Source organism: Porphyromonadaceae bacterium W3.11 (assembly GCA_030434245.1).
Taxonomy (GTDB): domain Bacteria; phylum Bacteroidota; class Bacteroidia; order Bacteroidales; family Porphyromonadaceae; genus Porphyromonas_A.
The window spans coordinates 1-57,671 of the sequence record JAUISX010000002.1 but is presented as its reverse complement, the minus strand read 5'-3'; the positions used below and the strand labels follow the sequence as shown (position 1 = coordinate 57,671).

General features: G+C 43.2%; 47 protein-coding genes, 1 tRNA gene, 1 pseudogene and 1 riboswitch (1 of these 50 running past the window's edge). Of the genes and pseudogenes, 35 read left to right on the top strand and 14 right to left on the bottom strand.

All coding sequences use genetic code 11. The annotated features are described in order from the left end of the window. Positions 1–2,580, top strand: partial view of a hypothetical protein gene (locus QYZ87_02855; protein MDN4753469.1) — the 3' portion only. The gene continues 30 nt to the left of window position 1, outside the view; only the last 2,580 of its 2,610 coding nucleotides appear in the window; the start codon falls outside the window, past its left edge; it ends in the stop codon at positions 2,578–2,580. A gap of 7 nt (positions 2,581–2,587) precedes the next feature. On the opposite strand, the gene QYZ87_02850 is transcribed toward QYZ87_02855, so the two are convergent. Together QYZ87_02850 and QYZ87_02845 are read right to left on the bottom strand one after the other, a co-directional pair. Beyond that, positions 2,588–2,740 (bottom strand): hypothetical protein, encoded by a 153-nt coding sequence (locus QYZ87_02850; GenBank protein ID MDN4753468.1) that lies wholly within the window; start codon positions 2,738–2,740, stop codon positions 2,588–2,590. A gap of 73 nt (positions 2,741–2,813) precedes the next feature. Next, on the bottom strand, positions 2,814–3,719 hold the full coding sequence (locus QYZ87_02845; protein ID MDN4753467.1) for an IS982 family transposase: 906 nt from the start codon (positions 3,717–3,719) through the stop codon (positions 2,814–2,816). A gap of 403 nt (positions 3,720–4,122) precedes the next feature. Beyond that, positions 4,123–4,342, top strand: a riboswitch (cobalamin riboswitch). A gap of 333 nt (positions 4,343–4,675) precedes the next feature. Between QYZ87_02845 and QYZ87_02840 the strand changes: the two genes are divergently transcribed. The 7 genes from QYZ87_02840 to QYZ87_02810 all read left to right on the top strand — a co-directional run bounded on the left by QYZ87_02840 (position 4,676) and on the right by QYZ87_02810 (position 14,141). Then, a complete protein-coding gene (locus tag QYZ87_02840; GenBank protein MDN4753466.1) occupies positions 4,676–6,016 on the top strand; it encodes a hypothetical protein in 1,341 nt (446 codons plus the stop codon). Positions 6,017–6,024: 8 nt separating this feature from the next. Then, positions 6,025–7,323 (top strand): hypothetical protein, encoded by a 1,299-nt coding sequence (locus QYZ87_02835; GenBank protein ID MDN4753465.1) that lies wholly within the window; start codon positions 6,025–6,027, stop codon positions 7,321–7,323. Positions 7,324–7,359: 36 nt separating this feature from the next. Continuing rightward, entirely contained in the window at positions 7,360–8,979 is a 1,620-nt protein-coding gene (locus QYZ87_02830; GenBank protein ID MDN4753464.1) for a leucine-rich repeat domain-containing protein, read from the top strand. 19 nt (positions 8,980–8,998) lie between these two features. Beyond that, positions 8,999–10,336, top strand: coding sequence for a PL29 family lyase N-terminal domain-containing protein (locus QYZ87_02825; GenBank protein MDN4753463.1), 1,338 nt, complete (start codon positions 8,999–9,001; stop codon positions 10,334–10,336). A 315-nt stretch (positions 10,337–10,651) separates the two neighbouring features. Beyond that, the gene (locus QYZ87_02820) at positions 10,652–11,794 is read left to right on the top strand and encodes an IS256 family transposase (GenBank protein MDN4753462.1); all 1,143 of its coding nucleotides are present in this window, start codon (positions 10,652–10,654) and stop codon (positions 11,792–11,794) included. 431 nt (positions 11,795–12,225) lie between these two features. Further along, complete coding sequence (locus tag QYZ87_02815; protein ID MDN4753461.1) at positions 12,226–13,311, top strand: histidine kinase; 1,086 nt, start codon at positions 12,226–12,228, stop codon at positions 13,309–13,311. Positions 13,312–13,367: 56 nt separating this feature from the next. After that, positions 13,368–14,141, top strand: a complete 774-nt coding sequence (locus QYZ87_02810; protein ID MDN4753460.1) for a LytTR family DNA-binding domain-containing protein — start codon at positions 13,368–13,370, stop codon at positions 14,139–14,141. Position 14,142: 1 nt separating this feature from the next. On the opposite strand, the gene QYZ87_02805 is transcribed toward QYZ87_02810, so the two are convergent. After that, positions 14,143–14,358 (bottom strand): hypothetical protein, encoded by a 216-nt coding sequence (locus QYZ87_02805; protein MDN4753459.1) that lies wholly within the window; start codon positions 14,356–14,358, stop codon positions 14,143–14,145. Positions 14,359–14,565: 207 nt separating this feature from the next. Between QYZ87_02805 and QYZ87_02800 the strand changes: the two genes are divergently transcribed. From QYZ87_02800 to QYZ87_02675, 26 genes are all read left to right on the top strand, one after another. Beyond that, the gene (locus tag QYZ87_02800; GenBank protein MDN4753458.1) at positions 14,566–16,086 is read left to right on the top strand and encodes a TolC family protein; all 1,521 of its coding nucleotides are present in this window, start codon (positions 14,566–14,568) and stop codon (positions 16,084–16,086) included. An 81-nt stretch (positions 16,087–16,167) separates the two neighbouring features. Then, positions 16,168–17,226: an efflux RND transporter periplasmic adaptor subunit gene (locus tag QYZ87_02795; GenBank protein MDN4753457.1), complete on the top strand. Its 1,059-nt coding sequence runs from the start codon at positions 16,168–16,170 to the stop codon at positions 17,224–17,226. A 118-nt stretch (positions 17,227–17,344) separates the two neighbouring features. Next, a complete protein-coding gene (locus tag QYZ87_02790; GenBank protein ID MDN4753456.1) occupies positions 17,345–20,497 on the top strand; it encodes an efflux RND transporter permease subunit in 3,153 nt (1,050 codons plus the stop codon). A 181-nt stretch (positions 20,498–20,678) separates the two neighbouring features. Continuing rightward, positions 20,679–20,993, top strand: a complete 315-nt coding sequence (locus QYZ87_02785) for a hypothetical protein (GenBank protein MDN4753455.1) — start codon at positions 20,679–20,681, stop codon at positions 20,991–20,993. A 1,165-nt stretch (positions 20,994–22,158) separates the two neighbouring features. Then, entirely contained in the window at positions 22,159–22,818 is a 660-nt protein-coding gene (nfsB, locus tag QYZ87_02780; protein ID MDN4753454.1) for an oxygen-insensitive NAD(P)H nitroreductase, read from the top strand. Positions 22,819–23,203: 385 nt separating this feature from the next. Beyond that, on the top strand, positions 23,204–24,613 hold the full coding sequence (locus QYZ87_02775) for a PDZ domain-containing protein (protein ID MDN4753453.1): 1,410 nt from the start codon (positions 23,204–23,206) through the stop codon (positions 24,611–24,613). 3 nt (positions 24,614–24,616) lie between these two features. Beyond that, positions 24,617–25,312, top strand: a complete 696-nt coding sequence (locus QYZ87_02770) for a DUF3256 family protein (protein ID MDN4753452.1) — start codon at positions 24,617–24,619, stop codon at positions 25,310–25,312. Positions 25,313–25,335: 23 nt separating this feature from the next. Then, on the top strand, positions 25,336–26,226 hold the full coding sequence (locus QYZ87_02765) for a hypothetical protein (protein ID MDN4753451.1): 891 nt from the start codon (positions 25,336–25,338) through the stop codon (positions 26,224–26,226). Between the two features lie 57 nt (positions 26,227–26,283). Continuing rightward, positions 26,284–26,730, top strand: a complete 447-nt coding sequence (locus QYZ87_02760; protein MDN4753450.1) for a hypothetical protein — start codon at positions 26,284–26,286, stop codon at positions 26,728–26,730. A 26-nt stretch (positions 26,731–26,756) separates the two neighbouring features. Further along, entirely contained in the window at positions 26,757–27,134 is a 378-nt protein-coding gene (locus tag QYZ87_02755; GenBank protein ID MDN4753449.1) for a VOC family protein, read from the top strand. 12 nt (positions 27,135–27,146) lie between these two features. Then, on the top strand, positions 27,147–28,175 hold the full coding sequence (locus tag QYZ87_02750; GenBank protein ID MDN4753448.1) for a S24 family peptidase: 1,029 nt from the start codon (positions 27,147–27,149) through the stop codon (positions 28,173–28,175). A gap of 278 nt (positions 28,176–28,453) precedes the next feature. Next, positions 28,454–28,530, top strand: a tRNA-Arg gene (locus QYZ87_02745). A 115-nt stretch (positions 28,531–28,645) separates the two neighbouring features. Next, entirely contained in the window at positions 28,646–28,837 is a 192-nt protein-coding gene (locus tag QYZ87_02740; protein MDN4753447.1) for a hypothetical protein, read from the top strand. Between the two features lie 119 nt (positions 28,838–28,956). Continuing rightward, complete coding sequence (locus QYZ87_02735; GenBank protein ID MDN4753446.1) at positions 28,957–29,976, top strand: hypothetical protein; 1,020 nt, start codon at positions 28,957–28,959, stop codon at positions 29,974–29,976. A 21-nt stretch (positions 29,977–29,997) separates the two neighbouring features. Beyond that, positions 29,998–31,533 (top strand): NAD(P)H-hydrate dehydratase, encoded by a 1,536-nt coding sequence (locus QYZ87_02730; GenBank protein MDN4753445.1) that lies wholly within the window; start codon positions 29,998–30,000, stop codon positions 31,531–31,533. 213 nt (positions 31,534–31,746) lie between these two features. Further along, positions 31,747–34,560: a putative LPS assembly protein LptD gene (locus tag QYZ87_02725; protein MDN4753444.1), complete on the top strand. Its 2,814-nt coding sequence runs from the start codon at positions 31,747–31,749 to the stop codon at positions 34,558–34,560. A gap of 61 nt (positions 34,561–34,621) precedes the next feature. After that, on the top strand, positions 34,622–35,593 hold the full coding sequence (locus QYZ87_02720) for an NAD(P)-dependent oxidoreductase (GenBank protein ID MDN4753443.1): 972 nt from the start codon (positions 34,622–34,624) through the stop codon (positions 35,591–35,593). Positions 35,594–35,626: 33 nt separating this feature from the next. Next, positions 35,627–36,319: a (d)CMP kinase gene (cmk, locus tag QYZ87_02715; protein ID MDN4753442.1), complete on the top strand. Its 693-nt coding sequence runs from the start codon at positions 35,627–35,629 to the stop codon at positions 36,317–36,319. After that, entirely contained in the window at positions 36,316–37,206 is an 891-nt protein-coding gene (locus QYZ87_02710) for a 4-hydroxy-3-methylbut-2-enyl diphosphate reductase (GenBank protein MDN4753441.1), read from the top strand. The genes cmk and QYZ87_02710 overlap by 4 nt, the downstream gene beginning before the upstream one ends. Positions 37,207–37,215: 9 nt before the next feature. After that, positions 37,216–37,614: a hypothetical protein gene (locus tag QYZ87_02705; protein MDN4753440.1), complete on the top strand. Its 399-nt coding sequence runs from the start codon at positions 37,216–37,218 to the stop codon at positions 37,612–37,614. Positions 37,615–37,627: 13 nt separating this feature from the next. Next, positions 37,628–39,034, top strand: a complete 1,407-nt coding sequence (locus QYZ87_02700) for an FtsW/RodA/SpoVE family cell cycle protein (protein MDN4753439.1) — start codon at positions 37,628–37,630, stop codon at positions 39,032–39,034. Next, positions 39,015–40,163: an undecaprenyldiphospho-muramoylpentapeptide beta-N-acetylglucosaminyltransferase gene (murG, locus tag QYZ87_02695; protein ID MDN4753438.1), complete on the top strand. Its 1,149-nt coding sequence runs from the start codon at positions 39,015–39,017 to the stop codon at positions 40,161–40,163. Before QYZ87_02700 ends, murG begins: the two co-directional genes overlap by 20 nt. An 8-nt stretch (positions 40,164–40,171) precedes the next feature. Continuing rightward, positions 40,172–41,554 carry a UDP-N-acetylmuramate--L-alanine ligase gene (murC, locus tag QYZ87_02690; protein MDN4753437.1) on the top strand — a complete coding sequence of 461 codons (1,383 nt, stop codon included), beginning with the start codon at positions 40,172–40,174 and terminating at the stop codon, positions 41,552–41,554. Continuing rightward, positions 41,551–42,297, top strand: coding sequence for a hypothetical protein (locus QYZ87_02685; protein MDN4753436.1), 747 nt, complete (start codon positions 41,551–41,553; stop codon positions 42,295–42,297). Before murC ends, QYZ87_02685 begins: the two co-directional genes overlap by 4 nt. Positions 42,298–42,570: 273 nt before the next feature. Continuing rightward, a complete protein-coding gene (locus QYZ87_02680) occupies positions 42,571–43,524 on the top strand; it encodes an NAD-dependent epimerase/dehydratase family protein (protein MDN4753435.1) in 954 nt (317 codons plus the stop codon). Between the two features lie 16 nt (positions 43,525–43,540). Continuing rightward, on the top strand, positions 43,541–43,957 hold the full coding sequence (locus QYZ87_02675; GenBank protein MDN4753434.1) for a SufE family protein: 417 nt from the start codon (positions 43,541–43,543) through the stop codon (positions 43,955–43,957). A 194-nt stretch (positions 43,958–44,151) separates the two neighbouring features. Here the strand turns inward: QYZ87_02675 and QYZ87_02670 are convergent, their stop codons facing one another. The 3 genes and pseudogenes from QYZ87_02670 to QYZ87_02660 form a co-directional block, all read right to left on the bottom strand. Next, positions 44,152–44,643: an IdeS/Mac family cysteine endopeptidase gene (locus tag QYZ87_02670; protein ID MDN4753433.1), complete on the bottom strand. Its 492-nt coding sequence runs from the start codon at positions 44,641–44,643 to the stop codon at positions 44,152–44,154. Positions 44,644–44,754: 111 nt separating this feature from the next. Beyond that, positions 44,755–44,883 (bottom strand): annotated as a pseudogene (locus QYZ87_02665) (IdeS/Mac family cysteine endopeptidase). A 240-nt stretch (positions 44,884–45,123) separates the two neighbouring features. Next, positions 45,124–45,294, bottom strand: coding sequence for a hypothetical protein (locus QYZ87_02660; protein ID MDN4753432.1), 171 nt, complete (start codon positions 45,292–45,294; stop codon positions 45,124–45,126). 69 nt (positions 45,295–45,363) lie between these two features. On the opposite strand from QYZ87_02660, the gene QYZ87_02655 reads away from it, so the two are divergent. Next, complete coding sequence (locus tag QYZ87_02655; GenBank protein MDN4753431.1) at positions 45,364–45,945, top strand: hypothetical protein; 582 nt, start codon at positions 45,364–45,366, stop codon at positions 45,943–45,945. Between the two features lie 58 nt (positions 45,946–46,003). Here the strand turns inward: QYZ87_02655 and QYZ87_02650 are convergent, their stop codons facing one another. The 8 genes from QYZ87_02650 to QYZ87_02615 all read right to left on the bottom strand — a co-directional run. Continuing rightward, positions 46,004–51,049, bottom strand: coding sequence for a hypothetical protein (locus tag QYZ87_02650; protein MDN4753430.1), 5,046 nt, complete (start codon positions 51,047–51,049; stop codon positions 46,004–46,006). Next, the gene (locus tag QYZ87_02645; GenBank protein MDN4753429.1) at positions 51,046–51,792 is read right to left on the bottom strand and encodes a hypothetical protein; all 747 of its coding nucleotides are present in this window, start codon (positions 51,790–51,792) and stop codon (positions 51,046–51,048) included. Before QYZ87_02645 ends, QYZ87_02650 begins: the two co-directional genes overlap by 4 nt. A gap of 4 nt (positions 51,793–51,796) precedes the next feature. Beyond that, positions 51,797–55,426: a hypothetical protein gene (locus QYZ87_02640; protein ID MDN4753428.1), complete on the bottom strand. Its 3,630-nt coding sequence runs from the start codon at positions 55,424–55,426 to the stop codon at positions 51,797–51,799. A gap of 3 nt (positions 55,427–55,429) precedes the next feature. Next, positions 55,430–55,579 (bottom strand): hypothetical protein, encoded by a 150-nt coding sequence (locus tag QYZ87_02635; protein ID MDN4753427.1) that lies wholly within the window; start codon positions 55,577–55,579, stop codon positions 55,430–55,432. Between the two features lie 14 nt (positions 55,580–55,593). Then, positions 55,594–56,112, bottom strand: a complete 519-nt coding sequence (locus QYZ87_02630; protein MDN4753426.1) for a hypothetical protein — start codon at positions 56,110–56,112, stop codon at positions 55,594–55,596. 3 nt (positions 56,113–56,115) lie between these two features. Further along, the gene (locus tag QYZ87_02625; protein MDN4753425.1) at positions 56,116–56,643 is read right to left on the bottom strand and encodes a hypothetical protein; all 528 of its coding nucleotides are present in this window, start codon (positions 56,641–56,643) and stop codon (positions 56,116–56,118) included. A 27-nt stretch (positions 56,644–56,670) separates the two neighbouring features. Beyond that, positions 56,671–57,126 carry a hypothetical protein gene (locus QYZ87_02620; GenBank protein MDN4753424.1) on the bottom strand — a complete coding sequence of 152 codons (456 nt, stop codon included), beginning with the start codon at positions 57,124–57,126 and terminating at the stop codon, positions 56,671–56,673. Positions 57,127–57,177: 51 nt separating this feature from the next. After that, positions 57,178–57,671: hypothetical protein (locus tag QYZ87_02615; protein MDN4753423.1), on the bottom strand; the 494-nt coding region annotated here is incomplete at its 5' end.

The window sequence follows — 57,671 nt, the reverse complement described above, 5'->3', positions numbered from 1 at the left end:
TTCTCTATGGTCATTGCATTAGTGGTGATGATACTCTTCTCTGCATGCTCTCCAGAGCATAGAGGTGCAGAGCCTGAGAATAATATAGAGATTGTAGATGGTAGGGAGTTCGTAGCATCTTTCGGGGTCCAAGCGAGCAATCTTCCGCTTAACGACCTGAGGAGCGGTGGCGTGGAAAGCATTAAGGATATTGAGCACATGCGTGTCTTGGTTTTTAATGAGGATCAGAAGTTCCTTTATACTGCTGAAGCGGTATTAGGTGAAGGTACTGCCAACGCCCCTGAGGAAGATGGTGTTTACTTGCCTGATGGTAAGCGGGATAGTATTCAGAATATGCGTTCTTTTAAGGTGAAGTTGGTTGAGAGTAGCAAACCTCGCTACCTTCACTTTGTGGCGGATTATGACTGGAAAAACTTTTCGCAGGACTACTTCCTCAAGGGAACCTCCGCTGGAGAGCTGATGACCCAATTGTATACTATGCTTAGTGGAGGCAATGGAAATAACAAGACTACCTCTTTTGACCCTATGTGGTCGATGGTGCGTGTGGACAAGTTGGATAAGTCTACGCTAGAGGGAAAGGTGATAAAGCTCCTTCGTAACTATGCCAAGATTGAGATTAAAGTTGCTACTGAGGTATCGTCAGAAGATGGATTTACTATTAATGGTTATTGTGTGGCCAACACTCTCAATAAAGGGATGGTAGCACCATTTAAGGTGCAGAACTATACGTATGAGTTTCCATTCAATGTGACCGAGGCAACCGTACCAGCTGATGCGGACTTCCTGCCTGCACCGACCGATGATTCTATGATTACCCTCGACAAGACTTTCAATCTGTTTGAGTCTAAGAACGATCATGATACCAAAAAGGTATGTGTGGTCATCCGTGGTATAAAGGGCTCAGACATACGTTATTTCAAGGTTGACTTAGTCAATAGAAAAGATGAATTTTCGATCAATGACTACATCCAGATATTGAGGAATAACTGGTACGTCATCAATATTTCACGTATCAAATCTAAGGGGTATGCTACTCTTGAGGATGCCCTTAAAGCACCTGCAGATAATAATATCTTCGCCTCTGTGGAGATGAAGGGCTTCTCAAAGGTCTCTGATGGTACGTATCACCTGACCGTAGATCCTATCGAGATGGTGATTGTGAAGCCGGGTACATACACCTTTAATACCCTTTTTAATGGTACCAGTACTTATACTCGCTTCTACCCCGATTGGGATAAAGTGAATGACCCTCAGATGGGTGATTGGAATAAAACTACTACCACTGATCCCATGCAAACGAAGTTTACCTTTACTGTCAATCGTATCCCTGCTGATAATATTGAGGAATATAAAGTGGAGGTGGTGGGATTGAGGTATGCTGATAAGTCATCAGGACTTAATCCCGGTGACCCGGGGTATGATCCCAAAATGAAGACTCCTGTACTGGATGGTGTAACAGGAGCCACAACGCCTATCACCCGCACGGTGCATATTACCTTGAGGAGTCCTTATCGCTTCAATGCCACATTGGTGCGTGATTCTATGAGTACGGTTATTTCTGATATGCTATTGTCCTTCGAGGTGTATAAGTCGCTTCCTATGCCACTTCTACCTCTTGAAGTACTGATTGAAGCAGGTGATATTACACCACGCAATAAGGGTGGTAATGCAACATCTGACCTGATGATCGTGGAACGAGAGGTGGAGGAGAATGGAGTAATGAAGAAGAAACTTTTTTACAGCTATACACTGACTCCAGAGGCTTATACAGCAGCTATAGAAGGGGATCATAGAATTAGTATTCCTGTAACAATAAATGATGGTACAGCAACGCTCCCAAGTCCTATCACTCTGTCTTCGGAGCTGTATACCAACCAAACCATTTATGGTGTAGGTGGTGGCACTGGTGGAGATCCATCAGTACGGGAGAATGCTTTTGTTATTGATTATTTTCTCCCTGATAACTCCCATAAGACCATGCCTTCTACAGCAGAAAATGATATTCAATTTAAGTTAGGAGGTGTGGCATACACTGGTGATAAGATAAAATTGATGTCTGTGGACGACAGAGGTAAGTTTAATCTACAGATCCTTGATAATACTATTACTGGTAATGTGGAATTGGAGATCTCAGCTTGGATTACAAGGGTAAATGACTATGGATACTTCAGTTACCTTGTAAAAAAGAAGATGACAGTTGCACAGTGGTTGGCGGCATCTACTTCTGTTAGATTCGATGGCGTGTCTGTATCTGTTAAGGGCTTCTTGTATCATTACAACAACAATTATAACATTAGACCTTTTGATGCTGCTCCTGAAATTTGGGGTATGTATCCAGGGACCTATTTGGATACGAATCTTACTACTGATGCAAACTATAGTTTATCTAATAGTGGAAAGTCTGTGAATGGTGAATGGGGCTATGAGTTTACCTTTACAATTCCTGAAGCGACATATGTCGCAAATGCTAAAAGCTTAAGAAAATGGACGGGAATCGGGTTCGGTTATTCTGATAAGTATAAATGGCCTGCGAAGTGGAGCGAGTTGATTAGTAGTACTCGTGTCACCTGGTGGTATTAATACTTTGTCATTGAAGGTTAGCAGGATGGGTGCCAGAGACACCCATCCTGCTGGTTTTTTGGGTAACCGTTCCAAAAATGGCGTCTTGTACGGGTAGTAGGTATGTTGGATGTAACTCTCCCAAAACGGGCGTATTGTGGCGGTTTATTATTGTAGTCATCTTTGCGGTTGGAAGTTGTTCAGGTATTAGATGACTACGATTTATGTTTAATCTAAATGAACGTGAGTTCGACCTAAGCGATAGCTATTTCGTTAGGTTTTCTGATAATTTCTAAATTGAGCTCAGGTTTCTTGGGCATTAGGTTGTAAGCAATTAAGCCACTGACGAGATTGACGACAAAGTTATTCACACATCTATGCCTCGTATGTTCAATTTGATAGACGTTCTTGAGTAAGTCATTCACGGTTTCGATAATAGCCCTCTTGAGCAAAAGAATTTTATCGTAAAGGGACATCAGTGAATTCTTCATATTCTTCTTGATCTTTGTAATCATGTGTATATCATCAATGAAGAGTTTGTCAAATAGAGATTGAGAGATGTATCCTCTATCTCCTATTAATTTCCCAAAAAGCTTCTTTGTGAAGGCATCGTCCTTGAGTGGAGCCCTATCATCAACATTACCAGGAGTGATTTGATATTTGATAATCTCTCCCTTGTCATTGATGACTATATGTAGCTTAAAGCCATAAAACCATCCCATTGTACACTTTCCTTTTGCACCCCACCCCTTCATTGTTTTGTGACTCCTTTCTCGCTTAATATGACAAGCCCTTAACGGTGTAGAGTCAATGAAGGAGATGCCTGTACACTCCCCCAAACAGCACATATTGAGAAAAGCAATCAGTTTATAGGCTACCTTTTGTTGCAACTCCACGAAGCGATTATAGGAGACCGTTTCGGGAAAAAGAGAGTGACACTGTGTGCAAATGTACTTCAGATAGAAAGACTTCAAATCACGGTAATGAGAGTGGTGAAACATTATGAGAATGGTCATCACCTCACTGTCAGAAAGCTTAAACTTCCTATTTCTTCTTCTCTTTGTCTGACCAGTTTCCATAGAATGAGCCTTCATCACCTGATCAAACTTTTTGGAGAAATCATCTAGAATACAAAAAACTTCAACTATATTTGTGAACATAAAAGTGGTATTTTATTTGTTTATCTTATTGATTATCAGTTATAAAGATACAAATAATTTACCACTTTTCCTAATATAATCTCCTCTATTTTAAACTGTTAGAACATCTAACGACTAACAATATTATATCCTTTTCTTACATCGAACTCACGTTATATTAATCATCCTATTTAGTATATATTAAATGTTCACCCGAGATATAATCTACCAATCATCATTGAATAGGACTACTGGTCATGTGAGATATAGCCTATCGGTCACCATTGAAAGTGCTAATACATTACCCCTGTACTCAATGTAGCAGAAACTTCTTTCCAATTGAATAGTAAGAGCAGGCACCGACACCATCAATCACTGTTCACCAGTCAACAAATAGTTTGGTTATATCCTTTAAAAGTCCTAACTTTGCTGTGGTATTTATGGTGTTACACTTTTACCTCCGTAAGAGTGTGATGAAAAGGGAATCAGGTGAAAGTCCTGAACAGTCCGGCTGCTGTAAGCTCTCCTTAATTATATTAAGGTAAAGTATTTTGCAAGTCTTGAACCACTGTCCTATTATTAAGGATGGGAAGGGTGCAGAATAAGAGTAAGTCAGAAGACCTGCCATAACAATTTTTATTATCCAAAGCTTTCTGGGGTTAAAGCTGGATGAAGAAGTTTTTTGTTTTATCTTCTGCCTAATTTCTGAAAATTACCACTTTGGTAGGTTCTAACTTAGGGTTGATTTCCCAAAAACATTTTTCACTTCAGAAGCCTTTAGAAAGTTGTTGAAGGCTTTGAAGATAGTGCGCGCATTAGTTACTCAGAATTTGTCTGTCCGTAATCTGACTTCCCAAAGGTGGTGTCTGCATAGTAAGATGCCGTCAGGCTACTCTTGTCTCGTTAATCTTAAAGCCTTTAATCCCTTACAGATAATTCGTACGAATGTTTAATTTATAAATTAATTATCGCAAAACATGACAAAAAGATTACTAAATGCGTCACTGTTCCTCGTAATGGGCAGCATGCTATTTGCATCTTGCAAACAGGAGTTTCTGACTACTGATGCACCATCGGGAACTACAACCCAGTACGCGATGGCTAACGAGACTTCTAACGTAGCTATGAATGACAGCTTAGCATTGGTGCAGTTTTACAAAGAAACTGACGGTGAGAACTGGCGCTGGAATGCAGGCTGGTTAAATGACCCACTGGAATACTGGAGAGGTGTGAAGGTGGAGACCATCAATGGTAAAAAGAGAGTAGTAGAACTTAGGCTTGGCGCCGTAGACCTCAGAGGAGATATCCCAGCAGTACTTGGTCAGCTATCTGAGCTTAGAGTCTTAGATTTGAAGTGGAATGAGCGACTAACTGGCTCTATCCCAGAAGAATTATATGACCTACGCAAGTTGGAGGTACTCAATCTGAGAATGACAAGTATCACCGGTGAGCTATCTCCAAAGATTGGACAATGGGTAGAGATGGACACTTTGAATCTACGCACTTTCACTTTCCAGCAGGAAGTTTATCCATACGTGCGCAATAAGGCACTGATGACGGGGAAACTCCCTAAGGAAATTGGGCAATTGAAGAAGATGCGTTACCTCGACCTCGGACGTCAGGGCTTTTCAGGAGAATTGCCAGAGGAGATAGGTAATTGTGTAGCCTTGGAGGAAATCGACACCGAACTGTGTAAGTTCTCAGGTGAATTACCATCTTCTATGCGTAACCTAAAGAATCTGAACAATCTATGCCTCTCATACAACCAATTCTCCGGAAAGTTCCCTACTTGGATTGCTGAGTTGGTCAGCTTGGAGAGACTATGGTTGAACTACAATAACTTCGAAGGCTTTATCCCAGAAAACATTGCTAAATTACCTCACTTGTGGGATCTTGAGTTAGCTCATAATAAGCTTTCGGGTCAACTTCCTAAGACACTTGCTTCTATGGAAGCTCTGCGTTCTATTTCTTTAGGGTACAATCAATTAGAGGGAGACTTCATGAATGTACTTGCACCACTATTGGATGGTACACTATATGAAGTAGATTTATCATACAATAACTTCACTGGCATAGTTCCTGACCCTGTGGTATATCCTACACCACTTGTGCTAAAGGGAAATAAGCTAACGGGTAGTGTTCCAAATTATTATTTGGCAAGACCTGCTATTTTGGGAGGTATCATTCCTCAGCAAGATGGCTATGTATTTGACAACATTACGAATGAAGAGGCAGATAGGTTAATTCCAAAATACGAACCTGATCCTAATCTAATTCACTTCCCCGATTTAGCAGAGTTCTGCGACATTGAAGAATAATAGATGAGATGAATAACAAAGGTTATTTAATTCTTGTAACTAAATCATTAACTCTCCTGTCATCCTTACTTCTCTATTTGCTCACTTGTCTTGGGTGTAATCACCCTACTCCGTCATCGGAAAAGCGACAAGACAAGCTGGACGAGGAGCAATTAGAGGGGTATGGAAACAGGAGGTTTTTGGTTTTTGACAAAGGCTCAGTAGCCACAGATCAAGGCTATTACTATGAAGACGCCTCTGTGGGTCCTCGTATTTATCTATTCGACAAAGATAATAACCTCCAACAAGAGGTGCTCTACGAGCCCAATCAGTATGTACAGTGGGGATACACCAGTTTCTTGCATCGGCTCCCTAATGAGGAGCGACTCCTGCTCTGCAGTAGCATGGTACGGGTCAATACAAGACACAATACCAATCTCCCTGGATTCAACCCCTATGGACGGGTGAGTGTTATTTCAAGTAGCACTTTTGAGTTGATTAAGCAGAAGGATTTCAATGCCTATTCTACTGAGGCACAATCATTCCCGGATGACATCTTTGCGTTTGATGAAAATAGCATCTATCTATCCTATAGGCGATTGAAGAAAACCTATAGAGTGGATTTAGCGAAAGACCCAGACAAAAAGATAGAAGTTGAAGCTCTGAATGGCAGGGAAATTCACGAATCCTTCATATACAATGGAAAGATGTATGCTTTCGACTTCATGGACTTAGATGCTGGCTCGGTGCTGGTGGAGTTCAATCCGAAGAATTCATCTTGCCACACCAAACAATTTCCAAATGCTATTTGGTTGGTGGATAGAGCCGATGACCTATTGTACCTCTCCTTTAGTGACGGTAGCGTAGGGGTCTACTCTATTACCGAACGTGCTTTTGTGATTGACCCACTGAAGCTGGAAACGAAGATGGGGAAAGTACATGGGATGGCTTATGACAGGAAGGAGAAACAACTTTATCTTGCGTTTAACCATACTTTAGTAAGACCTTTTATCTTCAAGATAGATATTACCTCACTGACTGAGGATGAACTAAGTGGTAAGACTCGTATTGCTCCAGTAAAATTTGCCAAAATGGATATGTTGACCTCCGACCCCTCCTCTGGAAGAGCTCGCCTAATTGTAGACAAGTACCAACACAAGCTATTTACCTTCTACTACCACAGTGACAAGCAAATCTTAGGTGGTCATGTGAACATCTACGACTTAGACACTCCGATGACTGAAGGTCTGCAACAACATCAAAAACAACACCGTATAGGCTGGAATATGTGGACTCTAACCTCCGCGTACTTCATCCCTTGCAATTAATAATCCTAAGGAATATAAATGTTTGGAACGATGGAGATGATGAAAAAAAGTTTGCGGTGGTTGCTCCTCTGTCTGCTTGCACTAATGTTTGCTTACTGCTCTCCTTCTAAGCCACAGGAAGAGGTGGAGGATGGAATATTACTACACTATCCCAACACCATCATATCTAACACTGGAAGAGTAGAGCTATCAAAAGATATTCGGGTGATTGCTACTGGAGCATTCAGAGACTGCGATCGTCTGAAGGAGCTCTCCTTACAAGGTATAGAGCAGATAAAGAATGGTGCATTTGATGGGTGTGGACAATTGAAAAAGGTAGTCCTTCAGACTCCCCACTTACCCAAAGTGGATGCCATGGCATTCAGGGGCACACCCGATGACAAAGAACTCATAATACCCACCACGATAGAGGAGGTTCTCCTCGCTTGGGCAAAGCGGTGTGGCTTCGAAGCCATCAATGGTCAGAGTATAACTGGATTTGTGATAACATCTAAAGGCAAATTACTCGCCTACCCCTTGACTAAGGTCAATGGTGGAGAAGTGGTTCTGGACGATGCTGTCGTGGCAATCGCCGAAGGGGTCTTTGATGGGTACACTGAGTTGAAGAGCATCAAGGGGAATCGGGTGAAAACTATTGGAGCACGTGCTTTTGCAAAGACGCCGCACTTGACTACGATAGATTTTCCGGCTGCTGAAACTATTGGTGACAATGCTTTTCTTGGAGCTACATCACTAAGTAAAGTAGCGCTTCCCAAGGTAGAAAAGGTGGGTAACTTCTCCTTTTCTGCATGCACCACCCTTAAGGAGGTAACTCTCCCTCAAATAAAAGCTATTGGCAATGGAGCCTTTGCTGGTTGTGCAGCACTTCAATCACTAGAGATAGGTGCCGAGCTACCCGTAGTAGGAGCAGAATCTCCCTTTCAGGATACGAAAGAAGACAAAAACCTACTCACTCCTTCGGGTGTGGATATTGATAGCTTTGAAAACTGGGCTGTCGAGAATGGCTTTAGTAGCATCAATGGAGAGCTAATTGAAGATGTGGTGCCACCGCCAGAGGGACTTGCAGCAGAAGGTCGAAAAATCATAGGAGTTACCGATATAGCAAAAGGATACGCATGGAAGGTAGTCATCCCCGAGTACTTCAATGAGATTGGTGACAAAGCCTTTGCGAATGCTGCGGGAACCGACTTCTCCAGCATCACTGCCAATGGCGTAGTAAAGGTGGGAGAACGTGCCTTTTACGCAGCCCCCAACCTATATAGGGTAGAAATGGCGAAACTAAAGTTCATTGGTCCTTATGCCTTTGCAGAGTGTAGATCGATGCTCTCCGAGATGAAGCGGACTCCCTCAATTGAGGTAATAGGCGAAAGAGCCTTCTACTACTGTAGGATGCTCTCCTTAGTCTCAGCACCACACCTCAAAGAGATTGGGGATAAAGCTTTTGAGAAGTGCGTACGAATGGAGGAGTGGGGCATACTCCATGTGGGTGCCGAGCCACCTCTCCTGAAGGGCGAATTGGGCATCAAGAAAATCGCCGTATTAGTTGTCCCCCAAGGTGCTAAACCCACTTACGAAAAATGGAAGCACAGGGATAAGTTTGGGAAAATATTAGAAATAGGCGAACCAGGAACCGAAGATATAGAAGAGATTATATAATCATTTTTAATTTAGAAGTATGAAAAGAAATTATCTTGTCTTATTATTAATTCTATTGTCTGTATCGCTTTTTACAGCGTGTACAAACTTAGACGATATTTACAGTCGCCTCGATGACCACGACAAGCGACTCAAAACATTGGAGGCACTCTCGAACAATGTAAATAAGGAAGTGCAAAATCTAAAGATCTTGATAGAGTCATCCAGCATCAAATCCTACAAAGCACTACCTGATGGAAGCGGATATGAGCTGGTGATGGGCGGTGGAAAAACTATTACCCTTAAGAATGGCACAAAACCCACAGTAGGGGTAAAAAAGGATGAGGATGGTAAGCTATACTGGACCATTGATGACGACTGGCTTCGGGATGCTGATAATCAGAAGGTAAGAGCCGAAGGAGAGGATGGAGCGGAGACTGCTACACCTCAGTTTAGAGTGGATGCTGATGGCTACTGGGAGGTGAGCATGGATGGTGGCAAGCTATGGCAATCCATCATGGGCGCTGATGGCAAGCCTGTGAAAGCAGTCGGGCAAGATGGTACTGCAGACTTAGACATCACCGAAAAGGATGGTGTGGTTATCATCCAGTACAATGGGCAAACCTTCAAGCTCCCTATCAATGCTGCAGAGGCTCCTGACACACCTAATCATCCAAGATTACCTTTGGAGAACGTAGCAGAATTCAACGTCAACACTGAGGGAAATGGATTTACTACCTCTCACGAGTATGACAAGTGTGGTTTCTTTAGCTTTGAAGAGGCGGTAGAAAAGTTTAAGACAGTAGAAATCGATGGGAAGACCTATCACATGCCATCCAAGGAAGAGTGGCTCGCCGTGGTACCTGTAGAAGAGTGTATCTATTTTGATTGGGATAAAGGTGGGGAGATTGACTATGACCTCCCTGAGACTGTAATGGTAAATGGCAAGACTATTGAGTCTACCAATGATTACAAAACTACAAAACATAATAAAACTTATGCACTCCGCTACAAAGGAACAGACTTGATGTCTGCTTGGCTATATGAATACACCGAATATGATAGTTTAAGGGTGCTTAAAATAACCGCCTGCTACGTTGGTGACCAGCCAGATATCAAGCTTGCTGACATTACAAAAACAGCCTTCTGGGAGGGAGCTAAGGGCAAGGTTGTACGTGTTCTCCCTGCTGCAGGTAAGATACACAAGGAATGGGGTCCCAGTTTTTCGGGGTCAAGTGGAGAGTACCTTTCTTCTACTGCAAATGGATCTGATCAAGTATATTGCATGGTTTTTGACTATGCTAGAGCTTACGTAAATGGTGATAATTACACAGACCAACTCTCAAGGCCTGTAAGACTATTTGAGTCTGCTAAGTAATAATCATTTCTTCAAGCCAGCATATTATTAGGATGTGGTAAGTATGCCCCTTGAGAGTGCTATTGACAACTCTCAAGGGGCTTTTATTTGTTATCACACAGAAAGTATTATTTTTATGAACAAACATTTGTGAGAGACTGGAATACACTTCCTCAAGTATTAAGTCTGGCATGGTACTAGGGCAATCGCATTTGAAATACTATATTGATATTCTTACATAAATAGATACTGTCCCCAAAAAGTGTGTAAGTCCCAAGAATGTTATCTTTGAAAAGTTAAAAACAAAAGATAAACAAGAAGATGAGACTTACACAAATGCAATTTAAGGAAATTCTATCAAACTTGATGACAGAGCCAAATGGAGTTGGCCGTTTAATGGAGTTAATCATCGAAATAGCGATGCAAGGGGAGAGGGAACTGTATAAAGAAGATAGTGGCGATGTGAGCAATGGATACCGCTCCCGTCGCATCTTTGCGAGTGGTAATATGCTAGAATTACGAGTACCCCGAACTCGACAGCAGGGCTTCATGCCCTTGATTTTAGGCGTTCTCAAAGATCAAGAGAAAGAGATGGGAGAACTAGCAGGTTATCTATATAGCTGCGGTAATACGATGGAGGATATCTCTGGAGTATTCGAGCGTTTGTATGGTAAACGTTATAGTACGAGTCAAATCAATCGTCTCTCCTTATCGACCCAAGAAGCAGTAGAAGAGTGGCGTCAAAGACGTCTACCGAGGACTTTAGAGGCACTTGTTATCGATGCTACATATCTTCCTGTACGGAGAGGAGAAAGTGTGAGCAAGGAGGCATTTTTTGTAGTGATGAGTTTAGATAGCGAAGGACGTCGAGACATCGTGGGTGTCTATAATAATCCAACAGAGGGAAGCGGCATCTGGGGCGAGTTTTTTGAGGATCTAAAAAGCCGAGGACTCGAAGAGGTAGGACTAATCATTTCAGACGGGTTGAATAACATTGAAGAGGTTGCACGTGAGCACTTTACAGAAGTGGAAGTCCAGCTCTGCACGGTGCATCTACAGCGAGAAATAACTCGAAAGATACGCCCTCGAGATAAGTCAGCCATCGCAAGTGATCTACAGGAGGTCTTTAGTAAAGACGGCTCAAGAAGCTCACCTTTAGATGGCCTAGAGAGCTTTAAAAACTTTGCGTTCAGATGGCGTAAGAGCTATCCTTTTCTCACAAAAATAGCTAACGGTCAGAGGATAGAGTATTACTTCACATACCTAAAATACGACGTCAGTGTTCGCAAGTACATTCATAGTACTAACTGGATAGAACGCTTCAATAGACAGGTAAAGAAAGGGGCTCGATATAAATGTGCATTACCTAGCGTAGAATCCGCTCTACACTTGATAGGTAGTATTGCAATCAATGCAAACTATCTGAAGAAAAGAATAGGAGATCTAACTCTTGGACTTAGGAAGAACAATGAAAAGTAAATAACAACAATGTGCTTTATTTTCCAACACAAAGATATCAACCTAAAAGAATACGGCAAGGCGGTGTCTCCGCGGTGCTACGACAGCCTTGCCTTAATTCTTTATTGGTTTATCTTTAATGTTTATGGAAAACAAAGCGAAAAAATATGTAGGTTTGCTTTTCAGAGACGCATTCTGGCGTACACACTTTTGGGGACACTACCTGGGGATGAGGGCTTTCAGTTGCGTCTATGAATGCTTCGGTCTATAATATCATCATTTCAGAGGGCTTTTCTTATTGTGATTATATTTAATGTTTTATATTTGTAGATATTAGTAGGGGGAATAGCAGTGGTACTATTTATCTAATATATTCTCTTGATGATTGGTAATGATCACTAATTGTTGGGATTAGCCCCTTATCCAAATTTGGTAGCGATAATATTATAATCATGAGGCGACTTAGTAAACAACCATTCTTCTTACTTTACGATAAAAAAACAGCCCTCACGGCTGCTGTTATCTTGAGCTTTGTTTTAGCTTTGGTGATGTTTGGCTCCTCGGTCTATATCACGCACTTATATAATGCGTTAGATATTAATAAGGAAGAGCTCTTCTCGATCGATTCGCTATTGATATTATTTCTGAATACTTTGATGATCTATTTCCTCTTTCGTTTTCAGCTATGGGTCATCACTCGTTATTCTAACAACCGCCCTGTCATGTGGCTGATTTTAGTGGGGTTATTCATTGTTGTGGGGATTGGAAGTAATATTATATCTCACTTTCAGGATTGGAGTTTTACAGATCAGACCATTAATAAACTTTATTCCACGCTCAACTATGTCAAGGATATGACTATCTTGGTCATCACCTTTCTCTTTACAGTACTAATCTATGTGATAAATCAGAGTCAAGAAACAGTGACGACGAACCAAACCTTAGCCATTGAGAATCTTAAAAATAAATATACTGCTCTGAAGAATCAGACAGATCCCCACTTCTTATTTAATTCCCTCAACACCCTCAACGGCCTGATAGGCTATGATGATGAGCGAGCACATGAATATGTGGAGCAACTCTCGTCTGTTTTTCGATTTACGATGAAGGACCGCTCCGTCATTAGAGTGTCAGAGGAGTTGGAATTTGTCGCTTCCTATCTCTACCTTATGCAGATACGGTATGATGATGGGTTGGATATAGACATTCAAGATTTGGACAAGTATCATGATTATTATATCCTGCCCTTTGGGTTGCAAATATTGATAGAGAATGCGATCAAGCATAATGTGATTAGCCATAAGTCTCCGCTTACCATCACTGTCCGTGTTGTTGACGATCGTGCGATACGGGTGGAGAATAACCTACAGCCTAGACAAGTGAGATCGAAGGGTACAGGAGTGGGGCTATCCAACCTATATGAGTTATATCAGTTGATGTTTGGGCGAGAGATAGCTATTATCTCCACAGATAAATTTTTCGCTGTAGAGATTCCTTTGATAAAGCATTTGGAGAATACAAAGCTAATTAATGTATAAAGAAATGAATTGGCCGATATAGACTGGTTAAGAAATAGAACGGAAGGAGATATAGTATGAATGCAGTAATTGTAGAGGATGAATTTATAGCTGCCCAAGGTTTGGAGCGATTGATCGTTAGCGTGAACCCCGAGATAAAGGTTATTGAGGTTCTGCAGACCGTTGAAGAGTGCGTGGAGTGGTTTCGTACTCATGAAGCTCCTGATATGGTCTTTATGGACATTCATCTCGCTGATGGAGACTCCTTCACTATCTTTCAGCAGGTCGAGATTACGGCCCCCATTATCTTCACGACCGCCTATGATGAGTATGCCCTGAAGGCGTTTGAAGTCAATAGTATTGACTATCTACTTAAGCCTATCACTCGTAAAAGTCTGGAACGAGCTTTGGATAAGATGAAGCGACTAACTCATGAGCAAAGCAAGAGTAACAAAGAGATGGTTGAGGAGTTGGTGCACACCATTCGTTCGTCCAATGAGCCTTATAAACGGCATTTTTTGATTCCCTATAAAGATCGCTTGATTCCAGTCTCTACCGATGACATCGCCTATATTTTTTCCGAGGAAAAGATGGCAAAGGTTGTTTGCTTCAATCAACAATCGTATTTGATTGATGAGTCCTTAGATGAGATGCTCCGACAGCTCTCTGCAGAGCAATTTTTCCGAGCCAATCGCCAGTATATCATTTCACATAAAGCCATTGTTGATATTGCTATGTGGTTCAATGGCAAGTTGGTCGTGAATCTATCTGTCCCAGCTCCAGAGCGAATTATTGTGAGCCGAGCACGCTCAACCCAGTTCAAGGAGTGGTACGTTAGTAATACCGATTAGGTTACATTCGAGTAGATTCCCAAAAGTGTGACATATTGCTTGCGATTCCGAGATCCCAGCTGATTTTGGCACGTCTATCTTTCTTTCGATACTTCCTCTCTCTCCTAGTGAATATCACACGAAATGCCATCCTCACAGAAGAGCTGTGAGGTCGAACCCTCGGTGAGATATAGGGGCAAAGGCTGAGGGCGTCGGCCTCAGGCAAGTAAACAATCATATCCAAATTCCGTAAGAGCCCCATTCGATTGCCTTCATGTCACAATCTCCTAATCGTTTGGCAGCATCATAGCCCCCTTTTTTCGGTAGTCTATTATGACAGTTCAAGTCGTATTTTATAAGCTTCGGAGAAAATAGCGGATACATATTAAATATTAAAGGCTAATTTTGTCGCTGTTTAGGATTATCAAACTATTTATCAAATGTGATGAAGACAATAAGTTTAGCAACGAATCGCTGGGTACACAGATCTATGCTTTCCATTCTTTTGCTTTTGACCTCTCTGACTTCAGCTATGGCACAGCAGATACTTACTCTGGAGGAGTGCCGTAAGTTAGCTTTGGAGCAGAATAAGCAAGTGCGTATGGCTGACGATGATGTGGCAATGGCACAGCTGAAGAAGAAAGAGATGGAGACTAAATATCTCCCCCGAATCAGTTTCAATGGAGGTTATCTAAGGACACAGAAGAACTTTTCGCTTTTTGAGAAAGACCAATTTCTTCCGATTGTCCCCTATAATACGATTGACCCTAAGACTGGTAACTTTAACCCTCAGGCACTAGCAGATCCTGCTACAGCTATGAATACTTTGGTCATCAACCCCAAGACTGGCCAGCCGATGTTGGATTCCTCGGGCAATCCTATCTTTAAGAACTATGCCATGCTACCTGCTGATAAACTGAATCTAGGGGAGCAAAATAAGTTCTATGCTGGCTTTTCTCTACAGCAACCCATATTTATGGGCCTAAAGATTGTTGAGGGCAATAAGATGGCTAGTGTCGCCGCTAATATTGCTCAAGAGAAGGTCCTTCTCACCAAAGCTGAAGTCCTCGTCCAGACGGATCAAGCCTATTGGCGAGCTGTATCTCTTCAGGAGAAAGTGAAGCTAGCAAAATCATATGAGGGTCTCTTAGATCAATTGGTTACTGACCTTTCCAATATGTATGCGGAAGGGATCATTACTAATAATGACGTCCTCAAAGCACAGGTTAAGCAAAATGAAGCCAAGCTCAAAGTGCTTAAGGCTGAAAATGGGCTAGCCCTCTCTAAGATGGCACTAGCTCAGATTATTGGCATGGTGGATGAAGAGATCGAGTTGTATGATAGCCGAATTGACCAGCAGGAGTTTGCCCCTTCTGCACTAGCCTCTGCCGAGTTGGTTGCAGATAACAGGTTAGAACTCTCAATGCTGAAAGAAAAGCTATTGATCATGGAGTCTAAGGAAAATATAGAACGTTCTAAGTTCATGCCAAATATTTTCCTGACAGCAGGCTACGGATGGATGAATCCTAATCCATACAATAGCTTAAAGAAAGAGTTTGGTGGCGATTGGCATGTAGGTGTGGTTGTCTCTATTCCTCTCGTTACTTGGGGTGAGAGATCACATAGCTTACACTCCGCCCAAATCGAAAAGACTAAGACTCAGCGTGAACTAGATCAAGCTCGTGAAATGATACAGCTACAGGTTCGCCAAAATCAATATAAATATACTGAATCTATTAAGAAAGTGGAGCTTACCAAGCTCTCTAAGTCCCAAGCAGAGGAGAACATGAGGGTGACTAAGGAGCAACTTAGAGAGGGACGTGTACGTCTGACAGACCTCTTAGAGGCTCAGGTCCAATGGGAATCTGCTGCTTCCGAGTACATCGATGCACTGATAGAGCACAAGGTAACCCTTTCGGAATTGGAAAAGGCTACTGGTGAGATTTACAAGTATATCCATGAATAAAAAGAACACACCAATCTCTGGTGCTCTTTACTATTCTCCAAATCATTGAAGTTTAAAAAATAATATAGATTATCGTTGATTATGAAGATCAATAAAACAATTCTCTACTCAGTTTGTCTGCTGACTATTATCGCAACTGGCTGTAGTAAAAAGAAACAATCAGATCACACTGAGGATGACAGTAATAAGATTGTCAAGGTGACTGTGGCACAAGCCATTGAGAAGCAATACACTCCAACAGCGGACTTCTCCGGTACCGTGGAACCTAATAGAGAAGCCAATCTAGGCTCTTCTATTCCTGGACGAATTGAGAAAATCAATTACTCTAAAGGTAGTTATGTCCCTGAGGGTGCCATTATTGCTGAACTCTCCGACGAAATGTTGGTACAGGCTGAGATCGAACTTAATGCCATCCTTAAGGACTATGAACGAATGTCAAGACTTAAGGAGAAGAATAGTATCAGCATCATGGACTATGATCATATCAAGGCAAAGTATGATGCTAGTAAGAGTAAGGTGGATATGATTAAGAAAAACACCTCTATACGGGCTCCTTTTTCAGGTGTCCTTGTCGATATAATGGTAGAGGAGGGCGAGAATTACTCCTTCGTCCCATCTGTTAGTTCGGATATGAAGGTTAAGAGTGGTATTGTGACACTAATGCAATTGAATCCCCTGAAAGTCAAGGTGGAAGTGAATGAGAGAGAAAGCGATGCCATTCGTAAGGGGCAGTCAGTAGATCTTTCTTTTGATGCTTATCCTGATGAAAAGGTTACTGGAAAAGTGAGTTTCATCTCTCCAATACTCTCTGCAGCTACTAGGAGTACAGAGGTAGAGATCACTATTCCTAATAATCAGAATAAACTAAAACCAGGTATGTTCTGCCGAACATCAATCATATTACCAGAGACCCAAGGGGTCTTTGTCCCTATTAATGCTATCCATAGAGCACAAGGTACAGGCGATGACTTTGTTTATATCCTCAATAGTGATAGTACCGTGAGACGCGTACAAGTGACTCGTCGAGAGATCGTAGATGGACTCGTACACATCCCTGAATTAAATAAGGATGATGTGGTCGTCATCGACGGCAAAAATAAGTTGGATAATGGTTCTACCGTCGAGGTGGTCCGTGACTGAAGGTGAAATAATTCGTCATAAGAACCTACGAAGAACGAAGCGTCATCGGAGTCCTTCTATTCGAGTGATCCTCTGAGTAGACTTCCAGTAAAGTCTTAACTTAAAAAGAAATATAAAAATGAAATTACCTGAAATAGGCGTAAAGAGACCTGTAGCTACCACTATGCTATTTTTGGCTATCATGTTGCTTGGAATCGTCTCCATGAAGATGCTTCCCCTGGATATGATGCCAGATATGGAGATCCCCTCAGTAACAGTTCTTACTGTTTACCCAGGAGCTTCGGCTAATGAGGTGGAGGAACAGGTGACTAAGCCACTAGAGACCGTCCTTTCGGGAGCCGAAAGGCTTACGGAGATTAAGTCTACCTCTAAGGAAAATGTCTCTGTCATTCAATTGAACTACAACTGGGGAGGCGACGCCACCTCCGCAGCCAATAATGCTAGAGACCTTATAGAGCTAGCCAAGTCTGCCTTGCCAGCTGAGGCAATGCAGCCGATTATATATAAGATCAACTCTTCTATGATGCCAATCCTGGCCTATGCTGTTAATGCCAATGAAAATTACAATGGTATCAGTCAGATTATAGAGGACGATATCGCAGCCACCTTACGCAAAGTTGATGGGGTCGGTACTGTCGTGTATATGGGACAGCCTGAACGTGAGATTAGAGTCAGCGTTGATCCACAGAAACTTTCAGCCTATAAGCTCTCTGTCGAGCAGATCACAATGATGCTGAAAGGGAGCAATATTAGTGTTCCTGCTGGTAATATCAATATGGGGGTCTATGACTTCCCTGTTCGTATGCCTGGACAATTTGAGTCGGTTAGTGAGATTGGGAATACCGTACTTAAGTCCTTTAATGGACATATTGTAAGGCTGAAGGATGTGGCTAACGTAGAGGATTCCTTTAAGGATAAAGAAGCCTTTGCGAGAAACCATAAAGGACAGGGTGTCGCTCTGATGGTGCAAAAGCAATCAGGGAGCAACACAGTAGAGGTAGTTAATGCCGTACGTGCTAAGATAGAAGAGATTCAGAAAACACTTCCTGCTGATGTGAAAATCAGTGAAGTCCTTAGCTCTGATGAGGTGGTCGTTAATTCTGTTAATAACCTGACTTCATCTATCTTGTATGCCTTGGTATTTGTGACCTTGGTTGTATTGATGTTCTTAAGAGAGTGGAAGTCTAGTTTGATTGTTTTCTTAACGATGCCGGTTTCACTGATCAGTGCCTTCATCGCTATGTATGCATTCGGCTACACTATTAATACCTTCTCTTTGATGTCTTTAGTCATCGCTATTGGTATGGTGGTGGATAATGCCATCGTGGTACTTGAGAATATTACCCAGCATATTGAGAGAGGATCAAAGCCTAAGCAAGCGGCTATCTTTGGTACCTCAGAGATGGGTATGGCTATTTTAGCCTCTACTGCGACTACATTGGTGGTCTTCCTACCTATGTTGTTTATGGGCGGTATTGTAGGGATTATGTTTAAGCAATTGGCAATACTGACTACCATCTGTATGGTCATGTCACTATTCACCGCTTTGACCCTCACTCCGATGCTTTCTTCTAGATTACTTAAGGAAGCTCCACGTACAGGTGAAAAAATACATCGCTCTAAGTTTTACATCGCCAGTGAGAAGATGTTTAATAAGCTGGAAAATGGCTATAAGTCACTTCTTGGATGGGTGGTCTTCCACAAGAGTCTTACTATCCTGATAGCATTATTTATCTTTGTCTTTACTATGTTCATCGGCAGGAATGTCGGTACCGACTACATTCCTGACATTGATGCTAGTACTGTGGCGGTTGTCTTCGAGACCGAAGTTGGGACTAGTGCGGTGGAGACCGATAGTATTAGTCAAAAGATCCTAGAGATTATGCGTGATGAGATCCCCGAGATCAATAATGATGCCGCCGTCTCTATTACAGGACAGACCGAAGAGGGAGCTCTGACTACTGTCGGGTTCTCTGAGGGTAAAAATGTCGGTACTATCCTCTGTCACCTTGTGCCACCAGGAGAGAGAGAAAGAACTACTGCGGAGATAGCAGAAGCTATAAGAAGTAAGGTAGAAGCTATTCCACAGATAGAGAAGATGAAAGTAACAGGATCAAGTGTTCTAGCATCTGCTATTACTGGTAATAAGAGGCCGATAGAGCTGGTCATCTCTGGTACAGACTTCAATAAGATGAATGCCGTGGCCCGTGATTTAGAGTCCAAGTTCCTACAGATTCCTGAGTTTAGCGACATAGCCACAACCATTGACCCTGGTAAACTTGAGTTACAAGTCGTGGTGGACAAAGAGAAAGCCTCACAACTAGCCTTAAATAACGCTCTCATAGGGATGCAATTAAGACAGAGCCTTTACGGTTCAGAATCTGGTAACTTTACTGAAAATGGAGAAGACTATAAAATAGTCGTTCGCTATGCCCCTGAGTATCGAGATGAAATCTCCAAGCTCAAGGAAATTCAGCTTACTAATCTACTTGGGCAGCAAGTCCCACTATCAGCCGTTGCAGATATTGTAGAGGATCTAGGACCTCTTCAAATCCAGCACATGTCTCAGCAGAGGTATGTTAAGGTTACCGCAGGGCTTAATAATATCTCCCTAGGAGACGCTACGGCTCTTGCTGAGGAGGTGATAGCTGATGCCAGCTTCCCCGAAGGAGTTAATGTAGAGATTGGTGGACAGGTAGATGATCAGAGTACCTCTTTCAAGTCTCTGTATCTCATCTTCTTCCTTGGTATTGCCCTCGTCTATATGGTGATGGCTGCCCAGTTTGAGTCCTTTAAGGATCCATTCATCATTCTCTTTGCGATACCATTTACCCTCGTTGGTGTGATATGGGCATTCTATATCACAGGTATTACACTGAGTGTCACTACCTTTATTGGCTTGATTATGCTTCTAGGTATTGTGGTAAATAATGGTATCGTCCTTGTGGACTACATCAATATGCTTCGCAAGAGGGGTTATCAGTTGCGAGATGCCGTGATGGAAGCCGGACGTTCACGTCTGAGACCAGTATTAATGACTTCGCTTACTACAATTCTTGGGATGCTTCCTATGGCTTTGAGTACCGGTATGGGACATGAGATGAATTCACCTCTTGCTGTCACCATTATTGGAGGTTTGTTGATTTCAACATTAGTGACCTTACTCCTAGTGCCTGCTATTTATACTGCGATCTATCATCGCACATTGGCACGGGATCGTAGATCTTTCCGATTGAAGTCAAGGAGAGAAGGGAACCAGACCAATGCATAACCTATAAATGAATAGGAGAGGAGCAGAGAAAAGAATATCAATGAGAAGCGATGTTACGCGTCAGATCTTTACCGTTGAATTTTCCCATGGTCACGTCTTGATGCTTTGAATGAATCTCTGCTCCTCTTTTAATTCAAAATATAAAACGCATAATACACGTAATTTTCAAAAGTAAATGAATATGAAGTTTATATACATCACATGTAATGTCAGTATGTTGGAGTCGGTTACCTCTCTAATCGATGAGATAGAGATGAGCGACTATCAGGTGATAGAGCAGGTGACAGCTAAGAGTAGCTACTCTTCCCCACGTCTCAATACTGCGATATGGCCGGGCTATAACTCCTCCGTTATGATTCAGGAGACGGATGAGCAGAAAGTATCGGCTCTCATAGAGCAAATTAATGAGATGAATGAGAATGCCTATAATGACTCGGAGTTGGTAGCTCTCTACACATGGGATATCAGTGCCTGTGCAACTATAGGGAATGTGTAATACAACTATTCCGATAGATGTGAAATAATTAATTCAATTTCTCGAAAGTTCTTTTTTTTTATTGAATTACCCCACTGATTTGCTGTGATGCAGATCAGTGGGGTTAATGTTTTTTGTAGAGAAATATATCACCCAGAGAGATTCACGTTGCCCAACTATTCACAGGTAACGTGAGTTCGATCTAATCCTAATTGATAACCGATCTTGATTGCGTCAGCTCTAAGAATAATAGTGTATTTCAATTATCAGTTAAAACGAAAGTGAAGTTGCTGTCTTGTATCTTTTATAGAATCTTCATTAGAAAGTACTGGGAGAATATATAGAAGGTGGACTTTTAATTTTAATGGATATTATGCTCCCATTTTTGTGCTTTCAGGATTCATATTATTTTCTATTTTGTGAGAGATGTGTTTTTTGCTAATCGTATAAGAACTCAGGCAACTAGTTTATATCTCTTCTGCAAATAACTATATATTTGTACTGCGTTGATATAAAGCTATAAAGGACTTTTCTAAGACTATAAGAGTGACCGCTTTTTTGATGTTTAAAGTGAGACAATATTTAGTTATATGAAACAGAAATGCTTCCTATAGCAAAAAAATATTTTTCCTATGAGTAGAAGAATGTTTTCCTTAAAGAATGAGACCTAAATAGCCCACGCGAGTTATCGCGGTGTAAATAACTACCTAATCTCAGAGTTACTTAAGTATAACTTTTAATGCTCAGAAAATCATCCTTAAACCTTTAAGTCATAGGTTTAAAGTCCCTTAGTACGGTTGCTCACAATCTAACTTACGTTAAAATAAGGGAAATGAAGCTGGCATTACACCCTATCATTGAATGGCTGACTTTAATGGTACAAAACAATCAGGTAACACAGATGTTTATTTTATAGAACCTGTACTGACTATTGGGAACAGTTTTTTTTATGCAATTATGAAAGACGGGGTCCAAAAGTTTTTGCGATAATGTGGATCCTACTTCTATAAACCGACAATTGAAAAAAACAGTTGTTACAAAATCGCATAATACCGATGAGCTTATATGTAGTATGCTTAAGGCATTCCTCGGTTATAGTAAATGGTCTTGAATAAGAGTAGCTGGGCTTTCTTTTGTAGAGGTGGGGAGGATCTTCAAGAAGTTAAACAATAAATAATAAAACAATATGGATGTAATTAAAGTATTAAGTGAGAGATATTCCTCAAAGGATTTTGATCCTAATAAAAAAATATCAGAAGAAGATTTTGCTAAGGTAAAGGAGATTTTGAGGATGAGTCCTTCAAGTACGAATTTGCAACCTTGGCATTTCGTGATTGCGAGTACAGAAGAGGGTAAAAAACGTATGGCTAAAGGAACAGAAGGTTTTTTCCATTTCAATGCTGAGAAGGTTTTGAATGCTTCGCACGTAGTATTATTTTGCTCTAAAACAATCGTTGATGAGGATTATTTGCAACATATATCAGATGCTGAAGAGAGTGATGGTAGATACCCTAGTGAGGAAATCAAACAAAAAGTAAATGGTGGAAGGCATATCTTTACCGATATTCATAAGTACGACTTAAAGGACTTACAGCACTGGATGGAAAAGCAAATTTATTTGAATCTTGGTAATTTCCTCTTAAGCGTTGCTACTCTTGGAATTGATGCGTGTCCAATGGAAGGACTTGATATGAAGGCCCTTGATGAAGAATTTGGTTTGCGTGAAAAAGGATTTACTGCAATCGCAGCAGTCTCTATTGGCTATAGAGCTGAAAGTGATTTTAACGCTCCAGATAAAACACCAAAATCAAGACTTTCGGAACAAGAGATTATGACAATTATATGATGTCAATAATGGGAAAAGAACATCTAATTACTATATAGATAATAGTAATTGATATTGCATAAAATAATGTGAAACGATGTAAGGACTCATTATAGGGGCTTGTAGTGTTTTGTACCACTCTCGAACTATGGATATTTTCGTCCAATGGTATGAGCATGATACCCTGGTAAGTGAGGTGGAACTGTTGGTTCTTCTAACTTCTCTATATCAGTTTATATCCTTTATGAAAGTGAGAACTGCCCCATTATGTGTTTGTTAAGTCTTTCAAAACATCTTGGGGTGCATTGATGAGTAGGATAATAATGGTATATTTGTACTTGAAAATTTGTTGTCCAATAGATATTTCATGACATTTATTCGGAGTTTTAAGAAAAATAGAAACAATATGAAGATTAGATCCTTTTTTGCCTCAGTCATGCTAGTGATGATTAGCGTGTTGGTGGCTTCAGCTCAAAAAGTAGGTGTGCAAAACTCTCACTGTGAAGTAGGATTGCTTTATCAGATTAGTTATCAACCCAATTGGGGTGATTCGCATGCCATTGTGGTGGAGGTAGTGCCTGGTTCTCCAGCTGAAAAAGCAGGGGTTAGAGTGGGTGATGTACTGAAGACCATTAATGGTCAGAGCACACAGAAGATGTCGGAAGAGCAAATCAATCGTGCCCTTCTTAATTCTTCCGAAGGTCAGGTGGACTTAGAATTGGCCAACTTTGGTGACGCTGTTAGAAAGGTGACTCTTAGGAAAGAGTGCTATCCTGTAGGAGCTCTTTCTGAAGCAGACCTCGCTCAAGCCTTCAGTATGTATAGCTTAGAGGATGTGACAGCAAGGCGTTTCAATATGCCATTTGCTTACACTGTGCCTGAGCAACGTGACTTTATACAATATAAGAGCTTCTCATTTGTCAACAATACTCGTGTGGGTGAGGAGGCTGAGCAGATCAAGCAAACACTTCAGAAGAAAGGCTTGAAATACGTAGAAAAGGGTGGCGACTTATTAGTATCTGTTCGTCATTCACTAGAGGCCAATCCAGAGTATAGAGAAGGTAGTAGTACAGGTAGGGAAGAGAATTTCAGGAACTATAGGATGAATACTTATACTGGGGAAATTCAGGATTTTCCTTTCTTGAGTCTTAATGCTCCAGCGTTTTTCGGTGCCTATAGGCTAACCTTAGAGGTAGAGATCTTTGATGGTAAAGATAATGTGAAGCTTTGGAGTGGTAGAGCTACTGAGCGTATAAATGCTTCTTATAGCACAGCTAATTATGCGAAAGCCTTTGGGCCTTTGTTGATGGCTAACTTCCCTTACCTACAGTATATCATGAATCCTATCTATTTGATTCATAGGGAGAGTTACAGATATTTGGGTATTCACTATGATAGCAATGACCTACAGTTGGTCGTTTGGGTGGATAAGGGCAGCCCAGCGGATAAGGTAGGTATTCGTCCTGGTGATCGCATTACTAGTATTAATGGCTTGCCATTAGATTCATCTGTGGAGAAGATGAGTAAGGCTTATAAGGAATTCTTGAATGACACTTGGGATCTAAGAGATGAGAGTACGATCTATCCTAATTCTGATGGATTCAAGCAGAATATGTATTGGGATGTCTCGAAGTACCTCAAGGTGGCTGAGAAGATCCAAGATTCTAAATACCTGAGTGCTTTTGCTTATCTATTTAGTCATCGCACCTATATTAATTCGCCTATCATTAAGGATATTGTACTTGAGATGAGTGATGGCTCTGCTATATTGGTTACTCCTCAATTGCGAAATAGAGATTATATTACATTATACTAACTCGTGAAGTTATATAAAGATATTTTAGGAAAGTTCATCGTAGCTATCATTCTTATGCATATAGGAGTGGTGGCTATGATGGCTCAAAGGCCTTCCATTCGTCAGGTCTTTGAAGATGCTCCCTCTGAGGTCATTCCAGCGTTAGGTGATTTGGAACGTAGTCAAGTCTTTGCGGTCTATGAGGCAAAGCTGAAAGGTGAGGCTGATATAGAGACTAGTAAGAATATGTTGGGGGCTGAAGTTACCCTACTTCGGTTGACTGATGACTATCTCCAGATGACCCTAGATCCTTCAACGGAACTCCAGATGAAACTCTTGCCCTATAAGGGTTCTAAGGGCTATCTGATTTCTATGGTAGCAACTAGTCTGTTAGAGCCTAAGCAGTCGGTAATAGTTTTTTATGATAAGGATTGGAACCGCTTGGAGACGAGTGATTTTATCCAGAGTCCTGACCCCGCAGATTACTTTATTAGTCCAGATGATTCGAATAGAAGAGAGATCAAGGATGCCCTTGTAGAAAGAGGTCGGTGGTCATATCAGATTGTCCTAGATGCAGATGGAGTTGGGCTGTCCTTCAGGATGACGACATTTGATGAAGCGTTAGCTCGTGAATTACATCCTGATGTGATGCCACTACTTAAAAAAGAGGGCGTGAGATACGAGTGGAGTAAAAGATCAAAGAGCTATATAAAGAAGTAAGTAGTGTGGTGCAACGAGATGATATGACAGAGGATAAGAAAAGACAAAGAAAGGCACTCGTGATCGTTGGGAGTGTCCTTCTGTTGCTTATTGTAGCAGTAGGAGTCTTTACTATTATCCAGCAAAGGAGAGAGATAGCCAGTGTTCGAGAACTGACTCAGTTGGAGAAAGAGATGCTCCAAGATGAGTACAATGAGTTGGCATTACAGTACGAGGGATATCGCTTTGAGATTAGTAATGACTCATTAGCTCAGAAGTTGGCGACTGAGCAAGCCAAGGTGCAGCGTTTGATGGAGGAGCTTAAGACGGTTAAGAACACCAATGCGACTCGGATAGCTGAACTCAAAAGAGAGCTGGAGACCCTACGTAAGGTTATGAGGAGCTATGTGGTACAGATTGACTCTTTGAATGCCGCAAATCAGGCGTTGAGATCGGAGAATCAAGAGGTGAAGCGTCAGATCTCTGCGGTGACTTCGGAGCGTCAGCAGCTGAAAGCTGAACGGGAACGTCTGGTAGAACAGGTGACCCTGGCTGCAAAACTTTCGGTGTCCAGTTTTAGTGCACAGGGGCTTAACTCAAGAGGGAAGAGTACGAGTCGCTTACAGCGAATGAAGCAATTACAATTTTCTTTCAATATTGATAGTAATGTGACTGCAGAGCCTGGTTATAAAGATATATACATGAGGATTACGACTCCAGATGGATTACTCTTAGAGCAGGCTGGTGTGAGCGGTACTTTCGACTTTGAGGGAGCAAAAGTGCCTTATTCTGTATCACGTCAAGTGGAGTATGGAGGTGAGTTGCTGCCTATGGTGATGTATTGGGATATCCAGGAGTATCTGACCGAAGGGAACTATCAAGCCGAATTTTTTGCTGAGGGTTATCTGATAGGGAGGTTTTCATTCACGTTATAATCAAGAAAGAACGTTTTGGTACAGTTCAACGAACATGATAAGAAGGAGTATCCTCCGATGCATACGGTAGAGCATATCATCAATGGTGCGATGGTGCGACTCTTTGGGACAGGTAGGAGTGTGAGTGCTCATGTGGAGCGTAAGAAATCCCGAATGGATTTTATTATGGATACGACGCCTACAGAAGCAGATGCTCAGGCTCTAGAGGAGGAGGTTAATAGAGTGTTGTTGGAGGATCTACCCGTTACATTTTTGGTCACAGATCAGGCTAATGCTGTTCAATATGGTGTGGATCTCAGCCGTATCCCAGAGGACGCTTCGGAAGCGGTCCGACTGGCTATGGTTGGTGACTATGATGTCTGTCTGTGTATCGGTGACCATGTAGAGCATACTCAGCAGTGTGGGCGATTTATACTCTATTCCCATGCTTATGATGAGGGGAAGAAAAGGTGGCGATTGCGATTTAAGCTAGAGGGAGAGGATCCCATTTACGCCAATGAATAAGAATTTATTAATAAAGAAATAGAGGGATGGAATTAAAGGCTCGTTTTGATCACTTTAACTTTAACGTCTTAGACTTGGATAGAAGTTTAGCCTTCTACGAAAAGGCTCTAGGATTAAAAGAAGTTCGTAGAAAAGAAGCTGAGGATGGCTCCTTTATCTTGGTTTATCTAGGAGATGGACACACTGGCTTTACGCTGGAGCTAACATGGCTTAGGGACCGAAGAGAACCCTATAATTTGGGGGATTTGGAATATCATCTATGTCTGAGGGTAGATGGCGACTATGATCAATGGCGTGAATACCATCGTGAGATGAATTGTATCTGTTATGAAAATCATGACATGGGGCTCTATTTTATTAGTGATCCTGATGGTTATTGGATAGAAATTTTGCCTTTGGTCTGAAGAGGAGTATAAATGGCGAAAAGAACTGTTTCGGCTGAGAAGCAACGGCTTCAACGGAAGAAGAGGTTGATAAAATGTGTCGATTATCTTCAACGGAAGGGGTATATTCACACTTATGATGATATAAGTGAAGCTACGGGCTTGAAAACAGTAACGATACGTGGGGCTCTTAGTTTAGCATCTCCATACTTATCAAAGAATTTTCTTAGACAGTTCTTAAGAGTATACGGCGATATCTTCAATGCAGATTGGCTAATGGAGGGAAAGCAGAAGATGCTTAGAACACATGCTAAGCCCTCCTTCCCGGAGCTTTCCCATAGATGGGAACGTATCGCTTATCTGATGGAGGAGGAGAAGATGGATGTCCAGACTTTTGCCAAAGCTATCGGGATGAATGCGGGCAGTACGATATACCGTATTTTAAGAGATAAGGCTCATCCTATGGATCAGACCATGAGTCGTATTCATCAGGCTTTCCCAAAATATAGTCGAGAGTGGCTACTGTATGGGCAGGGTGACATCTTAGATGCTGACTATCTTAGAAGACAAGAGGAGGAGCTTAGGGAGGGGAATGCTGAAGCCTATGAAGTATTGAGTACTAGGGTATTCCCCATAATCCCAGATCCTGCTGCCGCTGGCTCATTGACTGGTTTTGGAGATGAAGATCCGGAAGGGTTTGAGACCATGACGCTACCTGTGGATAGAGAGTATAAGGGCAATTATTATATCTTTACGGTTCGAGGAGCATCCATGGATGATGGCTCTGTGCATGCGATAGTAGATGGCGATAAATTACTGTGTCGGCAGATCCAGCGAAGTTATTGGAATGAAGGGCTTCATGTCCGTACTTGGCCTTATTATGTCTTTGTGACACGAGAGGAGGGAATCATTGTCAAGACGATTGCTTCACAGAATTTAGAAGAGGAAACTATTGTTTGCCGCTCACTCAATCCTGATTATCCTGATATTACATTACATCTAAAAGATATCATAGGGATCTTCAATGTTGTGCAGTTAGTGAGTAGGAGTATGAAGAGCTAGAGTTTTGCTCGGTTTTTGCTGAGTAGGGCTGATACATTTGAAATAATTTCTTTAGAGTCTAACTGCCTAATTTATATCTCATAATATCACCTGTCGATCATACTTAGTACACCTATTTGCAAAGATGCAATAAAAGCAACACGATCTTTCAAGGTCTGTTATTGTATTCAGACCCTGTTCCACCTACTTCAATGGCGTCTTGTCTGGAAAAGATTTAGTAAATTTGTGAACCATGCGAGGTATCGGCCTATTTTTATAGCTGTTATTCCCTGTGGTATGGCCCAGTAGCTCAGTTGAATAGAGCGTCAGATTCCGGTTCTGAAGGTCGGGGGTTTGATCCCCTCCTGGGTCACCATTATAGAATGTTAAGTGAGATGGCATTATTTCATGTCTAATGGCTTGGAAAAATGACAAAAAATCATTTACTTTGTATGAGATAATAAATAAGAAAACTTACAATATATAGTTATATGAAGGCTTTAAGTAACTTGGGAGTGATTCTCCTCTTAATCGGTGCAGGCTATCTAATTTATTTAGGTGTTGCTGGTACAGGACAGTCTAATACTGGATTGATCATAGGTTTAGCATTAGTTGTCGTGGGGTATATCCTGCATATATTTTTAGATAAGAAGGCTAATTCTCTTCCTGAGAATTCTAAATAAGCGACTCTTGCCCTAAGGGGTAAATCTAGTTGTAAAAAAATTATCACTTACCTGATGATAACTTCGAGGCTGGAGTCTCAGGTTGTCATTGGGTTGGTTTGTATATAGGTTATGCAAGAATGAAAGTAGGGGAAAAGAGCGTATTTTTTACGGAGCAACCATTGGTTATTTATGGTGCTACTGGCATGTTGGGGAGTGAGCTAGCTTTCTATGCAGCTTTGAATAACTTCAGTAGGCGTTTTGTACTACACGGGAGTGATGAGTCCCGCCTTCAGGGGCTGAAAGACGAGTTAGAGGAGTCTTATTTTGACGAGATAGATGTGAGGATAACCACTTCAGTGGACGATGCTCTATCGGAGGGTGGCTATGTGTTTTTCTCTAGAAGTACGAGAGCTAAGCTTCAGAGCCGTGAGTCTATGTTGTTAGGCAATGCCCCATTAGCGAAAGAGCTGGGTGAGGCTATCAATAGCTGTCCTTCTTCTGTTCGAAGAGTTGTCTGCGTGAGCAATCCTTCTGATTTGATGGGTTTGCTGATTTTGGTTCATAGTGGTTTGGATCCCGAACAGGTGATGTCTCTTTCTGCGTTGGATACTACGAGATTTCGTCGTAGTCTGTCGAGGAAGCTAGATATTCCTATGAATGAGCTGGGTAGTGCATTGACACTAGGTAGTCATGACATGAAGATGGCCCCCATGATCGGGCTGGCCAAGCATAATGGAAGACCTATCTCAGAGATGTTGAACATTGAGGAACAAAAGGAGATTCTTGATGAAGTCATGTATGCTGGAACTACGATCTATAAGCATAGAGGACATACTGCGTATCAGAGTCCTGCGGTCTTGAGTTTGAGGATGTTGATGGCTGATGATAAGACCCCATTTATTCTCCCAACCTCAAGGTATCATCATTCGGATAGATACCCTTATGTGTTTGGAGCCTTGCCAACGTTGATAGATGATGAAGGGTGTAGGCATGTGGAATTGCGTTGTCGTGAAGCAGATATAGAGAGATTAGATACTGCGTTTGCCTCAATAGCGGACATGCGAGATAAGCTTATTGAAGAAAAATTCTTGCCTTCATGTGATATGTGGGCAGATAAATTACAGCAGAAGGAGAATCTGGTGTTTGTTGAAGACTAATTAGGAGGATCACTAATGCGAATGATATATAATTATTTCCAAGTCAAGGAGTTGGAAAATAAAATTTTGCAAGAGCAGAATCTCTCTGAAAGTGAGTTGAGAGCTCAGAAGAGTAATGCTTTTTGCATGCAATTCAAAAAGGATTTCTTCGGGAAGCAGAAAGTAGTACTCTTTGCAGGCCCTAATGAGAATGGTGCCTTGGGGCTACGAATTGCGACTACCCTTGCTAGCCTTGGTCATGAAATCATGGTTGTCTTGCTTAATCCTACTGGAGTACTCCCTGAGCTTGTGATTAATGAGAGGGATAACTTCAAGGAGAGTTATGAGGATTATTTGATGGAGGTTACGAGTCAATTTTCTCCACCTCCTATCAACGAGGAAGATATTTTGATTGACGCTATCTGTGGGGTGGAGCAGCAGACACCTCTGACAGGATCTACTCCTAATGTCATAATGTATCTCAATAGTTTGCAGGCTACGAAGATCTCCATTGATATCCCGAGTGGTTTATTAGAGGGTGATAATAAAGATAATGACACCTCTAAAATATTCAAAGCCAATCTGACTTATACCTATTACAGTCCGAAGCTCTCTTTTCTCTTCAGAGAAAACCATTCAATCGTTGGGTCGTGGAGTGTTATGAACTTAGGTATCAACCTGCCCAGTGATGTTGTTGAGAGTGATTTTAAGCTTTTTGATACCTTTGAGATGGAGCATGCTTTTCCACGAAGAGGAACTTTTACTCATAAGTATGATTATGGTAAGGTCTTACTGATTGGAGGAAGTAGAGGGATGATAGGAGCTCCAATCTTAGCTGGTAAGGCGGCTATGACTTCTGGTGTCGGTCATCTGACCCTTCACTTGCCCAAGGGTTATGAAACGGTTGCACATGTAGCACTGCCAGAGGCCTTGGTCTCAATAGACTTCTCTTCCGATAGCTTTTCGGCAGATAGCTTGAAGATCGAGGATTATGATACGATCGCTGTCGGTCCCGGATTAGGTCAGTCCACAGAGAGTCGATTTGCTTTAGAGTACTTGATGCAGAATTATCGCCGACCTATGATCTTGGATGCGGATGCGTTGAATATCATTGCTAATGCTGATGAAGATCTATTAGCGTTAGTTCCAGAGGGATCTATTCTTACGCCCCATGAGGGCGAGTTTGATCGCTTGTTTGGGGCCTCTCAAAACTCATATAGCCGGCTGATGAAAGCTATTGATGTAGCAAAGACTCACAAGTTGAATATTTTGCTGAAGGGGGCATATTCAGCGACATGTAGTGCCGATGGAATGGTTTATTTTAATACCTCAGGTAATCCAGGTTTGGCGACAGCAGGTTCGGGAGATGTGTTGGCGGGTATTATCCTAGCTCTTTTTGGTAAGGGACATACGGCCGTCCAATCCTGTTGCATAGCTGCTTATATACATGGTTTTGCTGCTGACTTATATGCTTCTGCCTTTTGTCAGGAGAGTCTCACAGCATCCAAGCTGATAGATCAGCTGCCCATAGCATTCAAGCGCTTTAAGAACGATAGGGAGCAACGGTCCATGTATTAAATTGGATTATGACATGTTAAATCATGGGAAGTCAAATAGAGTCATCAGAGATTTAAGTATCTTTGTTCGTTATTAATAATACCTATAAAGGTTGCAAAAGTACAGCTAGTGAAGCGAATCAGCTCATCTCTCATACTGTTTATACTGGTAGGGTATTTTCTCTTCTCATTCCTAATTAGCCCTTATGCAAGGGCGGGGAGATTGAGTCGAGAGATGGATCTTGCACTTCAATATGTACTTAATGATACTCTTTTGAAGGGAGATGTCCTCGAACGGGATAGTGTTATGGCCCCTCTATTACAGCCAGATTCTGTACGCACTCGTTCTAATCGTATTTCTAAGGATGAGTCCATAGTTGTTTCTGATTCTTTGCCGAATGACTCCATAACTACAGACTCTGTGAAGTCTGGGCAATTGACTGCTCCAGTGGATTTTGAGGCCCAAGATTCACTCGTGATTCTGTCTAAGCGAAATCTTGTGAGGATGTATGGTAGCGGTAAGGTGAGCTATCTAACTCAGCAACTGGAGGGAGACTTTATGCAACTTCAGACAGATACAGGTACGGTGTTTAGTACCTATATTGATTATCCAGACTCCCTTAAGAAAGAGCGGGTGTATGCGAAAGTCAAAAATGATGATGAGGAGTATCAAGCTGGTGCTATAAATTATAACTTCCATACTCAGAAAGGTTATATCACTGAAGTCATTACTCAGCAAGGTGAAGGTTACATCAAAGCTAATCAAACTAAGCGACTAAAGACCAAGGCACTTAACTTAGCGGATGCTAAATACACGACTTGTACCAATCATGATCATCCCCACTTCTATATAGCCATGACTAAGGCAAAAGTACGTCCGGGCAAAGATCTAGTGGCTGGCCCACTCTATTTAGTGCTTGCAGATGTCCCTCTACCTATTGGGTTGCCTTTTGCCTTTTTCCCATTTACCACTTCTCGTGCTTCTGGCTTGATCATGCCAACGTATGGAGATGAGATGGAGCGTGGGTTTTATCTGAGAAATGGGGGGTATTACTTTGCCATAAATGATTATGTGGATCTCGAACTGACTGGTGATGTCTATACCAAAGGTTCTTGGGGTGTGCGAGGTCGCTCGACCTATCGCAAGAGGTACCGCTATAGTGGCTCTATTGATGCTAGTTACTTGGTCACTATAAGGGGGGATAAAGTGGCAGGGGATTACTCCAAAGGAACAGACTTTAGGATCGCGTGGTCACACCAGCAAGATGCTAAGGCCAATCCATATCGTACTTTTTCAGCGAATGTAAACTATTCTACAAGCTCGTATAATCATAATAATCTCGATGGTCTCTACAATCAAGCAATTATGGGGGAGAATACGAAGAGCTCAAGTATTAGCTTTAGCCAACGTTTTCCAAACAGCCCTTGGAGTATCTCCGGGTCCATGGATATCACTCAGAGATCACGAGATAGTACCGTCGCGATGACTTTACCTAACTTATCTATTACGATGAGTCGTATCTATCCATTCAAGCGTAAAGAGCAAGTGGGAAAAGAGCGTTGGTATGAAAAAATATCGGTATCATATTCTGGACAGCTACGAAATACGGTCGAGACGAAAGAGAATCAACTCCTGAAGACCAACCTTCTGAGAGATTGGCGTAACGGGATGAGTCACTCTATCCCTATTTCTGCTTCTTTTGATCTCGGTCAATACATCAAAGTAACGCCTAGCTTTAACTATACTGAGCGTTGGTATATGTCTAAGCTTCAAAAGGCATATGATCCTGCTTTGAATAAGGTGGTTGAAACAGATACAACCTTTGGCTTTAATAGGGTATATGACTATAGTGCGTCTCTATCCTTATCTACCACTGTATATGGTTTCTGGAAGCCCTTGCCGTTCTTGGGAGATAAGGTCAATATGATTCGTCACCGAATGGAACCATCTATCTCCATTAATTATCGTCCCGACTTTGGTGCAAAAAAGTATGGTTATTGGGAAGAGTTGAATTATATTACTCCTGAAGGTAGAGAGGTGGATACGTATTATTCTCCGTACGAGCGACAACTTTTTGGCGTTCCTGGGAGAGGAGCGAGCGGTAGTATCGGCTTTTCGCTAGGCAATAACTTAGAAGCAAAAATTAAGCAGAAGACAGACTCTGTTTCAGATGAAACCGAATTCAAAAAGATCAGTCTGATTGAGTCCCTTAACCTGTCAACAAGTTATAATCTTGCCGCAGACTCATTCCAATGGAGTGACCTCTCCGCTTCTTTGTCTCTAAGACTTTCTCAATCGTTTACACTACGTTTGAGTGGAGCTTTTGATCTGTACACTTATGACTACCATGAGCATGACGGGCGTATTAGTCCGTATCGTGTGAATAAGCTGAGGGTTCTTAATGGAAAAGGTCTTGGTCGCTTTAGAGGTACCAGTACATCGTTTTCGTACACGCTTAATCCTCAGAATCTAAAAAAACTTTTGGGGGTATTTGGATTGCGTAAGAAAGATCAAGGTGATGGAGATGGTGATGACGATCCTAATAGAGGTAATCTTAATAACGACCCATACGGTAACAATGGGTTATCTGACAGAGATGGACCTGGTGGCAATGAGTCAACTAATCTAATGAGTCATGGCGATGATGAGTTGGGGACCTTCGATCAGTATGGGTATTTGGAGAATAATGTGGATTGGAGCTTAGGATTTAATTATAACTTATCGGTAGGACAAGGCGAATTTAAGCCTGAGATCAAAGAGTATGGTTATAAGTGGCGTCAAGACTTAAGCTTTAACGGGTCGTTTTCTCCGACTAAGAACTGGAGACTTAACTTCTCAGCGAACTACAATTTTGATGAGAAGAAAATTACCAATATGTCCTGTAATGTGACTAGAGATCTTCACTGCTGGAGTATGACGGCAAGTTTTATCCCATTGGGACCCTACAAGTCGTATCACTTCTCTATAGCTGTTAAGTCTTCGTTATTGCAGGATCTAAGATACCAGCAAAGTAGTCAGCCTAATAGGGGCGGATATACGTGGTATTAAGTATATTGTGGGGAGAAACATGAACATAAGAGATAAATTCACTATATAAAGAAAGGAAGTTATGGATAAGAAGAAGATTCTATTTTTATTTCAGCCAACTGTTGCGTCCGGATTAGAAGAGCTTTATGAGCGTTATGAAGTTTTGACGATTCCTGAAGGTAAGAAATTTTCAGAGGACCTTCTCTCTGAGCTACCTAAAGATGTTGATGTCCTCGCCAGTGAATTTACTATCCCAGTGACATCCAAAGTTATTGATTATTTCCCAAACCTGAAGTTGATTGCTAACTATGCCGTTGGATTCAATAATATTGATGTAGCGTATGCCAACTCTAAGGGTATAACAGTTTCCAATACACCACAGGCTGTGATTCAGCCGACTGCAGAACTGACTGTAGCACTGCTATTGAGCGTAAGCCGTCGTGTAGCAGAGTGGGATCGTTTGATGAGACGTCAACGCTCAAGTGAGAAAGGTAGTCTTGCTGACGGAATGGGCTGGGATCTATATAAAAAGAAGGCCGGTATCATTGGCTATGGAAATATAGGGAAGGCTGTTGGTAAAATGTTACAATCATTTGGGATGCAGGTCTTTTATAATAAGCGAACTAGACTGAGTCCTGAAGAAGAAAAAGAGCTTGGTGTAACTTATTCGAGCCCAGAGGAGATTTTCCGCACTTGTGACGTTGTCTCCCTGCATATGCCCTATACTGCTGAGTCTCATCATATGGTGAATGCAGAAACGTTAGGGATGATGAAGCCGGATGCCATTCTTGTCAATGCCGCTCGTGGAAAAGTGGTGGATGAGGCCGCTTTAGTAGAGGCTCTTAAGAATGGAAAGATAGCAGGAGCTGGCTTAGATGTATTTGAGCATGATGACTGCCCACTAGATGAACTTTACGATTTAGAAAATGTGAGTATGACTCCTCACGTAGGAACACAGACTAGAGAGGCTCGTATTGCTATGGCAGAAGAATTGACCAATAATATTGTGGGATTTTTCGAGAAAGATCGTCCTATCGCGATTGTTTCGATTTGAAATTGATCATTTCTAATTAGTAGCAGAAAGCGTATGAGTGGTAGAATAAATATTGCATTGGATGGTCATTCGTCTTGTGGTAAAAGTACGATTGCTAAAAAGCTGGCTAAAAGTCTTGGCTATACTTATATAGATACTGGTGCGATGTATAGAGGCGTTACACTTTTCTCCCTAAGGAACAATCTTTGGTCAGAAGGGGAACCCATGGAAGAGGAGATTTCTAAGCGTCTTCATGAGGTTAATTTGCGCTTTGAACCACATCCTGAAGGTCAGCATCTTTTGCTAAATGGTGAGGATGTGGAGCAAGAGATTAGAGGCATGGAGGTCTCTAATCACGTGAGCCCTATCGCTACATTGGGTGCTGTTCGTCGTCATCTCGTAGCACAGCAGCAAGCTATGGCTAAGGAGAAAGGCGTTGTGATGGACGGTCGAGATGTTGGTACTGTAGTGATGCCTAATGCTGAACTGAAGATTTTCGTGACAGCACGTCCTGAAGTTCGAGCAAAAAGAAGATATGATGAACTCAGAGCGAAGGGGGATGATGTCAAGTATGAAGAGATCCTTGAAAATGTCACAGAGAGAGATCGTATAGACAGTTCGAGGCAGATTAGTCCATTAAAGCAAGCCCAGGACGCTATCCTCTTGGATAATTCTGACCTCACTTTAGATGAACAACAACGCACAGTAGAGGAGATGGTGCAGAGAGTCCTAGAGGGTCTTAGATGAGAACGCTTGATATCGAAATAGATTCTAAGAGCGGTTTCTGCTTCGGCGTGATTAATGCGATAAAGAAAGCAGAAGAACAGCTGAAAAGTGGAGGGGCCCTCCATTCGCTTGGAGATATAGTACATAATGGAGAGGAAGTAAAGCGTCTTTCAGACTTGGGCCTAAAGTCCATAAGTCATGAGCGTCTGAGTGATGTTAATGGTCCACGCGTTTTATTCAGAGCTCATGGAGAGGCTCCTGAGGTTTATGAAAAAGTACGATCTGAAGGGTTGGAGATCATTGATGCTACCTGTCCGGTCGTACTACGGCTTCAACGAAAGATTAGAAACACCTACGAAAATAGTAGGGATGAGGACGCTCAGATTGTAATCTTTGGTAAGGAAGGGCATGCCGAGGTGATTGGATTAGTGGGGCAGACAAAGGGAGAAGCTATTGTGGTACAGTCAACTGAGCAGGTGATCAATAAGGTAGATCCTAATAAGCCGATCTATCTATTTAGTCAAACGACTATGAGTCGCGAGGAGTATGCTCAATTAATTACTTTTATTGAGAGCTGGATAAGTCCCAACGTAACGTTCGAATACTTCGATACTATATGTCGTCAAGTCTCAAATAGAGTTCCAGATATCACAGCCTTTTCTAAAAGTAAAGATTGGATATACTTTATAGCGGGACGGAATAGTAGCAATGGTAGATGGCTATATGAAACAGCCAAAAAAGCGAATCCACATACGACATTTATAAGTAGTCCTAGTGAGATTGAAGATCCCTTACCCGATTGGGTTCGAACAGTAGGTGTATGTGGTGCTACTTCCACACCCGTATGGCAAATGGAAGCGGTGGTGAAGAGGGTAAAAGAGATTGAAGAAAAAAGGTGTTCCGAGTAGTGAATATATATGAAGAGTATATTAAGTAAAGTAAGTGGACTGTGGGTCGTTTTAATACTGGTCCTAATGGTTAGATGTTCATCACCACTTTCAGAAGAATTTCAGTTGGTGGATCAGCTCTACTTGGCTGTTTTGCCTTTCACAATGGAAGGGAAATATGTAGCCTATGAATTAAGAAGTACTACTCAAGATACTCAGTTTATTGAGAAACTTAAAAAAGTACATGATATTCCAGCTCTTGAACTGTTGAAAGAGAAAGGATATATCCTAATAGAAAATATAGAGCAGTTTGACAATCTCTATAAAAAAGATGAGCAACTGTACTTCATTGTCGTCAAGATTTTTATTAATGAAGATGGCTCTCTCAAATATATCTATGTGAATAACTTTAATGAAAATAATTTTTGAGTGATTTTAGATAATGGGAGATCATAATACTGATAACGATACAGTCCTTTCGAATTATAAGATCCCTTTTATGAATAAGACGCTTTCTGATCTCTTTATAGGGAGCAGAAGTATCTGGGGTGTGATGATTGTCCTTATGCTAGTTAGTACATGGGTGATCTTTTCAGCCAGTTCTACTAAAGCCTTTGAGTCTTTAAATCAAGGCAGTAGCTTCTTCCTTTTTTTTGGAAAGCACTTGTTTTTTATGCTTATTGCACTTTGTTTCTGCGTGGGGGTGTCGCATATTGGAACGAAGTACTTTAAAAGGTATTCAACCGTTATCCTTATCGCTTCAGTCTTTTTATTGATCTTAGTTTTCTTTGTTGGTAATGATATTAATGATGCGAAGCGCTCCCTTTCGATCGGACCAATCTCTTTTCAACCGTCAGAGTTGGCACGCTTGGCTTTGATTAATTATGTGGCAGCACTATTGCACCTTCCCAAAGGAGAGCACGCATCTATAAAGACCTTCAAGAAAATCGCCTATGCGACCGTCTTAGTTTGTGGTATTATCTTTATCGATAATATATCTACAGCCGTTATTCTCGCCTCTGTTATTTACTTCATGGCTTTGATCGGTCGAGCTAACAAAAAGATGATGTTTCGAACCACGCTCGTAGCTGTTGCTGGTTTTATATTTGTGGCTGGTGTAATCATAATGATGCCCGATCCTAAGGACATAGAGTCAGGTGCGGCAGAGAGGACATTTGTAGGAAAAGCACTCTCTAAGGTTGGGCGTTCAAGTACCGGTGTTATGCGTATCAAACGATTTGTAACACAGGTCAATGCTCCAATTAATGAGACAACGTACTCTGACTCCTCTAATAAAGATCTTCAGGTCGTCTCGTCTCAGAAAGCGATTGCTAATGGTGGCCTAATGGGCGTAGGGTTTGGTAAAAGTGAGCTTCGCAACTTTTTGCCCGAAGCTTATTCCGATTTTGCATTTAGTATTATTTTGGAGGAGCGAGGTCTCTTAGGTGCCATTATTGTCATCGGTGCATACCTTGCACTTTTTTTCTTCGTGGGGGGCATTGCCAGAGAGTCTCGAGGAACGTATCGGTCACTATTAACGATGGGGATAGGCTTGATTATAACATTGCAAGCGATAATACATATCCTGATCTGCGTTAATCTATTCCCTATCACAGGACAAAACTTACCCTTCGTTAGTAAGGGGGGATCGAGCTATGTGATCACAGCGATTTATTTTGGCATCTTATTGAGTGCAAGTAATGAGGGGAAGATCATTAGACAGAGGGAAGTGGCAGATGCATCAGGGATAGAAGGGATGCCCGTAGTGGAAGCTAATAAAGTCCCAGATTTGACAGATGATTTTCAGAGTGGATATGAGGAGATGAAGGATGAGTATGAAGGAGATTGAATTAAAACAGGTAATGATAAGTGGTGGCGGTACTGGAGGACATATTTTTCCAGCGTTATCAATAGCTAATGAGATTCATAGGCGGTACCCCAAGTGTAGGATTCTATTCGTGGGAGCTCATGGCCGTATGGAGGCGGAGCGTATTCCGGAAGCGGGTTACGAAATAATGCTATTGCCTGTAGAAGGACTTAGTCGTGGAAAGAATCCATTCAAACATATTCGTACACTGTGGAAGCTCCTGAAAAGTACTCGGCAAGTACGAAAGCAAATAAAGGTGATGAAGCCACAAATAGCTATAGGCGTGGGGGGGTATGCTAGTGCTCCTACACTTATAGAAGCAGCTAAACAAGGTATCCCAACATTGGTACAGGAACAGAACTCATATGCAGGAAAGGCTAATAAATTAGTTGGTAAAAAGGCGGAAGCAATCTGTGTCGCCTATAAAGGGATGGAGCGGTTTTTCACTAATAAAAAAATAATTCTCACTGGAAATCCAGTGAGAAGTGGGCTCTTGGACACTTCTAGGAAGCTACCTATGGCTTATGAATATTTTGGATTTGATCCCAAGAAGAGAACTATCTTAATCATAGGAGGCAGTTTGGGTGCAAGGACCATAAATAATAGTGTTATTAACGCTCTTAATAGAGTCGTTGCGATGGAGAATGAGGTCCAAATGATCTGGCAATGTGGCAAGTTTTATATCGATGATGCTCAGCGGATTCTTTCCGAGAAGGGTCTGGATGGTCGTAATATTCTTCTCACAGACTTTATTAGCCATATGGAGTATGCATACTCTATTGCCGATTTGGTTATTTCAAGAGCAGGTGCTAGTTCTATCTCTGAACTCTGTTTGCTAGCTATGCCCTCTATCTTAGTTCCGAGCCCTAATGTTGCGGAGGATCACCAGACTAGAAATGCTGAAGCGTTGGTTCGTGAGAATGCTGCTGTAATGGTTGCTGATAAAGACGCAGATAGACTGTTGATGGAAACAGCCCTTCAGCTTATTAATGATGATATTACATTAAAAGAGCTATCAGAGAATGTATCAAAACTAGCATTACCCGATTCTGCAAAAAAGATTGTGGATGAGGTTGAACGCATTGTTTTAGAGAAAAGCTTAGAGAAATAAACGAAGATATGAAGGAGCCCATCTTTTTTATTGGTATTGGTGGTATTGGAATGAGTGCCATCGCACGATATTATCTATACTACGGCTACCCTGTAGCAGGATACGATCGTATTCGCTCTAAAGTGTCTATGGCTTTGGAGGAGGCGGGAGCTCATATTATCTATGAAGACGATCCTAACCAGATTCCACAAGCGTTCCAAGCCCCCAACAAGGTCAGAGTCGTTTATACCCCAGCTATCCACATGGATAATAAGATACGTCAGTATTATGATAGCCATGGCTATGAGCAACTCAAGCGCTCGGTTGTTCTTGGTGAAATCACACGTCAGCACCAAGCTCTTTGTGTGGCGGGGGCACATGGTAAAACGACCACAAGTACTCTCCTAGCTCATCTTTTAGACGAATCGCACATCGGTACGAATGCTTTCCTTGGTGGGGTATCTCAAAAAAATGGATCTAACTTGTATCTCAATGAGCTTAGTCCTTATGTAGTGGTAGAGGCTGATGAGTATGACCGCTCCTTTCATCAACTAACCCCCTCTCATGCTATCATTACATCTACGGAAGCCGATCATCTTGATATATATGGTACAGCTGAGGCATACAAAGAAGCATTTCAGATATTTGCTGAGTCTATTAAGTCAAATGGCTACTTATTAGTGCATGAATCAGTCCATCTTTTACCACTCAGAGAGGATATTCAATGCTTCTCCTATGGTAGCAGTAGATCATGTGACTACTATTATTCCAATCTGACTTATGATGAAGGAGAACTCTTTTTTGACTGGCATTTCCCAGGAGGAGTATTGAAAACCCTAAAGATCGGCACTCCAATAGAGATTAATGTGCTCAATGCTACAGCGGCTCTTGCTTTAGCAAAGCTGCTGGGTGCTACAGAAGCAGAGTTACGTCACGCATTGTCAAGCTTTAGAGGCTCTAGACGACGCTTCGAAATATGGCTGAATGAACCTAATCATCCCATTATGATTGATGATTATGCACATCATCCTGATGAGATACGAGCATCTTTAGGCTCTATTCGCAAGCTCTACCCAAATAAGAAAGTTACTGTCGTTTTCCAGCCCCACCTCTTCAGTCGTACGGCAGACTTTATGTCACAGTTTGCGGAAGCTCTGTCCCTCGTTGATGATGTGATCTTGATCCCTATATACCCAGCTCGCGAAGAGCCTATTCCAGGCATTACATCCGATGCCTTATCTCAATTGGTGACGGCTAAGAGTGTTATCTCTGTTTCGAAGGAAGGCTTGATTGATGAGTTAAGGAAGCACAGTTCAGAAGTAGTTGTTATGATGGGTGCTGGAGATATCGAGTATGAATTGCCAAAAGTAAAGGACTATCTACGTACGATTCAATTGTATGATGATGTATGAAGAAAACTATCATTATAATACTTAAGTGGATTTTAGCTCTGGTTTTGCTAGGGGGCTTAGGTGCTTCCTATTTTCTAATGAAAGGGCAGGCTCGGTACTCTGTAGTTCCAAAGCTAACACATATCGATGTGCATCACCCAAGTAAGTCCGAAGAGCTTTTGCCTAAGGAGGTCATCATCAAGCATCTTCCATTTAACATTGAAGATGAAAAGCTTCAAGCGATTAATACAGAGGATGTCGAGACGGCCTTAAAGAGTAATATACCATTTATTAAAAGTGTTAATGCTTATATTTCCCCTGAAGAACATCAATTGAATATTGATATTACAGGACGAAAACCAATTTTACGATTTTTCAATTCTGATAAATCCTACTTTCTTGATGAAGATGGAGATTATTTATCTACAAATGGTGGGGTGGCTGTCTATTTACCAATAGTCAAGCTTTCAAAGGACGATGAGGAGATGCGTAAGGAGGTCTTATTACCTTTAGCACAATATCTACAGGAGCATGATGAATGGTATTCCTTTTTCGGTCTGATAGAGGTCTTCTCTCCAAGCAAGATACACTTTTATCCCAGGGTGGGGGATTACGTTTTTGAGACTATAGGAGTTCAAAATCTAGATGAAGACTTGGACAAGATCAAAATATTCTACAAAGAGATTGTACCACAAGTAGGTGCGAATAAATATGGTCTTATTAAATTATCATTTGATAATCAGATCGTTTGTAAAGCACGCTAATAGGTCTCCTCTTCTCAGAATTTCTTCGGACTTCATCGTAACAGTCATAGATGTCTAAAATGACTATCTCTTAATTTTGAGATTGATCCTATAAGTATAAAAAATCAATAGGAGAGGTGAAAATCTTTGTTATAAAGCACACATTATTAATGAGATAGTATTATAAAAATTGCTATCTTTGCGGTTGAGTAGTGGGATGGTGAGTAAAAAAGCCATTCTCGTTAGGCAAGCTACTCTATTCAAAACTACCATCAAAAATAATTATTGCTTATTATGAAAAATATCCTAATCATTGGTTCTACTGGACAGATTGGTTCAGAGTTGACTATGTATCTTCGCGAGCGCTACGATGGAAATGTCGTTGCTGGCTATATTCCTGCACAAGCACCAAAGGGCGAGCTTTTGGAAAGCGGTCCTGCAGAGATTGTAGATATCACCAATGCACAGCAAATTGCGGACGTGGTATCAAAATATAATATTGATACTATTTATAATCTTGCAGCTCTTCTTAGTGCAGTAGCGGAAGCTAAGCCACAGCTGGCATGGCAAATTGGGTTGGGCGGACTTTTTAATACCCTAGAAGTTGCCCGCGAAAAGAATTGTGCCGTATTTACTCCAAGTTCGATTGGTGCGTTCGGAAAAGATACTCCAAAGGATAAGACCCCACAAGATACTATTCAGAGACCTAGCACTATGTATGGTGTTACTAAGGTATCAGGAGAGTTGCTTAGTGACTATTACTTCAAACGCTTTGGGGTGGATACCCGCTCAGTACGTTTCCCAGGTTTGATTTCAAACGTAGCACTTCCTGGGGGAGGAACAACAGACTATGCTGTAGATATTTATTACAAAGCGGTCCAAGAGGGAAAGTTTGTATGTCCTATCAAAGAGGGGACTTATATGGATATGATGTATATGCCTGATGCTCTTAAAGCAATGGTACAATTGATGGAGGCTGATCCTACTAGATTGAAGCATCGTAACTCCTTTAATATTGCTAGTATGAGCTTCGAGCCTAATGATATCTATCAAGCGATTAAGAAGGAAATGCCAGACTTCACAATGACTTATGATGTGGATCCTTTACGTCAGAGTATTGCTGATTCATGGCCAAATTCATTAGATGATAGTTGTGCTAGAGCAGAGTGGGACTGGAATCCTAAGTATGATCTAGAAAGTATGACTAAGGATATGCTTAAGGTGCTATCCGAAAGATACAAGAAGTAAAGAGTACTAGACGGTGATGACTATTAAAGATATACAAGACGAGATTATCGATGATTTTTCACTTTTAGACGATTGGATGGATCGCTATCAACTCATCATTGATATGGGTGGACAGCTCGAGCCTCTTCCAGAGGCTGATAAAGTCCCCAATAACGTGATAGAAGGCTGTCAAAGTCGAGTTTGGATCACGGGTGAAATGGATGATGAGGGACGACTTCAATTGAGAGCTGACAGCGATGCTGTTATTGTAAAGGGCATCATAGCGATGTTGTTAAGAGTACTTAGTGGTCAGAAACCTGAAGATATATTGAACGCTGATCTCTACTTCATAGATGAAGTGGGCTTGAAGGAGCATCTTTCTCCTACAAGATCTAATGGATTGTTGAGTATGGTACGTCATATTAAGTTGCTTGCCGCATCTCAACTACAGTAGTGTGATTGGCTATATATCTTAAGATATAAGATGGTGGGGAATACTTTCATGAGAAAGTATTCCCCACTATTATTTGATAACCAAGGAAAATCTATGGTTTTACCCTTTGCCGAACACATCCCTATCGCATTCTGGCGTAAACACTTTTTGGGACACTACCCACAAGCAGTAGATATACTACACCTGCGAGGATGTCATAACTTCGGATGGCGACGGAAGTAATCTTCCCACTCCTTGGTTTTCAAACTCAAGAAGTTCAATTCATATATTTGGATAGTAAAATAACCAGGGGAACTACTTTCCATATATACATTGCCATCTCTTATCTTAATGGGCTTGCGTATTAAGCCTGCCGGGACTCGGCAGCGATCCCAATAATATGAACATACTTTTTCCTGCTCGGAGATATCTCGGTCATTGCTATCTGCGATATAGATGGCTGAGACATTTCCATCGCTATCAAAGTCAGCACCCCAAATCGATATAGCGTGATTCAGACGAGGCAACTTGATACCACAGGTGATTGCCTCCTTTGATTGGAGTGCTTTCTTTATCTCTTGTGTCATATTATCAGCATATACGGATACAATCCTAGCCACGATTTCATCTTTCCCTAGGACATCTTCGAAAAATGCAGCTCCGTCTTTGGTCTCTAAGCCATATCGACCAGTAAAGAACCAACTCAACGTAGCACCCAAATCATTACCAGTATTCTCGAAATGTTTTTTGAAAAATGAAAAGACCTCACTATCAGACAAGCTATAATGACTAGGACCAGTATAAGTACCATAGCGCTTGATATAATCTTTATTTTGTTCTAGCCACCAATGGATAGAATTGGAATTGGCAGCTGCCCAGCACATCTCAGAGTCTGATTCCTTGCCTCCCTCATTACGGGAAGAATATTTTTTGTTACAGTCATACCAGCCATATTCTGCTTTCCATTATAACCGTCGAAACGAAACGGCTCTCGAAGACAAAACGAAATGGCTTTTTTCTTTATTGATTGGATGGGTGGTAGGAAAAACGAAACGGCTCATTTGATTGTGACGCACACGTACATTTATAATATTATTCGCTCTCTGGTGGTGGTCGAGTGGAGAACGAACTAAGAAGCCCGGGCTACCGAAATAGCCCGGGCTTCCACATTTGTCACTTAATAGCGACTACTTCGACTCCTTTCCAGTCCATACATTGCCAGCCATCCCTGCGAAGAAGTCGGCAACAGCGACAATAAGTAGCACCTCGATTGCGTTCTTCATCGGGGTCAAGAACGCAAGCAGGAAGACGATAACCGTCTGAATCGTAACTTTAATTTTATCAAGCCAGTATTCCATTACTTTTATTCATTTTAATTTTGGTAAGTTTGTATGTAGTAAGTATTTAATTTAAGATGGTTGTAAAGTATGAGACGATTTTTGTACCTGCTCATTGGAGCAATGATGGTTATCGGGCTTGCGTCCTGCAAGGAGAAGCCAAAGGTTTTGAAGCAAGGAGCGATGCTCTACGTGAACGTTAAAAATCCAGCTAATATGAAAGCAATTATAGCAGATGTTACCCCAATTGAGGGCGATGAGTTTACCCGCCTTACACCTCGACAGCTCGTTGAGAAGGCAATAGTGTTTTGCTACCTTCATCGAAACGATGATGGCGAGATTGCCGAGTCGAATGTATCTATCGAAGATGTGCAAAAGGATATAGAGGGAGAGCGAATCAAGATGTGGGGCGAGCAAGTAATCAATAAGGACGGAACACTCAACGAATATTTTATAGGACTTCGAGATGTACGCGTTGGCATACCTATCGATGAGGGCGATATAGGAGGATATATCCCCAACTCCGTTATGGAGGAAGCTGAGCGTGAGATAAAGAAAGCATACAACGAGGGTAGATACGATGATGTATACCGTCTCTTCCATGAAGCCTATACCGCAATTCCTTGCACTAAAGCAGAGTGGCTCGCACTTAAAGAGAAAGGGTTGCAATAATATCATAATCATATAACTTTCATAAGGGCTAGCTATTTTGCTAGCCCTTTTTGTTGTCTTAATCTGCTTGAAACGCTACATAGCTAAAGCCATTTTGAGCAGGGTTGTCTCCGTTTGTTAAAAGCTTCATCGTAAACGAGTATGCCTTAACCCCGTACACTCTCACGGATAAGTTCCAATTCTGATTATTCCCTTTCGTTCCAGAGGGCGTCACAAGTGGTACATAGTTGCTATGAGGGATAGAGTGGTAGACCGTGAACACACCTGTATTATGGTTGTACGATGCAGATGCCGAATCACGTTTTTGTTTTTTGCAATACCTCCCGAACTGTCTAATCTTACCCCCGCTAAAGTTGAAGCTCGCTCCAGCGAGGACGGCACCGCTGCCTCTCCACTCGTCAGCTTCTATTGCATTTGCTTTTATAACACCTTGCACGAGGACATCCCCCACTATTTTCACCACCCAGTTGCTTAAGTAGTTGAATAGTATCTGCCTTTGTCGTCCAAAGAAAAACGCTACACGGTCTTTCGCTAGTGCCACAAAGGGTTTTGAGAGGTCGTAAGGGACGAACTCTTTACCCGCATTTGTATATGCTCGATAAGAACTTCCTCCGTCGCTTGCAGAGCCATTCACCACAAGATAAACCCTCCATTTGTACCCTTTTACCATTACATTTGCTGGAATGCGCATATATACTTTCTTCGTCTGGGTCTGCACATCTTGGATATCCTCGAGGGGTAAGATTTCCGTGTATGAGACAGAGCATCCCTTGGCGTGTGCACTTGCTGTCACTTTCGTGCTTGTGTCGCTCCAGACGACGACTCCAGATTTATTGTACACTTTGACTTCCACATGAGCAGTGCTATTCGCCCAGGCAGGCAGATAGTTAATTATTCTGTCTCCTCGGTCACTTCCTAGCTCATAAGCAGAACGGGCTGACATAATCGATAGTCCTCCGGAGTTAAGATCTTCCCGAGTTGCGACTGCCTCAGCTGTCGCTGTCAATTCAATCTCATGCCTTATCTCTCTGTTGCTTTCGATACTCTCATCTTCTTTCACAATAAGGAACTCGCCACTCTTGTTTTCAGCTCGTACAGACGGCATCGGGAACTCTTTAATCACTGTACTCTGATCGTTCATGTAGCTTTCGCTGGGGGCAGTTCCACCAAACTTCAGATACTCGTGATTTTCACCCGATGACTGGTCGACAAACTTCACCACATCCTCTTTGTCAGCGTTCAGGTACATGTCTCCGAATCGAGCTGAGCCGTCGTGGTTGATTACCACGCGGGAGGTGTGGTTCTCTTGCTTATAGTTCTTAATCCCAGCTTCGAACGCTACACCGCCGCCATGGGAGTAGCCAGAGATGGCGGTAGTGATCTCGTCATCTTTGTTGCTCATGAGGATGGATTTCGTGAGCAGAAGACCGCCAGCTATGGTGGTCTCGCCGTGCTGGAGGGCGTCGGTGAGGTAGCGGATGTCATCGAACTTGCTCGCATCAAGTTTGCCCTCCTTCAGTTGCTTAGTGATGGTCTCGATCGATGAGATGAGGGTGTTGGCATTGGAAAGTCCAGCGTTGATCTCTTGTACCTCCGCTTTGAGATTGCTCCATTCGCCCCACGCACTATCATCAGCACCACCGACACGATACAACTCCTGACCGCTGTTAAGAGTCGCTTTCTGCGTCACTCGACCGCCACTTTTATCACCCCAATTGACTGTCGTCTCAAGCGTGCAATACGAGCCATCCCTCCAGACCTTCGGAATTTCAATAACACCTTGAAACTTAAACTCCTTGACGGTTGTGAGTCGGTAATTCTCACGATACCAGTTTGGCAGTTGGTTATCATTTCTAGTGTCCTTGACGTCTAGACCGTCGCCTTTCGGACCAGTCGGACCTCGGTCCCCTTTTTTACCCTTAATGAGCGTCCACTTGTAATCTGATGGAGTAGTGCTGTCCGCCTTCACAAAGTCGGTGTAAGTGCCGATATAGGTCTTGCCTGCTGACACAGTTGTACTAAAACCCTTCTTTCCGTCTGCTGATGTGGCGTAGGCGATATGCAGGTAAGGGGTGCGACCATCTGCACCCGCCTTGCCTGGGGTACCGTTGCGCCCATCTGCACCCTTAATCAGTGACCACTTATACTTCTTGTGGTCGCTGCTATCCTCTTGCACAAAGTCCACATACATACCAATATAAGCCTTTCCAGTAGGAGACTGAGAGAAGCCACCACCCGATGCGTTATTGGCATAAGCGATGTGGGTATATTGAGTTTTCCCATCCTTACCGTCACGACCAGGGAGTCCGTCCTTGCCGTCTTTCCCTTGTAATCCTTGTAAGCCGTCTTTTCCATCCTTACCGTCACGACCATCGCGGCCTTTAATGAGCGTCCATTTGTATTGAGTTGGATCGGTGCTGTCTGCCTGGTTATAGTCGGTGTACTGCCCGATATATGACTTACCTTGGCTATCGCTCACGCTAAACCCTTGCCGACCATCCGAACTATTAGCATAAGCGATGTGCAGGTAAGGGGTTCGGCCGTCTTTTCCTGCCTTACCAGCGATGCCGTCACGCCCATCTGCCCCCTTGATGAGCGACCACTTATACTTCTTTGGGTCACTCGAGTCTGTGGCGACGAAGTCCACATACATACCAATATAAGCCTTTCCAGTAGGAGACTGAGAGAAGCCACCACCCGATGCGTTATTGGCATAAGCGATGTGGGTATATTGAGTTTTCCCATCCTTACCGTCACGACCAGGGAGTCCGTCCTTGCCGTCTTTCCCTTGTAATCCTTGTAAGCCGTCTTTTCCATCCTTACCGTCTGCACCTTGCGCTGGTTCTCCCGTGTCCACATATTGCGTGCCATCCCAGCGCCACCAGGTGCCATTCTTGATGATAGGGTGATGCGTGTCCACCTCATCGATGTAGTCGATGAGGTTCGTCTCCTCTTGAGTATCGGGGCGACGGAAGTGGATCGCATCGGAGTAGATCTCGCCTGTCTCGAGGTTGATGGTCATAGCACCGTTTGTGCTCGAGATGGTATTTAGGACCATTTGACCTGGAGTGAAAAGGCTGTAACCGTATAGCTTATTGTACGCTCTATCGCCATCCACAATGCTGGATAAAGTTCCAATAAGGAGATGATAGCTCTGTGGATTACTCTCCATTTCTATAGGTTTTTCCGACAGCAGATAATTGCCTATCTCACCATCTCTATCTACCTTAGCATATATGTAGTAGCTGGCGAAATCATCAGTAAGTGCTGGTGAGATGTACTCAGGGATTGACCAGTAGCGGTAATCGGTAGCTGGTCGATTAGCAGTCATATCGGTAATGCCGATGGTCTGATGTCTAATGATGCCCTTACTGATGATTACTCGCTTGGTGCTGGGGTCATAATTCACAGAAAAAGGGGCAGCCTCAAGCGAATTAATCGCTTGGACAAATCCAAACTGTGTCGCCTGGCTACCTATAAGAATTGCCATGGTCTCCACGACGCTCGGTTTTATCCTCGCCGTAAAGCCCTCCAGCCCTTCAATAGCCTTTTCGACCATCCCGATGAACTCCAGCGCCTGCTGGTAGTCCTGTCGCTGCGAGCGTTGCTGTGCCCTCCGCTCTCGCTCGGCTATCACCTTGTCTGCTTCGAGCTTGGAGAGGGCGTTACTCACACTGAGTGCAGCTGGTGCATTGGAGAGGGTGAGCTGTGGAGCGTAGGGCTTGTCGAGGAGTGTGCGGACACCCGTCACTCGGATGACAGATCCCTCGGGGTGATACTGCGGGTCGCTAAAAAGTAAATGCCCACCTGGCTGCATATACCCACCGATGCGTAGCCACTCCTTCTTCGCCCAGATGGGATCTACCTCCCCAGAAAAGATATAGGGAGGATTAATGACCGTATCGAAGTATCGTACTGCCTCCTCGAAGAGCCTTTGAGAAGCGTTCGAGAGGTATTCGGCAGGGAGGGTGATATTGAAGATGGCGTACTTATCACCTTCCTTGGGGACAAAGTTGCCCCCAGGCATCATAAATCCATCCTGCTCCTCGCTCACGAGCTTAAACTTTCGCTCGGAGTGGATATAGCCACTGAGTTTGCCTTTCGTTTGCACAAGAGCAAACTCCCGCCCTGTGAGTGCTCCCGTCTGAAAGACCACCACCGCTTTTTCGCCTTTGATACGGTAGTCGTTAAAATTCAAGCTCTCAGGGATAGAGGTGTCGGTAAAATCGTATCCATCTGCCTCCTCAATGACCTCAGACACTGTACCCTCCCGCATCGGATATACGGCGGATCCATCGTAGCTATCCTCCGCAGTGCCGATTGCCTGATCACAGGTGATGTACATGCCATGCGCATCCGTATGATATGTACGACCATTGTACTGTAGCGTTGCAGATTTAGGTAGGAGGAGTGTTTGAGCTCCGTAGGTTGAGTAGTCGATATTACGTGTGCCACCCTCGACATAGAGTTTGCCGATCGCCGACTTTTTACCGTCATTGTGTCGCCCAGTGCCAGGGCGGAACCCCTTACCATTGCCATAGCTCATCGGTAGAGGGTTATCCTCCATGATGCTTACCTTGCCGAGCGATACCGTCTTATTGTCGACGCTAAACTCAGTATTAAACACCTCCGCCACTCTAGAGATGGCCCCGAGGCAGTACTCATGACTAAAGGCGAGTGTCTGTTCGGTCGCCTCGATCACATTGCCAACACTCCACCCACCGCCGTAGTGCTCATTGAGCGAGTCCACGATACAGCGGACGAAGTCAATCGGTTTAGCTGTGATGGCAAACTTCACTCGGTAAGGTATGCCACCCGAGATATCCTTGATGAGACAGGAGGAGAGGAGCTCCTCCTCACCGTGAAAAAGCAGGGTGTAATCAAACTCCTTGCTGTGTTGCTTTTTGATGCTCGCTGGGTAGAGCAATGTATAGCGACGTGCCTCATACTCCACATAAGAGTTAAGAGGGATATCAATAGGTTTATCAGATTTAACCACCAACTGGAGGGTGCTGCCACCCATGATCGAGCGATCGCAGTAGCTCCCCTCGAGGTTGGCCACATCAATAATCTTAGTTCCTTGTGCGTTGTATATAGTTATCATATCAATTGTAGATTAAGCGTAAATGAGATAACTGGTTGCTGGCTCACCTGCTTAGGTGTCGAGCATGAGAGGTAGCGAGCCTTAAGAGTTGTGCCCATGTCCGTAGATAGAGATAACTCCCCTTGCAGAGCATCCCAGAGAGCTGCACGATTAGCCCACAGCACCGACCAAGATGATGCGAACATCGTACACATTAGTTGTGCCTCTCTCATATCTCGCACGAGCGTCAATGCCTTAAAATCATCAGGTGTATAGAGCGCATGTGTCTCGTTGATGACCATTCCAAATTGAGATAGTGAGACACCTCCAATTTTGTATCTTGATCTAAAAACTACAGGCTCCACATCTGACGTTATCTGAGTCTTAGGCAAGTCGTCCAGCTCATAGCGATAGGCTATTTCCATGATATGATCACCCTTGGCCAGCACCTTGCAGTTGTCCGCATTAGCCTTGCGGAGGGTAAAGGTACGCCCCCAGCCGTGGGGCGTTAGCTTAATGCTCTCTGCCTTGTGGTATTGCTCGAGAGCCGACCGAGCGGCGAGCGAAGTAACCACGTAACGCACCACCACCTCGGGGTGCTGGAGCTGGACGGTGGTAAAGTCCACCTGTAAGCCCTCCACCTCCTGCCAGTCATTGACCTCCGCATCGGAGAGATTAGGGAGCGTAAAGAGTTCCTCCGCGCCATGACGTGCGAGGTAGATGCCTTGTGCATTAATGTCTATATTGTTGATCAGTGTCGCCATCACATTATTTCTTTAGGTAAATACCGTCTTGTGCCACTCTATACATGTCAGTAGCGATGTTATCAAGCTTGCGGAGATAGTCGCTATTCGCTGCGATGCGGTCAATCTGTCGGATCATGGTAGCAAAGTACACCCTTGCATCACGCTGGTAATCGTCCGTCTGCTTGGCGTAAGTTACGAGGGTCGATAGTCGGTCCACCTGCACCGTCATCAGTCCCTCGAGTCGCTCTGCAGAGTCTTGCGTCATCCTACCAATACCTCGAGCCTCCGCCTTGCGCCCTGCATCCATATCAGGGAGCTGCAGACCTTGTTTCTCCAGCTCAGACCGAAAAGCATCCATGGCATCTTTATAGCCATCGATATTGCCCCGAGCCGAATCGACCAGCCAACGGATATCGTCTCTGATGTCACCGTCTCCTCCTGCCCCAAAGCTATCCTCCATCCGCTTCTGGAGCTCATCGAAAGACTCTTGGAAAAACTGAGCGAAAATCATCTGCTCGCCGATGTCGTAGATGACCTTAGAGGCGTACGACTTGAAGTCATCAAAGGCAGCATAGATATCGCCATCGGCTATTCCCTTCTTCAGCGCTTCGGAGAGCTGGCTACCAATGTCACCAGAGAGCGAGCGGAAGTTATCCCGCATCTGTTGCTCCGCCTCCTGCGCTTTCTTTTGAATCGCATCCCAATTGTCCACCAACTTTTTGGTGGCGTCATCCAGCTTAGCATAGTCCTGTAGGATTTCGGGGTTGAGTGCAAAAGTATCCTTGTCATATATCTCCTTATACTTTTTGCCGAGAGATTCGAAAACTGGCACCAGTTTTTTCTTAGATCCACCGAAGATACCACCAATGAGGGCACCGATACCAGCACCGATGGCTGTACCTATGGGTCCAAATATAGACCCCACCACACCGCCAGCGGCTGCACCACCAGCTGCCCCTTTGGCCACATTACTGCCTGATACTACCTTTTTGCTACCCACCTGCACTTGGCCATTGGCAAGGGTACGGGAGAGTGCCTGCAGCTCATACATCGTCTTAGCGTACTGTTTAGCCCCAGCGATGGCTCGTGCGTAGGGGTTTTCGACGCCGAAGATATTACCCTCTTTATAGCCTGCTGCCTCGATGCGTTGCATCCGAGCTACCTGCAGTGCAGACTCGTTTGCCTCCTGCCACGCCTTCATGAACTCTCGATTTTCCTTAGCCTGCTGTATGGCGACATCTGCCACCTGCATGATGCCCGAAATGGCAGCGCTCACTTTATCTATAGACAGTTTGGACTTTATCCCAGAAACAGCAATACCAACCGACTCGGCGAGCGAGCTAAAGGTTTCGCCGATTTCTCCGCCCAACTTAGACAGCGAGCCGAAAATGCTCTGCAGGCCTCGACCCATCTCCTCCAGTTTGCGGACGGGTATATCCTCGAGGGCATCGGTGAGGTCTTTGATACGCTCGGTGACCTCCTCTATCTCCTTGCCCACATCAGCACCATTCGCCTGCATCTCCTGTAGCTTAGCTTGTCTTTTTTGGGCAAATGCCAGCTCCGTTTCGAGGAGTTCCTCCTCACGCTCCGTCTCAAGGTTATACCGCTTGTTGGAGATCTGTATGCGGCGGAGAGCTATCATCTCCTCGAAGTCGATGCGGTCCAGCTCGCCCTCCTTTCGGATGCGAGAGAGCTCCGCTTGCTCTTCGGTAGCTATTCGGACGAGGATGTCGGCAAGCTCCTCCTTATCCCTCACGTGTGCTTCCGCCTCCTTCCGCCACTCATCATACTCACGCTTAGTTTGGGCAATGCGTTGTTCCTGTCGGGTAGCCACCTTGGCATCAAGGGTTGCCTCCACCTCTTGGATGATGCGGTCAGATGCCGCATTTGCTTCGGCTACCTTGCGGAGGTACTCAGCATCGCCATTGTCGCTGACGAGCTTAAGTTTTGCTTGCTGGGCGGTAGTATCAATTCCCGCCTTGGCGATTTCCTCGAGCTCACGCTGACGCTCCTTGAGGAGTGCCTTACGCTTCTCATTTTCTATCTCCAGCTCTCGGAGCTTCTTCTCGCGCCCCTCCTTAAGTGCTGCCAACTCAATAGCCAGCAGTTCCTCCTCATTAGCCTTGGCGATTTGAGCAAGACGATCCGACATTTTTTTGTACGCATTTTCTGTACTCTTACTACTCTTACTGATAGTATCGATGGGGACCACTCCGATGTTATCCCAGATCTCTTTGTATTCTTTTTCAAAGTTCAAAGAGTTCTGTATTAGAAGGTCTCCTGCCTCTCTATCCTTACGAGCGTCATCAGCTATATCACGACTTCTTAGTTTAGCGATATAACCTCCATCCGTGTCTCCCCACCCAAGGCCCAGAGTAAACTGCCTTACATTTTCTTCAAATGCAAACCAGCTATCCATACCAGTAGGATTGGCAGCTCTTTGCTCTGCCTGCATCATCTTTTGAATGCTCTCTTTGTATTTTTCGCTGGCTAGCTCCATGGATGCGGCAGCCTTAGCCCTAATCATGACGCTTTTGACAAAGGCGTCGGTGTTATCAACCAGTAGATTTTCGGCAGATCGTACATCATCTACCTTTACACCCATCTGCTTAAAAGCTTCGGCATTCTTCTGGACAAACTCTTTTTGCTTTTTCAGGTTACCATTGAGTGCTACAAACTCTTGTTGTAGTCGCTTGTAGGTAGCAATGACATCACCAACTTTATTCGATACAGAGGAGGCAAAGCGCTCCTGCTCCTCACGTATCGCCTTTTGCTTGCTCTGCCACTTGTCATAAGCTGAGATTAAAAAGCCGATAGCGACGGACAAACCGAGGGTAATTGTCGCGGTGAGTGCTTTGGCTGCTGCCGCAGACATACCCAATGATGCGGCTAATTTAGTGTTTGCGGTGGACCAAAAGCGTTTGACCTTGGTTACCGTCTGTATGCGAAACGTAGAGGTCTCGAGCAATACATTTTGCACCTGCTGCAAACCAATAGTAATCGCCATCAGTGATTGCAGCTTGGTTTGGATGGCGGCTTGGTCCTCTTGGCTACCCCCTAAGAGCGTCCACGCACCAGTGGCAGCTGATGCCGCACCAGAAAAAGCACTCACAGCATCGGCAAGACCTTGCCAGCTTCTATTACCCTTTGCGAGCTCTTGCCCCGTACGATTGACCATCGCTTGCGCTTCGGCTAATTCTTGGAGGTCTCGCTCCAGCTTGCGGTAGGTCTCACTATTCTGTTTGCCAGCAGCCGAGAGTGTTGCCATCTCCGCTTTGGTCTTTCTTATTTGCGTAGCAATTAAACCGTATCCGTTTATGAGTTTCTCCAGTTCTTTGCTTTCAGCTGCCAACGCCTTTTCCTGTAGTTCAATTTCTTTATTTACAGATGCTAGCTCCTGCTTATAGAATTTCCCATCTTTGGTGAGACCCCAGTCTTTATTCTTCGAGGAGAGTGCTTGTATCTGATCATTGATTTCAATGATGGCATTCTTCAGCTCATTGATTAGCTTTTTTCTGAAGTCCATTGTTGCTTTTAGCTTTGCCTGAGCATCCAAAGCACCTTGCGCCATCTCCTGTATGGCCGAGGTCGCTTTACCTGCTTCCTCCTCTACGTTACTATTGAGCCGTATGTCAATGCTTACCTCATCCATGCTTTAACTTTCTTCTTTGATGCCTAATAAACTTCTTAACTCTTTCGCCCCCTCTATCACTGGTGTTTCCTCCTTATCTTCCTCGCTACTCTTGTAGTCGATATATGGTTGGTCAATGTCCTCGAGGAGCAAAAGTGCAAGTGGCTGAGCCATCAGATCCTCATGTGTTAGTCCTCTATCTCGTTTCCACTTGCCGATGACTCCGAAGACGCTATCGAGTCCTTTGACTCTTGACTCGTCTTGCTTTGTGGCCTCACCCGAAGCATCCTTATCAATGCCCACACCGAGAGAGTAGCTTTCCGAAAATTTTCACCCCTGCACATCGTCATCGTAAGATTATAGAGGTGCAACAGATCTTTAAGAAGTACTTGGTCAAGTTTATCCACTAATCTTGCCAATTCTCTTTCTCTCGGCTGAGCTTTGCCAAGAATCGCTATGGCTACAATACGTTTAACTCCGAGAAGTTGTTTTGGCGTAATTACATTTACGTATAGTTGGCTTATCTCCTCTTCTGCCAAGTCATTAATCACCGCCTCATGTAAAATCATAAGAGCGGTACCCACACTGGGGGGCTTAATCTTTACCGTGTCTCTCCCTATCACTCTTTTCCAAAACGGGGCGGGCAGCCGAAACCGCACGCCCCGCTGGAGGATCAGGTCGAGAGCACTCATTGTGCTATCGTCCATAGGTTATACCGTTGATGGGTCCTTATCGTAGATACCCATAGCGACATTCCACGCTGTCGATGCCCCGAGGCACTCGAACTCGAATGGGAAGGTAACTACACTCTTTTTCCCAATTTTGCCGCTCATGGTTACAAATCCCTGTGCGTTGGGCACGACGATGACCGAGCCGTCGCTCATCACCAGCTTAACCGACTTGTGGATGCGCTTAACATCAGCTGATAGCTCCACACCACCTTCTGTCGCTTCGCCACCCAGTAGCTCCGCCATCTGTGCTTTCGTTACTGAGGTAAAGCTACCAGTGTACTTGTAAGGTACACCGTCGTAAGTGATGTAGATAGGCGAGTCGCTTTCGTGTACGCCAATTTCAAATTTTTCGGGTTTATCTCGGAAAAGACCCACTTCATCTCCATCAAAGTGCATCGGTGCCTTAGTGGTAAATGAGGTGGTTGCGATGGCATCCTTGGAGGTAATCGGCTCTCCGAAGTAAGCCTCCTTGATGCGTAATACTGCGATTGGATTATTTGTTGACATACTATTATCTCTTTATTCTGTTTACTATTAGATTGCTGTATCTCCTTCTTCTGGGGTTGTTTCCTCCTTAGGTGGTGTGCTGGTCGTTGGTGCCTTGCACACATCTGCTTGACACTCGAATTTCACTCTACTAAGCTCCGCCTTGATGAAGGTAGATGGAGTAAAGCGCATCTTAACACCTCGAATGTAATCAGAGGTAAACTTTTCGCCAGCGGGTACTGACTTACTTGAAATGCGTGGGGTAAAGGTGCCCAGCTCGTGAAGATTAACACTATACCCTAACCGCATATACTCACTGACCACCTCGCCAAGGTGCGTCAGTACGTTCATCACATCACCTCGACCAAGCGAGGTAATTTGCTCAAGTCTCTTTGCGATGTCTCGGATAGGCACTTTACCTTTGGACATCTGGGTAGCCATTTGTATCTGCTGCCCTCCATTCAACTTGCTTTTTCGTTGGACTATCTTATATTCAAATGCCATATTCTACTTACTATTTATTCTCGGAGAGTATTCATAAACTCTCGGAGAGTGTTATAATTTCCTCGGAGCATTTTCCATGCCCTCTTTTATTGATATATAAATGATACTAATTACCCCGATCCACATCAAGGCTTTCTGCCACCAGTGTAGGTGGCTCACTTCTATCTCTCGGACCACTTCCACGGGTACTTCCTTGATGGTAGTCGTTTCGGGGTACTCGACGCGCTCTGGAGGGTGCCTCGCTTGTAGCTCGAGCATACCTTGTCTTAATTGCCATAGCAGCTGTAGCCCTTTAGGAGAGACAGACACTCCTGATGTCTGAGTGCCATTTGAAAGCCGTTCGAGCGGCACTCGCATGAGTACCGAGTCGCCTGGTAGCTCAATTGTCTTTAGCTCCACTTGGGTGGTCTCCTTGATTGGCACCTGCTGGATCACAGGTTGCTTCGCCCTGCACCCTGCAAGGGCGATGAGCATTACCATGAGTATTAAGTATCGTTTATTCATCCTTTTTAATAGTTGTAGTTCTACGTCTCGAGCGAGGGATG

What these genes read in the sequence shown, in the direction of transcription:
- QYZ87_02840 (MDN4753466.1), top strand. Translation starts at nt 4,676, where the DNA reads ATGACAAAAAGATTACTAAATGCGTCACTGTTCCTCGTAATGGGCAGC.
- QYZ87_02815 (MDN4753461.1), top strand. Translation starts at nt 12,226, where the DNA reads ATGAGGCGACTTAGTAAACAACCATTCTTCTTACTTTACGATAAAAAA.
- QYZ87_02820 (MDN4753462.1), top strand. Translation starts at nt 10,652, where the DNA reads ATGCAATTTAAGGAAATTCTATCAAACTTGATGACAGAGCCAAATGGA.
- QYZ87_02810 (MDN4753460.1), top strand. Translation starts at nt 13,368, where the DNA reads ATGAATGCAGTAATTGTAGAGGATGAATTTATAGCTGCCCAAGGTTTG.
- QYZ87_02625 (MDN4753425.1), bottom strand. Translation starts at nt 56,643, where the DNA reads ATGTCAACAAATAATCCAATCGCAGTATTACGCATCAAGGAGGCTTAC.
- QYZ87_02710 (MDN4753441.1), top strand. Translation starts at nt 36,316, where the DNA reads ATGAGAACGCTTGATATCGAAATAGATTCTAAGAGCGGTTTCTGCTTC.
- QYZ87_02750 (MDN4753448.1), top strand. Translation starts at nt 27,147, where the DNA reads ATGGCGAAAAGAACTGTTTCGGCTGAGAAGCAACGGCTTCAACGGAAG.
- QYZ87_02735 (MDN4753446.1), top strand. Translation starts at nt 28,957, where the DNA reads ATGAAAGTAGGGGAAAAGAGCGTATTTTTTACGGAGCAACCATTGGTT.
- QYZ87_02805 (MDN4753459.1), bottom strand. Translation starts at nt 14,358, where the DNA reads ATGATTGTTTACTTGCCTGAGGCCGACGCCCTCAGCCTTTGCCCCTAT.
- QYZ87_02680 (MDN4753435.1), top strand. Translation starts at nt 42,571, where the DNA reads ATGAAAAATATCCTAATCATTGGTTCTACTGGACAGATTGGTTCAGAG.
- QYZ87_02630 (MDN4753426.1), bottom strand. Translation starts at nt 56,112, where the DNA reads ATGGACGATAGCACAATGAGTGCTCTCGACCTGATCCTCCAGCGGGGC.
- QYZ87_02755 (MDN4753449.1), top strand. Translation starts at nt 26,757, where the DNA reads ATGGAATTAAAGGCTCGTTTTGATCACTTTAACTTTAACGTCTTAGAC.
- cmk (MDN4753442.1), top strand. Translation starts at nt 35,627, where the DNA reads ATGAGTGGTAGAATAAATATTGCATTGGATGGTCATTCGTCTTGTGGT.
- QYZ87_02640 (MDN4753428.1), bottom strand. Translation starts at nt 55,426, where the DNA reads ATGGATGAGGTAAGCATTGACATACGGCTCAATAGTAACGTAGAGGAG.
- QYZ87_02620 (MDN4753424.1), bottom strand. Translation starts at nt 57,126, where the DNA reads ATGGCATTTGAATATAAGATAGTCCAACGAAAAAGCAAGTTGAATGGA.
- QYZ87_02650 (MDN4753430.1), bottom strand. Translation starts at nt 51,049, where the DNA reads ATGATAACTATATACAACGCACAAGGAACTAAGATTATTGATGTGGCC.
- QYZ87_02675 (MDN4753434.1), top strand. Translation starts at nt 43,541, where the DNA reads ATGACTATTAAAGATATACAAGACGAGATTATCGATGATTTTTCACTT.
- QYZ87_02635 (MDN4753427.1), bottom strand. Translation starts at nt 55,579, where the DNA reads ATGGCTCAGCCACTTGCACTTTTGCTCCTCGAGGACATTGACCAACCA.
- QYZ87_02785 (MDN4753455.1), top strand. Translation starts at nt 20,679, where the DNA reads ATGAAGTTTATATACATCACATGTAATGTCAGTATGTTGGAGTCGGTT.
- QYZ87_02835 (MDN4753465.1), top strand. Translation starts at nt 6,025, where the DNA reads ATGAATAACAAAGGTTATTTAATTCTTGTAACTAAATCATTAACTCTC.
- QYZ87_02740 (MDN4753447.1), top strand. Translation starts at nt 28,646, where the DNA reads ATGAAGGCTTTAAGTAACTTGGGAGTGATTCTCCTCTTAATCGGTGCA.
- QYZ87_02730 (MDN4753445.1), top strand. Translation starts at nt 29,998, where the DNA reads ATGATATATAATTATTTCCAAGTCAAGGAGTTGGAAAATAAAATTTTG.
- murG (MDN4753438.1), top strand. Translation starts at nt 39,015, where the DNA reads ATGAGTATGAAGGAGATTGAATTAAAACAGGTAATGATAAGTGGTGGC.
- QYZ87_02760 (MDN4753450.1), top strand. Translation starts at nt 26,284, where the DNA reads ATGCATACGGTAGAGCATATCATCAATGGTGCGATGGTGCGACTCTTT.
- QYZ87_02685 (MDN4753436.1), top strand. Translation starts at nt 41,551, where the DNA reads ATGAAGAAAACTATCATTATAATACTTAAGTGGATTTTAGCTCTGGTT.
- QYZ87_02765 (MDN4753451.1), top strand. Translation starts at nt 25,336, where the DNA reads ATGACAGAGGATAAGAAAAGACAAAGAAAGGCACTCGTGATCGTTGGG.
- QYZ87_02850 (MDN4753468.1), bottom strand. Translation starts at nt 2,740, where the DNA reads ATGACTACAATAATAAACCGCCACAATACGCCCGTTTTGGGAGAGTTA.
- QYZ87_02800 (MDN4753458.1), top strand. Translation starts at nt 14,566, where the DNA reads ATGAAGACAATAAGTTTAGCAACGAATCGCTGGGTACACAGATCTATG.
- QYZ87_02660 (MDN4753432.1), bottom strand. Translation starts at nt 45,294, where the DNA reads ATGGAATACTGGCTTGATAAAATTAAAGTTACGATTCAGACGGTTATC.
- QYZ87_02705 (MDN4753440.1), top strand. Translation starts at nt 37,216, where the DNA reads ATGAAGAGTATATTAAGTAAAGTAAGTGGACTGTGGGTCGTTTTAATA.
- QYZ87_02795 (MDN4753457.1), top strand. Translation starts at nt 16,168, where the DNA reads ATGAAGATCAATAAAACAATTCTCTACTCAGTTTGTCTGCTGACTATT.
- QYZ87_02645 (MDN4753429.1), bottom strand. Translation starts at nt 51,792, where the DNA reads ATGGCGACACTGATCAACAATATAGACATTAATGCACAAGGCATCTAC.
- QYZ87_02655 (MDN4753431.1), top strand. Translation starts at nt 45,364, where the DNA reads ATGAGACGATTTTTGTACCTGCTCATTGGAGCAATGATGGTTATCGGG.
- QYZ87_02845 (MDN4753467.1), bottom strand. Translation starts at nt 3,719, where the DNA reads ATGTTCACAAATATAGTTGAAGTTTTTTGTATTCTAGATGATTTCTCC.
- QYZ87_02790 (MDN4753456.1), top strand. Translation starts at nt 17,345, where the DNA reads ATGAAATTACCTGAAATAGGCGTAAAGAGACCTGTAGCTACCACTATG.
- QYZ87_02725 (MDN4753444.1), top strand. Translation starts at nt 31,747, where the DNA reads ATGGATCTTGCACTTCAATATGTACTTAATGATACTCTTTTGAAGGGA.
- QYZ87_02720 (MDN4753443.1), top strand. Translation starts at nt 34,622, where the DNA reads ATGGATAAGAAGAAGATTCTATTTTTATTTCAGCCAACTGTTGCGTCC.
- murC (MDN4753437.1), top strand. Translation starts at nt 40,172, where the DNA reads ATGAAGGAGCCCATCTTTTTTATTGGTATTGGTGGTATTGGAATGAGT.
- nfsB (MDN4753454.1), top strand. Translation starts at nt 22,159, where the DNA reads ATGGATGTAATTAAAGTATTAAGTGAGAGATATTCCTCAAAGGATTTT.
- QYZ87_02700 (MDN4753439.1), top strand. Translation starts at nt 37,628, where the DNA reads ATGGGAGATCATAATACTGATAACGATACAGTCCTTTCGAATTATAAG.
- QYZ87_02825 (MDN4753463.1), top strand. Translation starts at nt 8,999, where the DNA reads ATGAAAAGAAATTATCTTGTCTTATTATTAATTCTATTGTCTGTATCG.
- QYZ87_02830 (MDN4753464.1), top strand. Translation starts at nt 7,360, where the DNA reads ATGATGAAAAAAAGTTTGCGGTGGTTGCTCCTCTGTCTGCTTGCACTA.
- QYZ87_02775 (MDN4753453.1), top strand. Translation starts at nt 23,204, where the DNA reads ATGAAGATTAGATCCTTTTTTGCCTCAGTCATGCTAGTGATGATTAGC.